The sequence below is a fragment of the Duganella sp. CY15W genome (assembly GCF_009857555.1).
Lineage (GTDB): Bacteria > Pseudomonadota > Gammaproteobacteria > Burkholderiales > Burkholderiaceae_D > Rugamonas > Rugamonas sacchari.
The window spans coordinates 172,523-226,312 of record NZ_WWCQ01000007.1; the positions used below are offsets into that span (position 1 = coordinate 172,523).

The 53,790-nt window shown below is 62.4% G+C and carries 59 protein-coding genes (2 of these 59 only partly in view); 28 read left to right on the forward strand and 31 right to left on the reverse strand.

What is annotated here, in order from left to right; translation table 11 throughout:
• Positions 1 to 720 carry the end of a D-xylose ABC transporter ATP-binding protein gene (gene xylG / locus GTP58_RS27610; RefSeq protein ID WP_161080193.1) on the forward strand. 813 nt of this gene lie to the left of the window's left edge, so 720 of the gene's 1,533 nt are visible here — the last part of the coding sequence; the start codon falls outside the window, past its left edge; the stop codon is at positions 718 to 720.
• Positions 707 to 1,849 carry a sugar ABC transporter permease gene (locus GTP58_RS27615; RefSeq protein WP_161080194.1) on the forward strand — a complete coding sequence of 381 codons (1,143 nt, stop codon included), beginning with the start codon at positions 707 to 709 and terminating at the stop codon, positions 1,847 to 1,849. Before xylG ends, GTP58_RS27615 begins: the two co-directional genes overlap by 14 nt.
• 12 nt (positions 1,850 to 1,861) lie before the next feature.
• Here the strand turns inward: GTP58_RS27615 and GTP58_RS27620 are convergent, their stop codons facing one another.
• Both GTP58_RS27620 and GTP58_RS27625 read right to left on the reverse strand, forming a co-directional pair.
• A complete protein-coding gene (locus GTP58_RS27620; RefSeq protein WP_161080195.1) occupies positions 1,862 to 2,872 on the reverse strand; it encodes an acetamidase/formamidase family protein in 1,011 nt (336 codons plus the stop codon).
• Between the two features lie 13 nt (positions 2,873 to 2,885).
• On the reverse strand, positions 2,886 to 3,665 hold the full coding sequence (locus tag GTP58_RS27625) for an alpha/beta fold hydrolase (protein WP_161080196.1): 780 nt from the start codon (positions 3,663 to 3,665) through the stop codon (positions 2,886 to 2,888).
• A gap of 161 nt (positions 3,666 to 3,826) precedes the next feature.
• Here GTP58_RS27625 and GTP58_RS27630 point away from each other — a divergent pair, with 161 nt between their 5' ends.
• Complete coding sequence (locus tag GTP58_RS27630) at positions 3,827 to 4,669, forward strand: alpha/beta hydrolase (RefSeq protein ID WP_072784714.1); 843 nt, start codon at positions 3,827 to 3,829, stop codon at positions 4,667 to 4,669.
• Here GTP58_RS27630 and GTP58_RS27635 read toward each other — a convergent pair.
• The 5 genes from GTP58_RS27635 to GTP58_RS27655 are packed head-to-tail and all read right to left on the reverse strand — an operon-like array spanning position 4,654 to position 10,097.
• Complete coding sequence (locus tag GTP58_RS27635) at positions 4,654 to 5,982, reverse strand: DUF3422 family protein (RefSeq protein WP_161080197.1); 1,329 nt, start codon at positions 5,980 to 5,982, stop codon at positions 4,654 to 4,656. The genes GTP58_RS27630 and GTP58_RS27635 overlap by 16 nt on opposite strands.
• Positions 5,983 to 5,998: 16 nt before the next feature.
• On the reverse strand, positions 5,999 to 6,535 hold the full coding sequence (locus tag GTP58_RS27640; RefSeq protein ID WP_161080198.1) for a DinB family protein: 537 nt from the start codon (positions 6,533 to 6,535) through the stop codon (positions 5,999 to 6,001).
• Positions 6,522 to 8,069, reverse strand: a complete 1,548-nt coding sequence (locus tag GTP58_RS27645) for a hypothetical protein (protein ID WP_161080199.1) — start codon at positions 8,067 to 8,069, stop codon at positions 6,522 to 6,524. The genes GTP58_RS27640 and GTP58_RS27645 overlap by 14 nt, the downstream gene beginning before the upstream one ends.
• An 18-nt stretch (positions 8,070 to 8,087) precedes the next feature.
• Complete coding sequence (locus GTP58_RS27650) at positions 8,088 to 9,359, reverse strand: NAD(P)/FAD-dependent oxidoreductase (protein WP_161080200.1); 1,272 nt, start codon at positions 9,357 to 9,359, stop codon at positions 8,088 to 8,090.
• A 27-nt stretch (positions 9,360 to 9,386) separates the two neighbouring features.
• A complete protein-coding gene (locus GTP58_RS27655; RefSeq protein ID WP_161080201.1) occupies positions 9,387 to 10,097 on the reverse strand; it encodes an HAD family phosphatase in 711 nt (236 codons plus the stop codon).
• Between the two features lie 96 nt (positions 10,098 to 10,193).
• On the opposite strand from GTP58_RS27655, the gene GTP58_RS27660 reads away from it, so the two are divergent.
• The 3 genes from GTP58_RS27660 (at position 10,194) to GTP58_RS27670 (ending at position 12,268) form a co-directional block, all read left to right on the forward strand.
• Positions 10,194 to 11,147, forward strand: a complete 954-nt coding sequence (locus GTP58_RS27660) for a LysR family transcriptional regulator (protein ID WP_072784707.1) — start codon at positions 10,194 to 10,196, stop codon at positions 11,145 to 11,147.
• 102 nt (positions 11,148 to 11,249) lie between these two features.
• Positions 11,250 to 11,846, forward strand: a complete 597-nt coding sequence (locus GTP58_RS27665; RefSeq protein ID WP_161080202.1) for a LysE family translocator — start codon at positions 11,250 to 11,252, stop codon at positions 11,844 to 11,846.
• A 35-nt stretch (positions 11,847 to 11,881) separates the two neighbouring features.
• On the forward strand, positions 11,882 to 12,268 hold the full coding sequence (locus tag GTP58_RS27670; RefSeq protein ID WP_161080203.1) for a hypothetical protein: 387 nt from the start codon (positions 11,882 to 11,884) through the stop codon (positions 12,266 to 12,268).
• Here the strand turns inward: GTP58_RS27670 and GTP58_RS27675 are convergent, their stop codons facing one another.
• Positions 12,269 to 13,750 carry a CHAD domain-containing protein gene (locus tag GTP58_RS27675; RefSeq protein WP_161080204.1) on the reverse strand — a complete coding sequence of 494 codons (1,482 nt, stop codon included), beginning with the start codon at positions 13,748 to 13,750 and terminating at the stop codon, positions 12,269 to 12,271.
• A 42-nt stretch (positions 13,751 to 13,792) separates the two neighbouring features.
• Positions 13,793 to 14,668, reverse strand: a complete 876-nt coding sequence (gene gluQRS / locus GTP58_RS27680; protein ID WP_161080205.1) for a tRNA glutamyl-Q(34) synthetase GluQRS — start codon at positions 14,666 to 14,668, stop codon at positions 13,793 to 13,795.
• Between the two features lie 126 nt (positions 14,669 to 14,794).
• On the opposite strand from gluQRS, the gene GTP58_RS27685 reads away from it, so the two are divergent.
• Entirely contained in the window at positions 14,795 to 16,420 is a 1,626-nt protein-coding gene (locus GTP58_RS27685; protein WP_161080206.1) for a M28 family peptidase, read from the forward strand.
• A 95-nt stretch (positions 16,421 to 16,515) separates the two neighbouring features.
• Here the strand turns inward: GTP58_RS27685 and GTP58_RS27690 are convergent, their stop codons facing one another.
• From GTP58_RS27690 to GTP58_RS27715, 6 genes are read right to left on the reverse strand one after another with little or no spacing between them, the layout of a single operon-like run.
• Complete coding sequence (locus GTP58_RS27690; protein WP_072784698.1) at positions 16,516 to 17,208, reverse strand: hypothetical protein; 693 nt, start codon at positions 17,206 to 17,208, stop codon at positions 16,516 to 16,518.
• A 12-nt stretch (positions 17,209 to 17,220) separates the two neighbouring features.
• A complete protein-coding gene (locus GTP58_RS27695) occupies positions 17,221 to 18,225 on the reverse strand; it encodes an AraC family transcriptional regulator (protein WP_072784697.1) in 1,005 nt (334 codons plus the stop codon).
• Positions 18,222 to 18,788 (reverse strand): DUF2059 domain-containing protein, encoded by a 567-nt coding sequence (locus tag GTP58_RS27700; protein ID WP_161080207.1) that lies wholly within the window; start codon positions 18,786 to 18,788, stop codon positions 18,222 to 18,224. Before GTP58_RS27700 ends, GTP58_RS27695 begins: the two co-directional genes overlap by 4 nt.
• 21 nt (positions 18,789 to 18,809) lie before the next feature.
• Positions 18,810 to 20,408, reverse strand: a complete 1,599-nt coding sequence (locus GTP58_RS27705) for an OmpP1/FadL family transporter (RefSeq protein WP_161080208.1) — start codon at positions 20,406 to 20,408, stop codon at positions 18,810 to 18,812.
• On the reverse strand, positions 20,408 to 21,439 hold the full coding sequence (locus GTP58_RS27710) for a transporter (RefSeq protein WP_161080209.1): 1,032 nt from the start codon (positions 21,437 to 21,439) through the stop codon (positions 20,408 to 20,410). The genes GTP58_RS27705 and GTP58_RS27710 overlap by 1 nt, the downstream gene beginning before the upstream one ends.
• 36 nt (positions 21,440 to 21,475) lie before the next feature.
• On the reverse strand, positions 21,476 to 22,243 hold the full coding sequence (locus GTP58_RS27715; RefSeq protein ID WP_072784694.1) for a C39 family peptidase: 768 nt from the start codon (positions 22,241 to 22,243) through the stop codon (positions 21,476 to 21,478).
• A 562-nt stretch (positions 22,244 to 22,805) separates the two neighbouring features.
• On the opposite strand from GTP58_RS27715, the gene GTP58_RS27720 reads away from it, so the two are divergent.
• From GTP58_RS27720 to GTP58_RS27740, 5 genes are all read left to right on the forward strand, one after another.
• Complete coding sequence (locus GTP58_RS27720) at positions 22,806 to 23,315, forward strand: DUF6160 family protein (RefSeq protein ID WP_072784693.1); 510 nt, start codon at positions 22,806 to 22,808, stop codon at positions 23,313 to 23,315.
• A 132-nt stretch (positions 23,316 to 23,447) separates the two neighbouring features.
• Entirely contained in the window at positions 23,448 to 23,957 is a 510-nt protein-coding gene (locus GTP58_RS27725) for a DUF6160 family protein (protein ID WP_072784692.1), read from the forward strand.
• Between the two features lie 58 nt (positions 23,958 to 24,015).
• Entirely contained in the window at positions 24,016 to 24,807 is a 792-nt protein-coding gene (locus GTP58_RS27730; RefSeq protein ID WP_161080210.1) for a hypothetical protein, read from the forward strand.
• On the forward strand, positions 24,807 to 25,634 hold the full coding sequence (locus tag GTP58_RS27735; protein WP_202413885.1) for a DUF6160 family protein: 828 nt from the start codon (positions 24,807 to 24,809) through the stop codon (positions 25,632 to 25,634). Before GTP58_RS27730 ends, GTP58_RS27735 begins: the two co-directional genes overlap by 1 nt.
• Entirely contained in the window at positions 25,631 to 26,095 is a 465-nt protein-coding gene (locus tag GTP58_RS27740) for a hypothetical protein (RefSeq protein ID WP_229215776.1), read from the forward strand. Before GTP58_RS27735 ends, GTP58_RS27740 begins: the two co-directional genes overlap by 4 nt.
• A gap of 92 nt (positions 26,096 to 26,187) precedes the next feature.
• On the opposite strand, the gene GTP58_RS27745 is transcribed toward GTP58_RS27740, so the two are convergent.
• Entirely contained in the window at positions 26,188 to 27,333 is a 1,146-nt protein-coding gene (locus GTP58_RS27745) for an MFS transporter (protein ID WP_161080275.1), read from the reverse strand.
• Positions 27,334 to 27,446: 113 nt separating this feature from the next.
• Complete coding sequence (locus GTP58_RS27750) at positions 27,447 to 28,454, reverse strand: LLM class flavin-dependent oxidoreductase (protein ID WP_161080211.1); 1,008 nt, start codon at positions 28,452 to 28,454, stop codon at positions 27,447 to 27,449.
• Positions 28,455 to 28,515: 61 nt separating this feature from the next.
• Between GTP58_RS27750 and GTP58_RS27755 the strand changes: the two genes are divergently transcribed.
• Positions 28,516 to 28,728: a hypothetical protein gene (locus tag GTP58_RS27755; RefSeq protein WP_161080212.1), complete on the forward strand. Its 213-nt coding sequence runs from the start codon at positions 28,516 to 28,518 to the stop codon at positions 28,726 to 28,728.
• A 283-nt stretch (positions 28,729 to 29,011) separates the two neighbouring features.
• Entirely contained in the window at positions 29,012 to 29,920 is a 909-nt protein-coding gene (locus GTP58_RS27760; RefSeq protein WP_161080213.1) for a TraB/GumN family protein, read from the forward strand.
• Here GTP58_RS27760 and GTP58_RS27765 read toward each other — a convergent pair.
• Both GTP58_RS27765 and GTP58_RS27770 read right to left on the reverse strand, forming a co-directional pair.
• Positions 29,917 to 30,294, reverse strand: a complete 378-nt coding sequence (locus tag GTP58_RS27765) for a hypothetical protein (protein WP_161080214.1) — start codon at positions 30,292 to 30,294, stop codon at positions 29,917 to 29,919. The two genes, GTP58_RS27760 and GTP58_RS27765, sit on opposite strands and share 4 nt — an antisense overlap.
• 314 nt (positions 30,295 to 30,608) lie before the next feature.
• The gene (locus GTP58_RS27770) at positions 30,609 to 31,001 is read right to left on the reverse strand and encodes a VanZ family protein (protein WP_161080215.1); all 393 of its coding nucleotides are present in this window, start codon (positions 30,999 to 31,001) and stop codon (positions 30,609 to 30,611) included.
• 365 nt (positions 31,002 to 31,366) lie between these two features.
• On the opposite strand from GTP58_RS27770, the gene GTP58_RS27775 reads away from it, so the two are divergent.
• Positions 31,367 to 32,218, forward strand: a complete 852-nt coding sequence (locus GTP58_RS27775; protein ID WP_161080216.1) for a serine aminopeptidase domain-containing protein — start codon at positions 31,367 to 31,369, stop codon at positions 32,216 to 32,218.
• The gene (locus GTP58_RS27780) at positions 32,215 to 32,646 is read left to right on the forward strand and encodes a MarR family winged helix-turn-helix transcriptional regulator (RefSeq protein ID WP_072787314.1); all 432 of its coding nucleotides are present in this window, start codon (positions 32,215 to 32,217) and stop codon (positions 32,644 to 32,646) included. The genes GTP58_RS27775 and GTP58_RS27780 overlap by 4 nt, the downstream gene beginning before the upstream one ends.
• On the opposite strand, the gene GTP58_RS27785 is transcribed toward GTP58_RS27780, so the two are convergent.
• Complete coding sequence (locus GTP58_RS27785; RefSeq protein WP_072787313.1) at positions 32,643 to 33,404, reverse strand: SDR family NAD(P)-dependent oxidoreductase; 762 nt, start codon at positions 33,402 to 33,404, stop codon at positions 32,643 to 32,645. The genes GTP58_RS27780 and GTP58_RS27785 overlap by 4 nt on opposite strands.
• A gap of 94 nt (positions 33,405 to 33,498) precedes the next feature.
• On the opposite strand from GTP58_RS27785, the gene pyrF reads away from it, so the two are divergent.
• Entirely contained in the window at positions 33,499 to 34,320 is an 822-nt protein-coding gene (gene pyrF / locus GTP58_RS27790) for an orotidine-5'-phosphate decarboxylase (RefSeq protein WP_161080217.1), read from the forward strand.
• A 62-nt stretch (positions 34,321 to 34,382) separates the two neighbouring features.
• On the opposite strand, the gene sbcB is transcribed toward pyrF, so the two are convergent.
• Complete coding sequence (gene sbcB / locus GTP58_RS27795) at positions 34,383 to 35,825, reverse strand: exodeoxyribonuclease I (protein WP_161080218.1); 1,443 nt, start codon at positions 35,823 to 35,825, stop codon at positions 34,383 to 34,385.
• Positions 35,826 to 35,887: 62 nt separating this feature from the next.
• Between sbcB and GTP58_RS27800 the strand changes: the two genes are divergently transcribed.
• The gene (locus GTP58_RS27800; RefSeq protein ID WP_161080219.1) at positions 35,888 to 36,463 is read left to right on the forward strand and encodes a DUF5610 domain-containing protein; all 576 of its coding nucleotides are present in this window, start codon (positions 35,888 to 35,890) and stop codon (positions 36,461 to 36,463) included.
• Positions 36,464 to 36,466: 3 nt separating this feature from the next.
• Here the strand turns inward: GTP58_RS27800 and GTP58_RS27805 are convergent, their stop codons facing one another.
• Positions 36,467 to 37,435, reverse strand: coding sequence for a GGDEF domain-containing protein (locus GTP58_RS27805; RefSeq protein ID WP_161080220.1), 969 nt, complete (start codon positions 37,433 to 37,435; stop codon positions 36,467 to 36,469).
• Between the two features lie 140 nt (positions 37,436 to 37,575).
• Between GTP58_RS27805 and GTP58_RS27810 the strand changes: the two genes are divergently transcribed.
• The gene (locus GTP58_RS27810; protein ID WP_072787308.1) at positions 37,576 to 38,355 is read left to right on the forward strand and encodes a helical backbone metal receptor; all 780 of its coding nucleotides are present in this window, start codon (positions 37,576 to 37,578) and stop codon (positions 38,353 to 38,355) included.
• 21 nt (positions 38,356 to 38,376) lie between these two features.
• Here the strand turns inward: GTP58_RS27810 and GTP58_RS27815 are convergent, their stop codons facing one another.
• Positions 38,377 to 38,751 carry an HPF/RaiA family ribosome-associated protein gene (locus tag GTP58_RS27815; RefSeq protein WP_072787307.1) on the reverse strand — a complete coding sequence of 125 codons (375 nt, stop codon included), beginning with the start codon at positions 38,749 to 38,751 and terminating at the stop codon, positions 38,377 to 38,379.
• A gap of 162 nt (positions 38,752 to 38,913) precedes the next feature.
• Between GTP58_RS27815 and GTP58_RS27820 the strand changes: the two genes are divergently transcribed.
• Positions 38,914 to 40,131, forward strand: a complete 1,218-nt coding sequence (locus GTP58_RS27820) for a hypothetical protein (RefSeq protein ID WP_161080221.1) — start codon at positions 38,914 to 38,916, stop codon at positions 40,129 to 40,131.
• A gap of 72 nt (positions 40,132 to 40,203) precedes the next feature.
• Here GTP58_RS27820 and GTP58_RS27825 read toward each other — a convergent pair whose 3' ends face one another.
• The 3 genes from GTP58_RS27825 to GTP58_RS27835 form a co-directional block, all read right to left on the reverse strand.
• Complete coding sequence (locus GTP58_RS27825; RefSeq protein ID WP_161080222.1) at positions 40,204 to 40,869, reverse strand: DUF1345 domain-containing protein; 666 nt, start codon at positions 40,867 to 40,869, stop codon at positions 40,204 to 40,206.
• Positions 40,866 to 42,104 (reverse strand): MFS transporter, encoded by a 1,239-nt coding sequence (locus GTP58_RS27830; RefSeq protein WP_161080223.1) that lies wholly within the window; start codon positions 42,102 to 42,104, stop codon positions 40,866 to 40,868. The genes GTP58_RS27825 and GTP58_RS27830 overlap by 4 nt, the downstream gene beginning before the upstream one ends.
• A 67-nt stretch (positions 42,105 to 42,171) precedes the next feature.
• A complete protein-coding gene (locus GTP58_RS27835; protein ID WP_072787303.1) occupies positions 42,172 to 43,197 on the reverse strand; it encodes a CDP-6-deoxy-delta-3,4-glucoseen reductase in 1,026 nt (341 codons plus the stop codon).
• A 14-nt stretch (positions 43,198 to 43,211) separates the two neighbouring features.
• Between GTP58_RS27835 and GTP58_RS27840 the strand changes: the two genes are divergently transcribed.
• The 3 genes from GTP58_RS27840 to GTP58_RS27850 all read left to right on the forward strand — a co-directional run bounded on the left by GTP58_RS27840 (position 43,212) and on the right by GTP58_RS27850 (position 44,995).
• Positions 43,212 to 44,093 (forward strand): SDR family oxidoreductase, encoded by an 882-nt coding sequence (locus GTP58_RS27840; RefSeq protein ID WP_161080224.1) that lies wholly within the window; start codon positions 43,212 to 43,214, stop codon positions 44,091 to 44,093.
• 150 nt (positions 44,094 to 44,243) lie between these two features.
• Positions 44,244 to 44,495: a hypothetical protein gene (locus tag GTP58_RS27845; protein WP_072787301.1), complete on the forward strand. Its 252-nt coding sequence runs from the start codon at positions 44,244 to 44,246 to the stop codon at positions 44,493 to 44,495.
• A gap of 260 nt (positions 44,496 to 44,755) precedes the next feature.
• The gene (locus tag GTP58_RS27850) at positions 44,756 to 44,995 is read left to right on the forward strand and encodes a hypothetical protein (protein ID WP_072787300.1); all 240 of its coding nucleotides are present in this window, start codon (positions 44,756 to 44,758) and stop codon (positions 44,993 to 44,995) included.
• A 72-nt stretch (positions 44,996 to 45,067) separates the two neighbouring features.
• On the opposite strand, the gene GTP58_RS27855 is transcribed toward GTP58_RS27850, so the two are convergent.
• The 4 genes from GTP58_RS27855 to GTP58_RS27870 form a co-directional block, all read right to left on the reverse strand.
• The gene (locus tag GTP58_RS27855) at positions 45,068 to 45,274 is read right to left on the reverse strand and encodes a hypothetical protein (RefSeq protein ID WP_161080225.1); all 207 of its coding nucleotides are present in this window, start codon (positions 45,272 to 45,274) and stop codon (positions 45,068 to 45,070) included.
• A 72-nt stretch (positions 45,275 to 45,346) separates the two neighbouring features.
• Complete coding sequence (locus tag GTP58_RS27860) at positions 45,347 to 46,003, reverse strand: glycine-rich domain-containing protein-like (RefSeq protein WP_202413886.1); 657 nt, start codon at positions 46,001 to 46,003, stop codon at positions 45,347 to 45,349.
• Between the two features lie 91 nt (positions 46,004 to 46,094).
• Positions 46,095 to 47,915: a CHASE domain-containing protein gene (locus tag GTP58_RS27865; protein WP_161080226.1), complete on the reverse strand. Its 1,821-nt coding sequence runs from the start codon at positions 47,913 to 47,915 to the stop codon at positions 46,095 to 46,097.
• Positions 47,916 to 48,067: 152 nt separating this feature from the next.
• A complete protein-coding gene (locus GTP58_RS27870) occupies positions 48,068 to 49,834 on the reverse strand; it encodes a glutamine--tRNA ligase/YqeY domain fusion protein (protein ID WP_161080227.1) in 1,767 nt (588 codons plus the stop codon).
• 123 nt (positions 49,835 to 49,957) lie between these two features.
• Between GTP58_RS27870 and GTP58_RS27875 the strand changes: the two genes are divergently transcribed.
• The 4 genes from GTP58_RS27875 to GTP58_RS27890 are packed head-to-tail and all read left to right on the forward strand — an operon-like array spanning position 49,958 to position 52,444.
• Positions 49,958 to 50,251: a DnaJ domain-containing protein gene (locus GTP58_RS27875; protein WP_072787296.1), complete on the forward strand. Its 294-nt coding sequence runs from the start codon at positions 49,958 to 49,960 to the stop codon at positions 50,249 to 50,251.
• 26 nt (positions 50,252 to 50,277) lie between these two features.
• Positions 50,278 to 50,784, forward strand: a complete 507-nt coding sequence (locus tag GTP58_RS27880) for a hypothetical protein (RefSeq protein WP_072787295.1) — start codon at positions 50,278 to 50,280, stop codon at positions 50,782 to 50,784.
• 2 nt (positions 50,785 to 50,786) lie between these two features.
• Positions 50,787 to 51,557, forward strand: coding sequence for a hypothetical protein (locus GTP58_RS27885; protein ID WP_072787294.1), 771 nt, complete (start codon positions 50,787 to 50,789; stop codon positions 51,555 to 51,557).
• A gap of 14 nt (positions 51,558 to 51,571) precedes the next feature.
• Entirely contained in the window at positions 51,572 to 52,444 is an 873-nt protein-coding gene (locus tag GTP58_RS27890) for a hypothetical protein (protein ID WP_161080228.1), read from the forward strand.
• A gap of 16 nt (positions 52,445 to 52,460) precedes the next feature.
• Here the strand turns inward: GTP58_RS27890 and GTP58_RS27895 are convergent, their stop codons facing one another.
• On the reverse strand, positions 52,461 to 53,360 hold the full coding sequence (locus GTP58_RS27895; protein WP_161080229.1) for a LysR substrate-binding domain-containing protein: 900 nt from the start codon (positions 53,358 to 53,360) through the stop codon (positions 52,461 to 52,463).
• A 99-nt stretch (positions 53,361 to 53,459) separates the two neighbouring features.
• On the opposite strand from GTP58_RS27895, the gene GTP58_RS27900 reads away from it, so the two are divergent.
• Positions 53,460 to 53,790, forward strand: the start of a protein-coding gene (locus GTP58_RS27900; protein WP_161080230.1) for an MFS transporter. The gene runs 920 nt beyond the window's last position; the window shows 331 of its 1,251 coding nt (coding positions 1-331); the start codon lies at positions 53,460 to 53,462; the stop codon falls past the right edge of the window.

The following is a 53,790-nucleotide window of genomic DNA, read 5'->3' on the forward strand; positions in this document are numbered from 1 at the left end:
ATCGACAAGCCTGAACGTAAAAAGGTCGATAATGTTTCCTTCACGCTGCGCCAGGGGGAGATCCTTGGCATTGCCGGCCTGGTAGGTGCAGGGCGCACGGAGCTGGTGTCCGCGCTATTTGGCGCTTACCCTGGCGCGTGCGAGGCGGAGGTGTGGCTGAATGGCGCGAAGATCGATACCCGCACACCGTTGAAAGCCATCCGCAATGGCCTGGCGCTGGTGCCGGAGGACCGCAAGCAGCATGGCATCGTGCGCGACCTGGAAGTGGGGCAGAATATGACGCTGGCGGTGCTGGAACGCTACGCGCGCTTTACGCGCATTGACCGCGAGGCCGAGCTGAAAACCGTCAGCGAAGAGATCGTGCGGCTGGGACTCAGGACGGCCAGTCCATTCCTGCCGATTACATCGCTATCGGGCGGCAATCAGCAAAAGGCCGTGCTGTCCAAGATGCTGCTCACCAGACCCAAGGTGCTGATACTTGACGAGCCCACGCGCGGCGTGGATGTGGGCGCCAAATTCGAAATCTACAAGCTGATGCTGGAACTGGCCAGCCAGGGCGTCGCCATCATCATGGTGTCGTCGGAACTGCCGGAGGTGTTGGGCGTGTCCGACCGCGTGCTGGTGATGGGCGAAGGCCAGTTGCGCGGTGATTTTGTTAATCAGAACCTGACTCAGGAAATCCTACTTTCGGCGGCTTTGGCGCACCATGACTCCCACTAAAATCAAACAGTTCTTCACGCAGTACAAACTTCTCGCGCTGCTGATTGCGATTGCCATTATCTGGACCTTCTTCAGCATGAAAACGGAAGGCGGATTTATCTCGCCGCGCAATCTCTCCAACCTGATGCGGCAGATGGCTGTCACGGGCATCGTCGCCTGCGGCATGGTGTTCGTGATTATCGCCGGGGAGATTGATTTGTCTGTCGGTTCGCTGCTGGGGCTATTGGGCGGCATAGCGGCGGTACTGGACGTAACGCAGCACATGGCGCCGCCTGCGACGGTGGCGCTGGTACTGGCTTGCGGATTGGTGCTGGGTTTATTTAACGGTTTCCTGACCGAGTATGCAGGCATACCGTCGTTCATTGTCGGCCTGGGCGGCATGCTGGCCTATCGCGGCATTGTGCTAGGCGTGACGGGCGGCGCAACGGTGGCGCCGGTGTCGGAGTCCATGGTGCAGCTGGGGCAGGGCTATCTGCCGCCGCAAGTGGGCATGGCATTGGGCGTGGTGCTGTTTGTGCTGGCTGCGGTGCTGATCTGGCGCCAGCGCGTCAACCTCGCGCGCCATCATCTGCCGGTGCCTGCGCTGTGGCGCCACGCGGTGCGTCTGGCAGCGATAGGCGCGGTGCTGCTTGCGTTTGTCAGCACGCTCAATGAGTATGAAGGGATACCGCTGCCAGTGCTGCTGTTGCTGGTACTACTGGGGATATTCAGCTACATCGCGACGCAGACCGTGTTCGGGCGCCGCATTTACGCGGTGGGCAGCAATATGGAGGCGACGCGTCTTTCGGGCATCAATGTGCAGGCGGTGAAGCTATGGATCTTCGGCATCATGGGTTTGATGTGCGCCTTGGCCGGCTTGCTGAATACCGCGCGCATGGCTGCAGGTTCGCCATCGGCAGGCACCTCCGGCGAACTGGATGCGATTGCCGCCTGCTTCATTGGCGGCACGTCGATGCGCGGCGGCTCCGGTACGGTGTATGGCGCCCTGATTGGTGCGCTGGTGATGGCGTCGCTGGACAACGGCATGTCCATGCTGGACGTTGACACCTACTGGCAGATGATCGTCAAAGGCGGCATCTTGACGCTGGCGGTGTGGGTCGATGTCGCGACGCGCTCCGGTCGTCGCTGATGGCCCAACGCGCTATCTGGTGCTCTTGAAAATCTGCTTGGGCAGCATGGCGTGTACGCCGACGTTACCGTCTACCAGCTGCGTGATCTCCATATCCACCGCCACGCTGGATAGCATGTAGGCTTCATCGCGGTTCAACTGTTTTTCTGTAACCAGATAGTCGATCATGTCGCGCAGTGCGTGTTCGGTAGCGGTCTTCAGGTCCGGACTAAAACCCATGGTGATGATGTGCGTGGGTGTTTCCGCGCGTGGCCACAGCAGATGCATGTTCTTGTGGACGACAAGGCGGAAGCTTCCGCTCAGGTACGTCTCCAGCGCGGTGATGTCAACTTCGCCGTTGCCTTGTGCCGCATGGCCGTCGCCCACCTGGAACAAGGCGCCCTTGGCGGCGACCGGGATGTATAGCGTGGTGCCGGCCACCAGGTGTTTGTTATCCATATTGCCTGCGTGGGCAAACGGTGGCGCGCTGTCGATCTTGCCGCCAGATGGCGCTACGCCCATGCTGCCGAAGAAGGGGCGTAACGGAATCTCTATGTCCGGTGCAAAGTGGCCGATCATTTTCTGCCGGTCGAGCGGCACAATTTTGAAGCGGCTATACGGATACTCCATCGGCAGGAAGCCTTTGTTCAGCGCAAAGGCGTTGCAGGCGAAGTTGGCGTCCAGGTCCACTTTGAGGATCTGCACTTCCAGCACGTCACCCGGTTCCGCTTCTTCGATGGCGACGGGGCCAGTGAGAATATGGCCGCCCGGGCCTTTGTCCTTGACCTGCTCGTAGATGGGCGCCGTGTAAGGCGGGATGTCTTCCGGCTTGACGCCGGCCGCCATCAGGCGCTCTGGCGAACCGCAGGTGGATAGCGCCTGCATGCGCACCGTGTCGCCGCTGTGCACTGTCAGCACGGGTTTGGACTGGCCGGAATAATAGCCCCATGCGACGGTGTCTGGCCGTGCCGGCAGGTTGTAGTCGGCCGCTGTCGCTGCGGCATGGAAGGTCAGGAGACTTAGCAGCAGGACAGGGAGGCGCATGGGATGGTCTTTCTTAGTCGGTGGTGACTTCGGCGCCGCTGAGGAAGGCGGCGATCATTGGGTTGACGACGTCGCCGTGGGTGATCGGCCCCATATGGGCGCCACGCGTTTTCGCCGCCGTGGCATTGGGTAGCGATACGCCCAGCTGCTCCACCAGCAGACGCGTGGAGGCAGGGCTCTTCTCGCCGGCCATGACCAGTGATGGCATGGTCAACATGGACAAATCGTCCAGGCCTGCAGGTTCGCCCAGCAGGGCCTGGAAGTCCAGGCGCACCTTGGCGATCATTGCGATCATCTTGTCCTGGGCAACGGCGGGGGCCTTATCGAACGAGCCGGCGCCGTTCCAGTAGTCGATGAAGATGCGGGTGGCATCGCGGTCTTCGTCGCAGGCACCGATGCGCGCGACCACGTTGACGATTTCCGCCTTGGCCGGATGCTGCTCAGGCAGCAGGTGGAAGGCCACCGGCTCGAACAGTGTCAGCGACAGCACGCGTTGCGGCATGCGGCGCGCCATGTGCAGCGCGCAGGCGCCGCCGAAGGAATGGCCGACCAGGTGAAACGCCTCGCCCGGCTCCAGTTCGGAGGCGATGGCGGCGCTGACCGCATCGACTTCATGCGCCAGCGTGTGGACGTAGGCTTCGCTTTCCGCCGCGCCGGAAGGGAAGGGCGATGCGCCATAGCCTTGCAAATCCACGGCGATGCAGCGGTAATCACTACCCAGTTGTGCTTTCAGCGACGACCACTGGGACTTGGAACTCATGGAACTATGCAGCAAAACGACAGCAGGTTTCATTGTCAGCTTGGTATGGAAAAAGCGAAGCGCAGATTATACCGGTTTGCGTCAGCTGTCTTGAGAAACAGGCAATCGTCCCGATGTGTGGTCTATACCACGCCGCGATGTTATTTGTACGCTTGCGTACAGCGGCAATGCGGGAGAAGAGTAAAGTAGAAGTTATGAATAATTCCAAAAAAGTCGCAGGCCTGGCGGGCATCGTCAGCGTGTTGTGGATGGGTTTGACCGCTGCTGTCGCAGCCAATCAAAAGCGTTTGCTGTTCAATCCATTGGGCAGCAGGCGGGAAGTACTCAAGCCATACAGCAGCGGACACCGCACACGGCCTATCGTGGTGCGCTCGAAGGATGGCACACGCTTATCCGGCTGGCTCATGACGCCACCGGTGGCTGGCCCGCATCCGGGCGTGGTGTACTTTGGCGGACGCTCCGAGGAAATCTCCTGGGTCGCGCGCGACGCTGGCAAGCTGTTCCCGGGGATGGCGGTGCTGGCTGTGAACTACCGCGGCTACGGCGATTCGCACGGCGACCCGGCGGAAGAACACTTTGTGGAAGATGGCCGCATGCTGTACGACTGGCTCAGCGAGCGCCATCACGTCGATCCCAAACGCATGGCGGTGGTTGGCCGTAGCCTGGGTTCCGGTGTGGCGGTACAGGTGGCGATGGAGCGCGAAGCGCATTCCATGGTGCTGATTACGCCCTACGATTCCATCCTCGCCATCGCCAAGCGCAAATTCAAGGCGATCCCGGTGGAGTATGTGCTGCAGCATAAATTTGAATCGGTGAAGTACGCCCACCAGATCAAGGCGCCCACCTATGTGCTGCGCGCGGCGATAGATGATATCGTGCCGCACTCGCATACCGACCTGCTGGTGGAAAAACTGGGCATGCTGCATGCGGACGAAATCGTTCCCGATTCCGACCATATCAACATTCCCTATCTGGAATCGACGCAGACGCGTATCGCCAGTTTCCTGTCGGGCCGTTTCAATCAGCCCTTGAGCTGATGGTGCAGGCGGCGCAGGCCTAGCCATACGCCGGCGATCACCAGCGGCACGGCGATGCCGGTCATCAGGTCCGGATTGACCGGCAGGCTGCCCGCCTTCATGGCCTTGCCCACATAGCCCACCAGTCCCAGCGTGTAGTAAGAGATGGCCGCAACCGACAGGCCTTCCACCGCCTGCTGCAAGCGCAGTTGCTGGGCCGCGCGCGCATCCAGCGATTGCAGGATACGTCGGTTTTGCTGCTCCTGCTCGATGCCGACGCGCGTGCGCAGCAGGTCGTTGCTGCGGGCGATGCGCTGCGCCAGCGTTTCCTGCCGCTCTGCCACGGCGCTACAGGTGTTCATTGCGGGCGCCAGGCGGCGGCTCATGAACTCTCCCAGCGTTGGCGTGCCTTCCACGTGGACTTCGCGGAGTTCCTGGATGCGCGCCTGCACCAGGTTGAAGTAAGCCTGCGAGGCGGCGAAGCGGTAGCTGTTGTTGACCGAGATCTTCTCCAGTTGCGCGGCCAGGCCGGTAATCCGGTCCAGCAGCTCCTGGTCGCCATTGGCCTGGTTGCTGACCAGTGTCGCGGTCAGGCCGGCCAGTTCGTTCTCGATGCCGTTCAGTGCCGGTTGTGTGGCTTCCGCTTGCGGCAGGCCGAGCAAGGCCATCATGCGGTAGGTTTCAATTTCCAGCAGCCGGCCCACCAGGCGGCCGCCCTGGAACTCGCGCAGCTGCAAATCGCGCACCACAAAACGGCTGAAGCCATCGGGCTGGATCAGGAAGTCGGTCCATACCTGCGCGTTGGCGCCGGCGTGGCTGCCGACCAGTGACTTGCCCTGGAACAGATCCTGTATGCCGTCGGCGAAGGCGGCATCGTCCGCGTCCTTGCACAGCAGGACGTGGGCGGCGACGATGATTTTGCCGTCCAGCCCCGCCAGCCACTCCTGCGGCACGTGCTGCAAAGGCATGCGGTCGAACGAAGCGCGGCAATCGAGGCTGGGGTCGCCCGGTTCGACAAAGGTGTAGGTGGCGAACTCGGTATGGCATTCCCACTTGAGGCGGAAGCGGCCGAAGTCATGGAAGAAGTAGCGCGCCTGCGGATGCGGTGTGGCCACGCCGTAGTGCAGGCACAGTTGTTCCAGGATCTGGTGCTGGCTGCTGCGGTGGTTCTGGCGCGAGGGCTGGTCCTGCTGCAGGTACAGCGCAAAATGGGTCAGGCTTTCCGGCGCCTGCAATTGCAGGAACGGGCGTGAATGGATTTCCGCCGACAGCGGCACCCGCATCGGGTGATTCAGCTTGGCGAAATCGGCATTGGCACGGTAGGCGATCGACATGGGCTTCCTTCAAAGACTAGGCGCCAGGCACCCAGGCCAGCAGGTCGGTCACGCCGATATCGATGCCGGCCTGCGTCAGCAGCGTGCTGGCCTGGCCGCGATGGTGGGTCTGATGGTTGAAGAAGTGCAGCAGCACGCTGCCGAAGTGTTTGTGAAACAGGACACCCTGCGTGCTGCGGTATTCCAGCGTGCCGTCCACATGCCCGGGCTGGAGTTGGGGCGCCAGCGCAAGGATCATCGCGTCCAGCTGCTCGCGATAAGGACGCAGGGCAGCGACGCTATCGCCGAAGGTATGCCGCAGCGAGCCGGATGGCAGCGGGATATCGTGCATGGCCTGCAGTGCCGGGAAGGCGGCAGGATGGGCGGCAAAGCGTTTGAGCCAGATCGTGTCGCCCGCCAGCATGTGATTCATGGTGCCGCACAGGGAGCCAAAGAAGGCGCTACGGTCGGCAATCAGCTCGTCCTGCGAAAGCTGGGCTGCCGCGTCGTACAGCTTCTGGTTCATGTCGGCGTTATAACGCGCCAACAGGGCGATATGCTCAAGTATGCTCATTCGGTATCGCGTCTGGATTGGCCTTCATGAAAATCTGGTCATTGAGTCTGGACAGCATCATCGAGCGCTGGGTGTCGTTCAACTGTGGCAGGCCCTCACGCTCAGGTTCCAGCGTGGACAGCAGGTCGCGCGACATCGACTTGCCCGATGGCGTGGTGTGATCGTCTTTCAGCTTGCCCAGCGTGAACGTCAGGATACGGGTGGAGCGGCTGGCCTGCATTTCCAGCGTCGCTTTGGCCAGATTGCCTTTGTCGTAGCTGATATTGGTGCTGCTGCTGGCCGAGTCGTCGATCGTCACGAACTTATAGTTCTGCGAATTCAGGCTCAGTGTCAGCGCCAGCTTGGCGTCGGCCGATACCGGGGCGTGATAGCTGGCTTTCAGGTGCGCTTGCTGCTGCTGCGAGATGCCGCGGTCCAGCTGCGAGTGGCCGGTAATGCTGGTCTTTTGCGACAGCTCGTATTCGAAGGTATCCTTCTCCTGCGGCTTGCGTGGATTGGACGGCACTTCGGTCTGCGCGAACGATGCGTTGAAGTCTGCCAGGCCGGTAGTCATGGCGCGGTCCTGGTCCGTGAGCAGGATGCTGTTTGCTGGTGCTGCTGGCGGCGTGCCGTAGTCGCTGTTCATGTCCTTGAATGCATCCTTGAACATGCTGACCATGTCGGCATTGCCCTGGCCGCGCCCTGCCGCCTGGTCGACCTGCTGCAGATAGTTGTTCAGCGCCTTGGCTTGCTGCGCCTTGCTGCCCCAGCTGGCCGCCTGGCTCAGGTCCACGGCAATTTTTGCATTGCCGGCCGGGCCGTTAAAGCTGACCGTGCGCTGCGTGCTGTCGGCGTGGAATTCCAGCTGCTGCGTTTCTTTCGGATTGATCTTGACCTGGGCTTTGAGATCGACCGACGACAGTGCGTTATGGTCGAACTGCGTCAGGCCGGACAGGTCGATGCGTGGCGGATCTTCGGTCAATGCATCGATCGATTTCTGGAAGGCTTCCGATAACTGGCCCAGCGCCTTGCGTTCCGTTTCGTCCAATTTGCCATCGCTCTTCGCTTCCACAGCGATGCTGCCGTCGCCCGCGTCCAGCTTCAGTTGCACTTTCACACCACTGCGGGTAGTGACGGTCAGCGCGATCTGGTTGTCGCCCATGCCTTGCTGCGACACCTGCGACGGCGACACCAGCATGTCGTAGGTATCAACCTGCACGCCAGTTGGCGCCTGCTGCACCGACTGCGAAAAATCTTCGCCGTCATAGGCGATCTGCTTCAGCAGTTCACCGCCCAGACCTTTCAAGCGGCCAGCCATGGGCTGGTTGTTGAAGTTCTGCGCCATCAGCGTGGCGGAGGTGCTGCGGGTACGGTTTTCCCATACCAGCGGCTTGACCTGCGCGTCGCTGTTGGCGGCGGCGCCCAGGGACACCACGGTGGATGAATTACCGCCGGCCGGGGTGTTGGCGGCGCCCGAGTTGGACGTGTAGGCGCCGGCAACCACTGGATTCGCGGTTACCGAGGCGGTCCGATTCAGAGAGGTGATGGTAGTCATACCTCATTATAGGCCGGTTTATCGATGAAGTCTCACCGGCGGCAGCACCTTTGCCCGCAGCCAGTCCACCAGCGTGTGCGTCACCATGCGCGCAACGCCGTGCAGCTGCAGCAGATGCTTCTGATACAGGAGCCGGTACAGCAAGCGCGCCGCCGCACCGCCCACCTTGTAACGCCTGCCGGTGACAGGGCCGGTCAGGGCGCCGACCGCCGCCTGCTGGCCCAGCGAGATCAGCGAGCCGTAGTCGTGATAGCGGAACTGCGGACGGTTGCTGTCATCGCGGCGGGCCAGCAGGTCGGCCAGGAACATGGCTTGCTGGTGTGCGACCTGCGCACGTGGCGGCGCCGGACCTTTGACTGGGCAGACATAATTGGCGCAGTCGCCCAGTGCGTAGATGCGGCCATCGTTGGCGGAGCGCAGGCTGGCATCGACCATGATCTTTTTCAGATGGTTGGTGCTCAGGCCCAGCGTGGCGCACAGCTGCGGCGCTTCCACGCCTGCGGCCCACAAGGTCAGGTCGGCGCGGTGGGCGTGGCCTGCTGCATCGATCACCGCATCCTGCGTGACGCTGGCCACGCTGGTCGAGGTCAGCACATCAATGCCCAGTGAACGCAGATGGCGTGCCGCGCGTTGTGCTTGCAGCGGTTCCAGCTGCGGCAGCAGGTGCTGTCCCCGTTCGATGACGGTGATGCGGATGTCCTGCTCCGGGTCCAGCGTATGGATACGGTAGTCGGCCAGCGCGCGTGCTGTGTTGCTCAACTCCGCCGCCAGTTCGACGCCGGTGGCGCCACCACCGACAATCACCACGCTGACCGGCTGCCGGCTCTCGCTGGCGCGGGTGCAGGTATCGAAGAAGCGGCGGCGGAAGGACTCTGCATCGGCCACGCTGTCCAGCGTGAGCGCGTGTTCGGCGGCGCCAGGCACATCGTAGAAATTGGTGATCGAGCCTAGTGCCAGCACCAGTTTGTCGTAAGCGATGACGCGGCAGGCGCCATCGCTGCCGTCGCGCGGCGACAGTGTGATGGTGCGGTGGGCGCGGTCCATGCACAGCATCTCACCCTGGACGAATTCAAAGTCGTGATCCAGCGCCTGTGCGCTGAACGACAGCTCGGTGACTTGCGGATCGCATTTTCCCGAAGCGACCGTGTGCAGCAGCGGCTTCCAGAAGTGGCCGGGCCAGCGGTCCACCAGAACGATGTGTGCACGCTTGCTGCTGCCAAGCGTATCCCCGAGACGGGTGGCGAGTTCGAGTCCGCCCGCACCGCCGCCTACGATGACGATGGTTTCCATATTGCGCCTCCAGACGAGTTAAAAAATCTATGCAGCTCGATGCAGCCCCGGTGAAGGGCGTTGCTGATCCGGCGTATAAGGACTGGCCTGCAAGTCGTGCAGGGCGTCGAAGGTGATGAACTGGCGCGGACGCACGACGTCCGTACCGTAAGGGGCGACGGACACGGTCCACAAGCCGGCATCGGTGGCGGCGCGCAGTGCCGGCACTGCGGTGTCGATGGCGATGGCATCGTGCGGCGCCGCGCCCATGGCATGCAGCGCGTGGGCGTATGGTCCTGGGGCGGTCGCCGTCTCGAAGCTGATGCCGCCGGCAACAACGCTAAAGAGACTATTGACGTCGGCGCCAAAGTGGCGCTCCAGCAGCGCCGCAATGGCCGGCGCCGGCAGGTCGGTCAGGATGCAGATTTTGCTGCCGGCGGCGCTGGCGTCTTCGATCAGCGCCAGTGCGGCGGCTTGCACTTGCGGCGGACGCGCCAGCAAGGCCTGATGAAATGCGCGGTGCTTATCTTCCAGCAGTTCCGCCACGCGGCGCTTTTCGCGCGACAGCGGTGGCATGGCGACAGCGGCACTGATGGCACGGGCATAACCATGGGTGGCCGCAGCGGCGCGCAGCGCCGGCAGGGTCCAGCGGATCGACAGACCGGCATTGGCAAACGCCGTATTGCAGGCTGCAAGGTGCAGCGCTTCGGTGTCAAACAGCACGCCGTCCAGGCCCAGGAAGATCACGTCTATGCTCATGTCATTCTCGCTCAACGATGTCAGATGATTATGAATATAGAGGTAGAATGAATAAAAGAAAAATTAAAGATTTTGGATAATCAATAAGGATCACTTATGTATCACGCCAGCTTCCGGCAGCTACAGTCCTTGGTTTTGGTGGCACGCCACGAAAGCGTGTCACGTGCGGCCGACGCCATGCATCTGACACAGCCTGCGGTGTCGCTGCAGCTTCGCACACTGGAGGAAATCGCCGGTATCGCACTCACGCGCAAAGTGGGCCGTAACATCCAGCTGACTGCGGCGGGCGAGGTGATGGCGGAATTCTCCGAACGCATACTGCGCCTGTGGGAACAGGCTTCCGATGAACTGGCGGCACTGCAAGGCGTCACCTCCGGTACGCTGCGCATCGGCGCCGTCACCACGGCGGAGCACCTGCTGCCGCCGATGCTGGTGCCGTTTACGCTGGAGCGTCCCGATGTGCGCCTCAAGCTCCAGGTGGGCAACCGCACGGAGATCATCCAGATGCTGGCGCGGCATGAGATCGAACTGGCCATCATGGGCACGCCGCCGCGCGAGCTGCGCACCAATGCGGCCAAGTTCGCGCGCCACCCGATGGCGTTTGTGGCCAGTCCATCCCATCCGCTGATGCGCAAGAAGAAAATCACGCTCAACGATGTCATGGCGGCCAACCTGCTGGTGCGCGAGCGTGGCTCCGGCACGCGCACTGCGGTGGAAAAGCTGCTGCGCGAAGAAGGGCATGCGGCGGAATTCGGTTCGGAAGTGTCGAGTAACGAGGCGATCAAGCGCATGGTGGCGGCAGGACTGGGCGTGGGCTTTTTGTCGGTACACGCGTGCGGGCTGGAATTTGAAAACGGCCTGCTGGCGATATTGCCGATGCCGCAAAACCCGGTCGAGGCGGACTGGCACATCATGCACCTTAGCGATCAGCCCATCCCCAAGGTGGCGGCCGCCTTCCAGGATTTTGTCATCGACAACGGCCAGGACCTGGTGCGGCGCGAGCTGGAAGGCTTCTACAAGCAGCTGGGTAAACGCCGGTCGTACCGGTGAAACTACCGGTACAGTGGTGGTGACTGTTTGTTAAAGTGTACTGGTCGGTGCCAGTACACTTGGCCATACAATGCAAGTACACCTCATCAGACGGATACTGCCATGTCACTTGAACTGATCCTGCCACTGTGCACCTTTGCCGCCGTCAGCTCCATCACGCCCGGCCCGAATAACACCATGATCCTGGCCTCCGGCCTGAACTACGGCTTTGCGCGCACGCTGCCGCATCTGTTCGGCATCTGCTGCGGGCTGGCCTTCCTGATCGTGGTGTCCGGACTGGGATTGCAGGCGGTGTTCGCGCAACTGCCGGTGCTGCAAATCATCCTCAAGTACGCGGGCGCCTGCTACATGCTGTGGCTGGCGTGGAAGCTGGCCCACGCCAAACCGATGACGGGCGCCCAGTCCGGCCCGTCAAAACCCATGAGCTTTTTCGGCGCTGCCGCTTTCCAGTGGATCAATCCCAAGGCGTGGGTGATGGCCTTGAGCGCGCTGACCACCTATCTGCCGCCCGGTTTCAAGGCGATGGATGTGGCCACACTGGTCGGTGTGTTTTTTGTGATCGGCATGGTCTGCGTAGGCTCGTGGGCCATGTTTGGCGTGGCCATGCGCAGCGTGCTGCAGGACGCGCGTTCGGTCCGTATTTTCAACCTGGTGATGGCGCTGTTGCTGGTCGCCAGCCTGTATCCGATGCTGGCCTGATACCATAGGGTTTTACCGGATTTGAAGGAATGCTTATGTATCGTCACATCGCGCTGCTGTTGAACACCGCGTTGCTGGCCGGCGCCGTAGGCGCCGCCACCTTGCCGACCGACCTGATGCTGCCGGAGCCGGAGCGCGCCGCGCGCGGCTATGTGGAAAGCTGGGTGTTCAGCATCGAGATCGAATCGGACAAGCTGACCGGCATGGACGCCTGCCGCAAGCTGCTGACCGAACGTGGCTTTGTGCCGACCCTGTCCAAGACCGCCAGCTCGGCATCGCCGACCTTGCACTTCAAGATCGCCGGCCACAAGGAGTACGCGCAGGCCAACAAGGAGGCGGACGATGTACTGGCCGCTGTGCAGCAGGCCAAGTGCCCCGGCACGCTGAGCTGGAGTGTCACCTCCAGGCAGGCGCGCCCCTGATCAGTGCTTGATGTGCGGCAGCCGCAGCGTATGCAGGCGGCTGCGGATGGCATCCAGATCGGCTGGTTGCGCGGTCTGCTGCGCCATCAGATAACCACGCGCGAACTGGATCTCGCCGTCGGCTTCCGGATGGTCCTGTGCCAGTGCGCGCAGCAGCCGGTCGGCCACCGCGAGATCGTTATGCTGGCCCAATTCCTCCTGGGTGGCCGCCAGCGCTTTCAGATACGCGCGTGCGGTGCGCTTGCGATAGAGCGTGTGGAAGAACTCCAGTGCATAGCGCGCGCGTTTGGCGGCAATCCGGGTGCGGTGGGCGCTGGACGGATCATCCTGGTCCATGCGGTTGGCGCGTTTGAGCAGAGACTTGTGCAGCTGCTGCATGATCTGGCGCGAAAACTGCATCGCCGATCCGTTCAACAGCGGCGCCACTTGCAGCATCCACGATCCCAGCGTCAGCATCAGATGCGTGTAGCGCGGCGACAGCAGGGCTTGCGCCGCCTGCCGCCGTTTGGCGTGCGCCGTTTCCAGCGCCAGCGTTTGCAGCTGGCCGCCTGGCGTGGCGGTCACGCGCGCAAGTGTGGAGCACAGCAGCACATCCCAGTCGCGTGCCGCGCCCAGTTCCGTACCCAGCCAGTCAATATCCTGCTGCAGCGCGGGCAGGCATGGAGCGACGGTGGCGAACAGCTTCAACGCCGAACGCAGACGACGTACGCCGACGCGCATCTGATGCAGCGTTTCAGGATCGTGCCCTTCGATCACGGCAACTTCGTTGCGCTGGATATGTTCCAGGCAGTTGCCCAGCACCGCCGGCAGCGCCTCGCGCAGGCTGGCATCGGCGTCCAGCTGCAGCGCCTGCGCGTGATAGGGCGCGTGGGCCGTTTCGCGCACCAGCATGTAGCCGCGCTGCGCCTTGTTGATATTGCTGATGCGCAGAGGGATATCCTCCAGCAGCTGCAAGGCAAACGCATACAGGCCTGCAGGATCGCCGTCCTTCAGTTCCAGTTCGACTTCATTGACCGGTACCTTGCGCGACTGGCGTTCGATGTGGCCCACATCCAGCGCGACTTCAATGCGGTTGCCGCCGGATTCGACATCCCAGACGTGGCGCTGCACATCCACCACGAACAGCGATTCCAGCCGATCCTTCAGATCCGGCGCGGCGAGGACCGCCAGCCAGTGCACATCATCGCCGATCAGCTTGCGCAGCTTGCCGAGGCGCGGCCATGCGCGGTCGATCACGCCTTCCCACTCATTGCGGCTATGCAGGCCGCTTTGCACGCTGCCGCCGGCCTTCATGGTTTGCACCCATTCGCCATCGACCATCCGCACGCGCAGGCCGGCGCCGTGACGCAGCAGGTGCAGGTCCGGCGTATCGAAATAATGCGCGGTCAGTTGCTGCACGCGTGCGGGCGCGCCGAGCAGCGGATGCTGTAGCAGCAGCTCGTTATCCTGCGGGTCCAGCAACAGTTTGAGTTCGACTTCCATCTGATCAGTGTAGAGAAAAAGGGCGATGTGCAGCGCACGCCTTTAAGCGCCGCGTGGCAGGATTTGCAAGAGTTGCGCCCAGGCAGGCACTGCCGCGCGCCAGAAGGCGTCGATGCTGTCCGCCTGCACCTCCAGTCCCAGGAAGCGGGCGGCAGGCTGCATGGCGTTGCGCAACAGCAGTTGCGGATCACCGCCATCGTCAAACGCCTGCGCACCGGTTTGCTTGGACAACTTGTCGCCGACCTCGTTGACCACCACCGGCACATGCAGATAGCTCGGCTGCGGCAGGCCCAGCGCCTGTTGCAGGTACAACTGGCGCGGCGTGGAGTCCAGCAGATCGGCGCCGCGCACGATGTCGGTGATGCCCTGCGCGCCATCGTCCACCACCACCGCGAGCTGATAGGCCCAGAAGCCATCCGCGCGGCGTAGCACATAGTCGCCCACCTCAGCCGTGATGTCCTGGCTGTAATGGCCGAACCAGCGGTCGTCAAACGACAGCACGCAGTGCGGCTGCTGCGGCAGTTTCAGGCGCAGCGCGTGACCCACCTTGCCCGGCGCCAGGCCGTGGCGGCAGGTGCCCGGATAGATGGCGGCAGCGATGTCCTTGCGCGAGCAGCCGCAAGGGTAGATCAGCTCGCCAAGCTGGGCGACGGCCTGCTCGTACAGCGCGTAACGCTGGGTCTGCCATGTCACCTCGCCGTCCCAGTGCATGCCGCAGCGTTGCAGCGATGCCAGGATGTGCGCGTCCGCGCCGGCGACATTGCGGCCGACATCCACATCCTCGATACGCACCAGCCACTGGCCCTGGTGCGCCCTGGCGTCCAGATAGCTGGCCATGGCGGCAACCAGCGAGCCGATGTGCAGGGGACCGGTGGGCGAGGGCGCAAAGCGGCCGATATAGGGAAGTCGTACAGTCATGGCCGCCATTTTAACGCGGCCAGCCCATGCTGCGCTGCGCCATGGCCAGTGGCCGGAGCGGCCGGCAAATCGCATACAATGTGCGCGCGGAAAAACCGCACAGATCACTTACGCCCACAGGACATCATGACAAAAATGAAGACATCCTTAGTTGCCTCCGCGCTGGCCATGAGCTTTGCGCTGGCATTCCCCGCCCATGCCGACGCCGGTAAAACCGCTGGCGTGCAGGAAGCGCCGCTGCGCGCCCATCTCGCCTTCCTCGCCAGCGACCTGCTGGAAGGGCGCGGCACCGGCCAGCGCGGCGGCGACCTGACCGTCGCCTACCTGGAAACGCAAGCGATGGCGCTGGGTCTGAAGCCGGGCAATGGCAACAGCTTCCGTCAATCCGTGATGATCGCTGGCGTCAAGACGCAGCCGGCCGACAGCACGCTGAAACTGGAAGCGGGCGGCAAGGCGCTGGACATCGCCTTCGGCAAGGACTGGGTGTTCGCCCCGGGTGATGCCACCGCGTCGCACAGCTTCAATGCCGACCTGGTGTTCGTCGGCTACGGCATCACCGCGCCGGACGAACAGTGGAACGACTACAAAGGCACGGACCTGAAGGGCAAGATCCTGGTCATGATGGTCAATGACCCACAGCCGACGGCCGAGCAGCCGAACCGCTTCAATGGCAAAGGCCTGACCTACTACGGCCGCTGGACCTACAAATTTGAAGAAGCCAAGCGCCAGGGCGCGGCCGGCGTACTGCTGATCCACACCACGCCAAGCGCATCGTATGGCTGGAGCGTGATCCAGAACAGCTGGTCGGGCGTCGAGCGCTTCCAGCTGGCGGCCGGCACACTGGGCACCCAGCTGCAGGGCTGGATGACCGAAGACACCGCCCGCTCCCTGTTCACCGCAGCGGGCCAGGACCTGGACGCGCTGCGCGCAGTGGCCGAGAAAAAAGACTTCAAGCCGGTTCCGCTCGCCGCCAGGCTCAACGGCGACATGCGCGCCGCCGTGCGCAAGGTTGAACAATTCAACGTCGCCGCCGTGGTGCCCGGCACCGATGCCAAGCTCAAAGACGAAGTCGTGATCTACAGCGCACACTGGGACCACCTGGGCAAGCAGGGCGACAGCGGCGACACCATTTTTAACGGCGCAGTCGACAACGCCTCCGGCTCGGCCGCACTGCTGGCGATGGCGCAGCAGGCCAAGCTGGCGCCGGCCAAGCGCAGCCAGATGTTCCTGTGGGTCGCGGCCGAAGAGCAGGGTCTGCTGGGCAGCGCAGCCTACGCCGCCACACCACTGTGGCCGCTGGCGAAAACCGCCGCCAACCTCAACCTCGACAGCCTCAACTTCGTTGGCGCCACGCGCGACATCGGCACCCAGGGCAGCGAGCGTACCGAGCTGGGCAAACTGGCCGAAACGGCGGCCAAAGCGATGGGCATGAAAATCGCTGAAGCCGAGCCGGACCTGGCGGGCGGCTACTTCCGCAGCGACCACTTCAACTTCGCGAAAAACGGCGTGCCGGCGTTCTCGATTGAATCCGGCAGCGACTACATCAAAGACCCGGCGGGCGCCAAAGCCAAAGCGCAGGCCTATGGCAAGCGCTACCACCAAGCCAGCGACGAATATGACGCCAGCTGGGACCTGTCCGGCATGGTCCAGACCGCGCAATACGCGCTCAACCTGGGCCGCCTGATCGCCAACGGCGCCAAGCTGCCCGAATGGAAAGCCGGCGACGCCTTCGCCGTCCCCCGCAACAAATAAAAATCCGGGGTCAGTTCTTGCAATCCAACACGAGCACAGCCGTACTCGCGAGTACGGCTGTGCTCGTGTTGGATTGCAAGAACTGACCCCGGATTTTAGCGGAAGCCGAGGGTGATGGAGGTGCCGGTCAGGTCGATGCCTTTGATGGAGATGCTGCCGAAACTGCTGCCTTCGGTGCCTTTGACGCGGATGTTGTTGAAGGCGATTTCGCCGATCGAGGACGGTAAACTCAAGGTCAGGCTGCCGTCTTTGTTGACGGTGGCGGCAGCCTTGCTCGGGTCGTAGACGACGTTTTTCATCGAGGTGTCGGCTTCGAGGAAGCCCAGTACGGGATTGAGCAGCTTGCTCATTTCGCCGATCACGGCCACTCCGTTGCCTTTGGCCTGTTTGACGGCGTTGACCAGGTCGTCACTGAGGCCCTGGGCTGAAGTCTCTCCCAGTTCTTCTTCTGTCAGCGCCTGCAGGGCGCGTTCTTTTTCTCGCCCGAGCATGACCGGCGCGCTGGCGGCGGCCACGGCGGGCAGGGCGGTGGCGGCATAGGTTTCCAGCGGCGCCAGCAGTGAAGCGGCGATGGCGGCGGCCATCCGCAAACGCCGCTGCTTGCGCAGCGCGTGGTCGATGTTTTCCTGGGTGATCAGGTTTAATTCGGCAAAGATGTCACCCAGCCGCTGGCCGGTCTTGCGTTGCAGTTCGATCGCGCTGGCCAGCTGTTCTTCGGTAATCAGCTTCTGTTTGACCAGCAGCTGGCCCAGCATTGATTTGTTTTGATTGCTTGAAAGCCATCCCATGGCGGTCTCCTTTTATGCGGACTTGCGCCGCGGCGCAGGTGCTTGTAGTACGTCCGGTCCCGGTCCCGGCTGGTGTGCCAGGTGCTGGATGTCCGATGGCGCCATGCCGAACCAGCGCTTGCACGCGCGGTAGAACGCGCTCGGCTCCGAGAAGCCGAGCTGGAAGCTCAGCATTTTGAGCGACAGTTCGCCCGCGCTCAGCGATTGCCGCGCCAGCTCGCGCCGGGTGTCGTCGACCAGGTTGGTGAAGCTGGTGCCTTCTTCGGCCAGCCGGCGTTGCAGCGTGCGTTCGCTCATCATCATTTGCGCGGCGACGTCGTCGCGGTGCGGCGGCCCTTTCGGCAGCAGGCTGGCCAGCAGCGTTTGCACCTTGGCGCTGAAGGTGGGCGGTTGCGCGGTGGCCAGCGTGGCCAGCACGGCTGCGCCGCCACCGTTCATGAGCGGCGGGGCGGCCGGCAGCGCGGTGACCAGGTCGGTGTCGGAAAATTCCATGACGTTGTACGGCATGTCGAACCGTACCGGGCAGCCGAAGGTTTCCTCGTACACGTGGGCGTCGCCCGGCTCCGGGAAGTTGTATTCCACCACCACCGGCGCGATGTCGTCGCGGCCGGCGGCGCAGCGCAGCGAACGCAGCAGTACGCACCAGACGAAGTCGTAGCGCTGGCGCGGCACTGCGCGCTGGGCGCCGGGCAGCACCAGGCCGACGCGCGTGTTGCCATGGCAGCGTTCGATCGAGCTTTGCACGGTCGGCGACACCAGCATGATGTGGCCCATCACGCCCAGCCAGCCGAGCCGGTGCGGCGCGGAGATCTTGAGGCCGATCAGCGGGTCGTTGGAGTGCGCCACCAGCAGTTCCCACAGGTGGCTCAGTTTGTCCGACAGCGTGAGGGCGTCGCAGGCCAGGCCGTCGCCTTCGTTCAGGCCGGCTTGGGCAAACAGTGCGTCGGCCTGCACGCCCGACTGCGCCAGGCGCGATTTCACGCCGCGCACCAGATGCAGGGCGGAGGAGTAGGTCATGGCGTTACCGCAGCGCGCAGACGCAGGCCGATTTTCTCTTGCAGGGCCTGCAGTTTCGGATCAATCACGGTGCGGGTGTCGGCTGCCACGCCTTCGCCCAGGGTTTTCTGCATCTCGGGCACCATGGCTTCAAATTTCTTTTTCACGGGCGATTCAAGCAGCGCGATCAGTTGCTTGAGCTCGTCCTCGCTGTAGCGCTCGGCCAGCATGGGGGCCAGCTTGCTCTGGATCAGTTTGTCGGCGCTGGCGCGGGCGACGGGCGTGGTCTCGGCCAGGAATTTCTTGGCTTCGCCGACGATGTCGTTCATGGCCGCATCGCGCTTGTCCGGCACGGCGCGGCCTTGCAGCATCACGCGCGCCTGTTCGACGGCGTTGCGCACATAGCCGTTGAGCATGGTCTCGCCAATGCTGTCCGGGTTCCACAGCTTGAGCACCTTGTCGACCAGCGCCTGCTTGGCTGGCGATACCGGCGCCGTGTCGCCGGCGGCGTAAGCGCCGGCGCAGGCCGCGCTCAGTACCAGCAGCGCCAGGCCACGTCGGATGTGTTTGCTTGTTTGGTTCATGGGTGTGCTCCTCCAGGTAAATCAGAAACGCTTGTTGAGTTCAAAGCCAAAGTAGCGCACGCGGATGTCGCCGCGCACGTCCTGTCCCGCGTACGGGTTGTAGATGATGTTGAGGAAAGTATTGCAGTTCATATTGCAGCTGGTGTTGGCTGGCGCGTTGAATTTGCCGCTCATGTAGGAACCGGTGATGTTGATGTCGGTGTCCTTGTTGAGCTTGAAGCCGATGCCGGCGCTCAGCAGCTTGGTGTCCGGCAGCGGCGCCAGCAGGTCGATCTTGTCGGCCGGGACCGAGGTCTTGCGCGGCTCGTAGCCGAGGCGGATCGACAGGCGCTCGAATGGATTGAGCTGCAGGCCGTAGGCGAAGTTGACCACGCTCTTGTAGCCGCGCGGGATCACCAGCTTGCCGGAATCGGGGATGCCGTACAGGCGCGCTACTTCCAGCAGCTTGATGCTCTGGTCGAACTGGAAGCGCAGCGCGTCCCATTCGCTCCAGCGCGCGTAGCTGGCGTCGACATTGAGCTGCACGTATTTGACCGGCTTGAGCTTGATGCCGACCTGCAGGTGCGACGGGAATGGAATCGTCGCGCTCATATTGCCCTTCTGCTCGGCCGGGATCGAGGTCGGAAAACCCAGCACGGCGCCCGCGATCGGTCCCAGCAGGCTGGCGTTCATGCCGCGCACGAAGTTGCGCAGCATGGGCTCGGTCTTGAACATATAGCTGCCGGTGTAGTGGGTCTTGGAGCCGCCCTGGTACACCACGCCCAGCGCAAACCAGTCGCGCGGTTCCCACAGCACGCCCAGGTTGATGGTGGGGTCGAACGGTGCCGTCAGTTCGACGCGCATATTGGCGGCTTTCTTGAACGGGCTGACCATGCCGTCCTTGCCGCCGCCGCACACGCCAAAGCCGAACACGTCGATGATGTTGCCACCATCTTCCGGGCACCAGCCCTTTTGCAGCTGGCCAAACACGCCCAGCAGTTCGTTGGGGAAGCGCATATTGGTGTCGACCACAAACGCGGCGTGGGCGATCGGCACGGCCACGCCAAAGCGCAGCGTGTCGGAATATTTGTAGCCCACCGCCGGCGCTGCGTACACCAGGCGCTGGATCTGCAGCTGGCGGCCCTGGTACTGGCCGGGGTCGTTGGGATCGCTGGTGCGGTCCAGGCTCATGGCCTGCGCCATATAGCTGTCGGTGCCAAAGGTCCATGGCGAGCCGGGCTTGTTCCAGGTCATGCCGATGCCGGGCACGGCCACGGCCGGCAGGCGCCAGCCGGGCATGCCGTAGCCGGGCACGTACATGATCTGGCGTACCGGACCGGTGGAGGTGTTGGACAGCGGGTCGTCGCGCCAGCCGCCGACGTCAAAGTTGGGGCCGGGCGAAAAGCTGGCGCTGGTGCGGATCGAGGCGACAAAGTTGTGGATGCTCTCGCTGTCGCCCGTCATGCGCGCCAGCCCGGCCGGGTTGAAGTGGATCGAGGAGACGCCGGGCGGGTCGGCCGTGACGGCATTCCCCATCGCCATCGCAACCACGCTGGTGGTGAGGTTTTCGGTCAGCGCAGCGTATGCCGGTGCACAGAGTGCGCCAGCAACTGCGGTAGCGATGGCGAGACGGCGCATCATCAGAAGCTCAGTGGCAGATTCATGCCTACAACCAGGTTGGGCGAGTCGGGCGTGACGCCGATGCCGACCGAGAAGTTGACCGTGGTTTTAGGCGACACGCGGTAGCCCAGGCCCATGTTGAGGATGCCCGAGGTCTGCATATGGGTCTTGGCTTCGAGGCCGTCGGCAAAGCGCAGCTTGGAGCCGGCCGAGATCGCTTCCTGGAAGGAGATCGTGGTCGAGATGCCATATGACAGCGCATACGCAAAGCCAAGCCCGAAGCCGACGCTGGTGCCGGGCTGGACGCGGGTCAGGATGCGCGAGCCGTTGACCTGCCACAGGTTCTTGGCCGGCAGGCTGGCGGTAAAGTTCAGCGAGCCGAACAGTGCGACCGGATCGACGATCTTGTTGATATTGAGGCCGACCGTGGCGGCGGCCACGCCGCTGCCCGTCGCTTCGCCGCTGCCGGCAATGATCTTGAACGGGCTGCGGCCGGTCGGCAGGCGGACGTTGCTGGTCACCGTCAGGCCCGGGGCGTCGCGGCGCGCTTCAAATGGCTGCCAGCGCGCGCCGACGCCAACGTCGCCCAGCGAGTTGGACATGCCGCTGCGCGCGGCCGTGTCGGCGTAGCGCGAAATCAGCGGCAGCGTGACGTTGGCGGTCAGGTTGTCCAGCACGCCGTAGTCGGCCGAGAAGGTGTTGGTGACGGTGTGCGAGTTGTTGTTCTCGATGTTGAACAGCGTGGCGTTGCCGTTGGCAATGTCGGTGACGATGCGCTCTTCGCCCACATAGCTGTAGCTGAGATCGTAGGTGAGCTGCATCTGGTTGCGGCGGATCAGCGTGTACTGCTTGTCGACTGCGGTCAGGGTCTGCTTGAGCAGGGCGCTCTGGTCGCCTTCGCCTTCCTTCTTGGCCAGCGCGTCACGCGCGGCATCCGCCGTGGCAGGGGTGGGCTGGGCCGGGGCGGCGGCCGGTGTCTGGGTTTCCTGGGCCAGGGCGGACGTCGCCATCAGCGCCGCGGCGACAGCAAAGGGGAGCATACGAAACTTCATATCGGTTTCCTTGTGAGAGTGATTGCGCTGAGGGGATTAATTGCGGTGCATCCAGGTGCCGGCCGCGCCCGAGTTCACGGCGCGCATCAGCAGTTGGGCGGAATTGCTAAGCGGGTCCTGGCGGCCCTTGCCGGTGACGCGGTCCATATCGACCACGCCCAGCTCCTGGTCGGTCAGGGCCAGCTGGCCGACCGGGGTCTTGCCCTTGGCCGGCGAGATGATGAACAGGGTGTTCTTGTCCCACCAGCGGCCGAACTCTTCGACCGAAAACACGATGTTGCCGGCCGACGGATCGGCAATGTAGACCACGCCGTCACGGATGCCGCGCAGTACCACGAAGTGCTTGGAACCGGCATAGTCGATCGGCACGATGGCTGGCTCGTCGAGTGTCATGAGGTCCTTGATCTCGGCCTTGAAGCCGGCGCCGTTCATGCCCAGCGAGCCCACATAGCGCTTCATGTCCAGCAGCGAGAAGCCGCGGCGCTCGATGATTTTTTCCTTTTCGCCTTTTTCCAGCATGCCTTCCATGGCCTGCTGCTCGTTGACCATCACGCCCAGGTGGTAGTTGAGGATGGTCACCAGCGCGGCCGAGCCGCAGCTGAAGTCAAACGCCTGGCGCACGATGTGTTTGTACTTGAGCTCGGAAAATGGCTCGATCCGCACGGATTGCGCATAGGCGCCGCCCCCGGTCAGGGTTTGCGGAATCTCGAACTGGCCCTTGGGCCGGTCCAGCGGTTCGTGTCGGGACATGACACCGGCGCCGCCGATCAAGGCGGCGACTACTCCCAGCAGCAGCATCAGCATGGCTCAGCCTTTGCCATGCGCGCGTGTACGCGGGCAGGGGAGCGCGCTCCAGCGCGCGCGAAAAAAAATGTGGTGTAAGGGCTGCTGCAAAGCGTTGGCGTAAGCTTCGCCCAGAGGCGTCCGGCGCCCCATTGCGTGTGTCATGCGTGTCTCCGTTATTTTGATACGAACGGTCGTGCTTTATTTAAGCGACAACTCGTCTTTTCTTTTTTGTAATTTATTAACGCATGGTTTTTGGAGCCACCGCATCTGATTTTTTAGAAATGTGACTCTAGCTTTTGCCCCGCTTCTTATGCTACGGCAAGCTGGCGGCGCCGCGACAAATGCACAACACCGCGCTCACTCTGTATGGCTCGCAGGGCCAAGTTGTTGGCTTTCGCGGTCAGCGCAACATGCTGGACCCGCAGCCGCGCCGACTCATATGATTAATTTAATTAATATCCAAATATTAAGATTTTCACGACCCGGTCGCGGTGCGCCGGCGCTCTTACCGGAGTGCCGGAAGGGGACCGCAGGGACGTGAACCCGCAGATAACAATTCACTTACAACCGGAGATACCAAATGCACATCATCAAAACCGCAATCGCTACCGCCCTGGCAACCCTGGCTTTCTCGGCATCGGCCATGACCCCGATCCAGGACGCCGAACTGAGCACCGTCAGCGGTCAGGACGGCGTGTCGATCGCTGCTAACCTGAACATCAAGATCGATTCGTTCACCTACACCGACACCGACCCGCTCGACGCCAACGGCCTGGGTGGCGGTTCGGTTTCGTTCAACGGCATCAAGGTCAATGGCCTGATCGCTGCTGAAATCGACATCCTGTCGAAAAAATCCTTCCTGGCCGCAGCCGGCGCTGCTGGCGTGACCAACCCAGGCACCTTCTACAACCCAGCCACCGGCGGTGACGTGGTGCAGATCGCCATTCCACAATCCGTGGTTGCTGACGGCCACTACCTGAACGTGTCGGTTGACGCGATCAAGATGGGCAACAGCGCAGCTTCGTTCGGTTCGGTCGCCCTGAACCAGATCGACATGCGCGGCACCACCGTGTGGATCTTCGCCCACTAATCGGCCCGGCTCGCCAGGCCTGTTGCTTGGCCTGACGCGTCATGGACGATGCTCGCTGCGGGGCCATAAGATGGCCCCGCAGTATCAAAAAAACATAGAGATAAATACCAAAACCATTACGGAGACGATCACATGCAATTCATCAAAACCGCAGTCGCTGCAGCCCTGGCAACCCTGGCCTTCTCGGCATCGGCCATGACCCCAATTCAAGACGCAGAGCTGAGCACGGTCAGCGGCCAGGACGGCGTGTCGATCGCTGCCAACCTGAACATCAAGATCAACTCCTTCACCTACACCGACACCGACCCGCTGGACGCCAACGGTCTGGGCGGCGGTTCGGTATCGTTCAACGGCATCAAGGTCAACGGCCTGATCGCTGCTGAAATCGACATCCTGTCGAAAAAATCCTTCCTGGCCGCAGCCGGCGCTGCTGGCGTGACCAACCCAGGCACCTTCTACAACCCAGCCACCGGCGGTGACGTGGTGCAGATCGCCATTCCACAATCCGTGGTTGCTGACGGCCACTACCTGAACGTGTCGGTTGACGCGATCAAGATGGGCAACAGCGCAGCTTCGTTCGGTTCGGTCGCTCTGAACCAGATCGACATGCGCGGCACCACCGTGTGGATCTTCGCTCACTAATCAGCTGAGCAGCGGCAGCCGCGTCCGGTGCTCCCGGCGGCTGCCGCATCACACCACCATGACATTCACCACACTGCGCCAGTGGCTGGCCGGTGCGGCGCTGCTGTGCGGCATGCAGGCAGCGTCAGCACAGATGCAGCCGATGAGCGAGGATGAGCTGTCGGCCATGCACGGCCAGGGGCTGGTCACCATGACCAACACCAGCCTGAACGGCTTCGACTTCAGCAAGGTCGCGCTGGACGCCGACATCACGCTGAGCGCCAACCTGCGCAATATGCGGCTGGGCGAATACACTTACGCCGCGCGCAACGGCAGTGGCGCCGACCTCGATATCCCGCTGCTGCAGTTTGGCCGCAGCGATGGCACCGACGCGCAGCGCGTGGTGCAGATCAGTAATCCCTATTTTGAATTTGTCTACCGCAATGCGGCCGATGGCGCCTCGCGCGAAGCGATCGGCATGCGTTTTGGCTTTGAGTCGATCAAGGGCGATATCGGTTTGCAGATCACCACCTTGTCCGGCTCGATGAAAGTGACCGGTACTGCCGCCGATGGCGCCACCGTGGTGCTGGATTCGCGCACCGACGCGCTGGGCGGCAAGCGCTGGGATGGCGCGTGCACCGGATCGTGCCTGTCGCTGGCGCAGCTGGGCGGCGTGACGGCTGGCGACGCCAGTGGCGGCAGCCGCGACTTCTGGATCTCGCTGCTGAAAACCAATGTGCAGTTCCCCAGCGCTAGCGGCTTGCCGGCCTCCGACACGGCGCAGGCCGGCATGTGGCTGAACTGGCGCGACAAACTGCAAGCGCTGAACACCAGCGGCATCACGCCGCCCAACCTGCCAAAGGGACGCTGATGCGGCGCGCGCTGGCGATGGCACTGCTGCTGTGCGCGCAAGCCGCGTGGGCCATGGAGCCCATGAGCGACAGCGCCATGTCCGCCGTGCGCGGGCGCGATGGCGTCAGCTTCGACCTGAGCGGTTTTGCCATGAGCGGCGATGCGCGGGTGAGCTACACCACCCCGGTCGGTTCCAGCCTGTACGTGGAAAAATTTGCCGCCTCGCGCAGCGACAGTGCGCAGCCGTTTTCCGATCCCTACCGGCTCGACGTACTGGCCGGGCCGCCGGGTCTGGCCAACTACATCAACATCGCATTTCCCGCCAACGCCACAGGCGAACAGCGCTGGCAGATGGCGTATGACTGGGGCATCGGCGCCGATGGCGTGGTGCGCGAGCAGGGCAGCGTGGTGGTCAAGGACCTGGCGTTCTACGGCGGCGGACTGCAATTCACCACGCCGCAAGTCAACGACGGCATTGCCTTTGGCGCTGCGGTCAAAATGGATATCGGCCAGCTGTCGTTCCAGCCGCGCGGCCGCAACGACCCGACCGAAGCGATGGTGCTGAGCGGCATACACATCGGCGCGGTGGATGGCGGACCGTGGGTGCTGGCCCATGTGGCCTCGCAGCCGGGCGTGATCAATGCGCTGGCCGATGAAAGCGGGCCGCGGCTGCACATCGGCATCGACTGGCCGGATGCGCGCTATGGCAGCGGGCAGGCGTCGGCGGGCAGCATCGTGGTCGACAATATCTCGTTCGTGAGTCCGGGGCAGCCGACGGTGGACCTGGGCTCATCGCGGATCGGCTCGGTGCAGATCCAATACCTTGATATCAAATTCAAGCAATGATGAAGCGCGCCTTGTTCCTGCTGCTGTGGGCTGGCCTGGCGCAGGCGGGCGAGCTGCGCGCGCTGGATGACGGCGAGCTGTCGCAGGTCAGCGGCGGCGACGGCATCAGCTTTGCGGCGCACGTGGTGCTGAATGATCCGACGCTGGTGGGGGCGGTGGCGGACAGCCGGCTGTCGCTGGGCTTTAGCGGCGATGGCGGCTCCAAGCGCTACATCGTCTTCAAGAACGTGCGCGGCACGGTGGACATGTTTGCCGTCAGCCTGGGCGTGCAGACGCGCACCGATGGCGGCGGCGACTACATCGCCATCGGGCTGCCGGGCTACGTCAAATACACCAACTTTGGTTTTGAATCGCTGAGCGTACAAAACGACCCCAACGCGCCGGTCACGGGCAACCTCGGCAGCGTCAACATCAACGGCGTCGTGTCCTTGCAAGGCCAAGTCCGCTTCTGGGGACACTAATCCGGGGTCAGGTCCGTCATTTCTACACGGCCTCTACCGTAGCGCACGCTACGGTAGAGGCCGTGTAGAAATGACGGACCTGACCCCGGAGTTTATTTGCGTTCGGTGGCGAAGACGCAGAGGGCGATGACGGGGAAGGCGAGGCCGGTCCACAGGACGCCGGTCCAGCCGTGCGCGGCAAACATCCAGCCGCCCAGCGAGGAGCCGATGGCGCCACCCATGAAGAACAGCGCCATGTACAGGCCGTTCAGGCGGCTGCGGATTTCTGCCGGCAGCGCGAAGATGGCGCGCTGGCCCGTCACCAGGTTGGCGGAAACGCCCATGTCGAGGATGATGGAGGTGGCGACCAGTACGCCCAGGTTGACCAGCGGCGTGCTGTGGATGGCCAGCGGCAGGATGAACGCCAGCGCGCCCAGCATCAGGGCGATGAGGGTGTTGGAGCGGCTCTTGCCCTGGTCGGCACGGTGGCCGGCTATCGGTGAGGCGATCGCGCCCGCTACGCCGACCAGCGCGAAGATGGCGACGCCGGTCTGGCTGATGTTGAAGTGCGGCCCCGTCAGTTCCAGCGAAACGCAGGTCCAGAACAGGCTGAAGGCGCCGAACATGCAGCCTTGGTATGCGGCGCGGCGGCGCAGGACGGGCGTGGTTTTGAGCAAATGCCACATCGAACTCAGCAGTTCGAAGTAGTGCATGCCGCCTTCCGGCTGGCGCTGCGGCAGTTTGGCGCGCAGCAGCAGGGCCAGCGCGGCGGTGGATATTGCGGACAGTACGAAGATCGCATGCCAGCCCAGCGCATCGGCAATCACGCTGGACACGGGACGTGCCAGCATAATTCCCATCAGCAGCCCGCTCATGACTTTGCCCACGGTCTTGCCGCGCGTTTCAGGCCGGGACAGGTGGGCCGCAAACGGCACTACGATCTGTGCCGCGACTGAACCGAGGCCGATGCACAGGCAGGCAAACAGGAACAGGTTGGCGCTGCTGGTGACGGACGCGGCCAGCAGGGCCAGTGCGGTGACCAGCAGCGCAATGACGATGAGGCGGCGGTTTTCCAGCAGGTCGCCCAGCGGGACGATAAACAGCAGGCCGATGCAGTAGCCGATCTGGGTCAGGGTGACGATGAGGCCGGCAGCACCGGGATCGAGGCCGGTGGCTTTGCTGATCGGGCCGATCAGCGTTTGCGCGTAGTACAGGTTGGCGACGATCAGGCCGGTCGCGATGGCGAACAGCCAGACCATGCCGGGAGTAATGTCTTGATGGGCTTGGGATTGGCTCACGTCAGGCTCCGAAAAATTTGGAAGGCCGACATTCTACCGGGCTTGGCAGTTTGCTGCTGGACGTGAGCCATTTCTTACAGTCCCGCCTGTTCGCGCGCCAGCGATTGCCGCACTTCAGCGGTGATTTCGTAGGAGCGCAGGCGCTGGGCGTGCTCGTAGATCTGTGAGGTAATCATGAGCTCGTCGGCGCCGGTGCGGGCGATGAAGTCCTGCAGCTGGCGGCTGACGGTAGGCGCTGCGCCGATGGCGGTACAGGACAGCACAGAGTCGAGCATGGCGCGCTCGGGCAGGCCCAGCGATTCCAGGTAGCCGGCTTTCGGCGGCGGCAGTTGCGATGGCCGGCCGGTGCGCAGGTTGACGAAGGCTTGCTGCATGGAGGTGGCGCGGAAGTGCGCTTCTTCGTCGGTGTCGGCGGCAAATACGTTAAAGCCGAGCATGACGTAGGGCTTGCTCAGCTGCGCCGATGGCTGGAAGTTGGCGCGGTACAGCGACAGCGCCTGCAGCATCATCTGCGGCGCGAAGTGCGAGGCGAACGCAAACGGCAGTCCGAGGTGGGCGGCCAGCTGGGCGCCAAAGGTGCTGGAGCCGAGTATCCACAGCGGCACTTTCGCGCCTTTGCCGGGCACGGCCATGACGCGCTGGCGCGGGTTGTCGGACATATAGTCTTGCAGTTCCAGCACGTCTTGCGGGAAGGCGTCGGCGTCGGTCTCGAGATTGCGGCGCAGCGCGCGGGCGGTGGTCTGGTCGGAACCGGGGGCACGGCCCAGGCCGAGGTCGATGCGGCCGGGGAATAGCGCTTCCAGTGTGCCGAACTGTTCGGCAATCACCAGCGGTGCGTGGTTGGGCAGCATGATGCCGCCAGCGCCGACGCGGATGGTACTGGTGCCGCCGGCCACATGGGCCATCACCACGGCGGTCGCCGCGCTGGCAATGCCGGGCATGCCGTGGTGTTCCGCCAGCCAGTAACGCTGGTAGCCCCAGCGCTCGCCGTGCTGCGCCAGGTCCAGCGTGTTGCGGAACGAGGCGGATGGATTGCTGCCTTCGGCAATCGGGGAAAGGTCTAGTATCGAGAATGGAATCATGGGTGTTACCTCATCTGGTCATCACAAGCCCATTGAAAGCGTGTGGGTATAGTCTTTCTAAATGGACCGACAAGCATACACAGATTGGACCAAGCGTGCAGGGCAGGCCCTGATTACCGCCGCGCTCGCTGCTGCGGCTACCGCGCTGCCGCATAAACTCCGCCGCGGTATTGGTTATAAATATCCTGAATTGGAGAACACCCTTAAAATGGGTTTTGGGTGGAATGATGGTTATTCGTCATTCCATAATTTACGCCATGCGGTCGCGCAGTAAAGAATTTTTGAGTATTATCTCAAGGTTGGCGAGAAACTATCGGTTTGGGCTGTGCACTTCGTCGCAAGGGCATGTGCGCGTAAGTGAAGTCAATACGACAATAAAGCAGATGGAAGTGTGGATAAATTAATGAGTAATTATCAAAATCGCTTTAAATAATGTTTTATTTTGCCGACGGTTTTAAAAAATTCTTTTAATCAGCATGTGATCTTGATTTACCATTGGAGACAATAAGACGCACAGTTTTATTCTCTTATTTTATTCCACTGTTAATATTAATCGCATGCCTACGAAACTCGGTGTCATATTCGCATTCCTGCTGGCTTGCTGCCAGACCGTTTTGGCCGCCGGGACTGCGGAAACCACTGCCTTGCATCGCGGCCAGTTGTACCGGGTGACGCATGAGGGCAAGACCAGCTATCTATACGGCACGGTGCATGTGGGGCGTGACGGTGTGTATCCGCTGGACGCGATCGCGTCGCGCGCGCTGCTCGATTCGAAGGCGCTGGTGATTGAGCTGGATATCCGCGAGGATCAGGCATTCCAGGTGGCACTGACGCGTCACGGCCGCTATGCGGACGGCGATACACTGCAAAATCACCTGAGCGCAGAGACCATGCAAAAGACCGCGCAGGCGTTGGCGCGCGCCGGCATTCCACTGAAAACGGCGCAGCAGTTCAAGCCCTGGCTGGTGGCCAATCTGCTGGTGGGCGCCGAGCTGGACAAGCACGGCTATCAGCGCAGCCAGGCGGTGGAGTACGCACTGCTGGCGGCGGCGCAAAAACAGGACAAGACGGTGCGCGAGCTGGAGAGTGCTGACTACCAGCTCGGCCTGTTCGATACGCTCGACGAACCCCAGCAGGAGCAATACCTGCTCGAGACGCTGGCCGACCTCGCGGATGGCGATTCGCTCAAAAAATCCCGTGCGTTGCTGGAGGCCTGGAGCGCTGCTGATACTGCCGGCATCCATGCGGCATGGCAGTCGGCCACCACTGGCAACACGATTTCCGCAGGTTTCATGAACCGTGTCCTGCTGGGCAAGCGCAATCCGGAAATGGCGACCAATATCGAGCGCATCATGCAGCAGGATCAGGTCGCCTTTGTCGGCGTCGGCCTGCTGCACCTGGTGGGCGATGACGGTTTGCCGCAGCTGCTCAAGCGCCGTGGCTACGAGGTCGAGCAGCTGTATTAATACGCTTGTACGTTGCCGTTGTTGTAGCGGACGCGGTCGCCGATTTTGTAGCCGGGCTCGGACTCCACCACCACCATCTGGCTGCTGCCATCGTTCATGCGGACGGTGATGCGGTAGACCTTGTCGGTGGGCGTGCCACCCGTGCCGCCGGCTGCCATGGCGCCCATCACGCCAACGCCCACATCCTGGCGCTGCATCTGGTCGATGGCTTGAATGACGCCATACGTCATGCGGTCTTGCGGGGCCGGGCTGGGGGTGGCCATCGCGGTGCTGGCGCTGTAGCTGCCGGTGCTTGGGGTGTTGCTGTCGGTGGATCGGTTGGCGCAGCCTGCCATGGCCAGCAGCATGATGATCGCCATCGTCGTCGTCTTCATTGTCGTCTCCTGTTTGAACTGCAAACAAGGTCAGAGAGGCGCACGGCTGGAATGTTCCCTCAGCGCTGGAGGTGATTGATCTACATCAATCGCGCGATGCTACCTGCACGCAATAATTGTTCGGTATCACTTTAAAGGACACCGATATGTTGACACGCGTGACAGATACAATTATCGAAGAGTTAACTGATGCCACCTGCGGCGATACGCGCAGCCGGCATTTTTTTCAGCACGCACTGCACGGCCTGGTACGCGTGGCCAAGGCCGAGCAGCTGCGGGAGATGCGTTTGGATGTGGCCCTGGCAACCGGCGAATCAGTCTGCCCGAGGGATGCGATAACGACTCCAGAGAGCCCACATAAAGCCTGAGGCCAGTAGCGCCGCAGAACAGTCGACCAGCCAGTCCGATACCGCGCCATGGCGGTAGGGGAAGAAGCTTTGCACGAACTCATCCAGCGCGCCCATCGCAGCGATGGTCAGCACCGCCTTGACCGTGCGTAGCGCCAGGCTGCCATTGCTGCCGGTGTAAATCAGAAACGCCAGGCCGGCATAAGCGATGGAATGCAGGATGAGGCCGGAGGCGACTTCGCCGATGTCCTGGCGCGCACCGGGGATCGAACCGAGTATCAATATCATCAGATACAGCGCGATGGCAGTCCAGTAGCGCAGGCGGGCGTAAGAAGAGGTGAGGAGTATTTGCTTGAGCATGAGCGAACAATACCATGCACTGCAAAAGAAAGGGAGAGTGGTGCACCGGAGCCCCGGTGCACCTAGTCTTCAGTCATGCCTATCGGTTGCATGTACTTAAGATGTGACCAGTATAAGAGGGCATTGTGACGCCGTTATGACAGTTTCTGACATCGGAGCAAAAAAAAAGCCCGCTGGTTAAAGCGGGCTTAAAACTATTTTCTTGGAGGAGAATAGTGGAGACAGGTGCAATTATGCTGCGTCGCGAGATATGTGTCTAATTGTTGTTTCAGATACCAGACATTAGAAATTCGCATATCTCCCGGTTGACGCTGGCGTCGTGCTGCGCTAAATTGGTTAACACGTTAACGATTTCGGCGGAGAGCATGGAACAGTTCGACATTCCCGTAGTTGACCAGGGCGCGCTGGGCGCGACCTTGTGGCAAGCGCAACAGGCACGCGCCGTGGTGCTGCTGCATCCGGCCACGGCGGTCACGCAAAGCTATTACCACGCGTTTGCCGCATACCTGAGCGGCCTGGGCCTGCATGTGCTGACCTATGACTACCGTGGCACCGGCCGTTCCATCGCCGGCCATGTACGCGACTGCAAGGTGACCATGGCGGACTGGATGGAGCAGGACGTGGGTGCGGTCACGCAATGGGCGGCGGCGCGCTTTCCGGCGCTGCCATTGCTGGCGGTGGGGCATAGCGTGGGTGGCCATGCGATTGCGTTGTCGTCGGCGACGCCGCAGTTGCGCGCGGCGGTGATTGTGGCGGCGCATGCGGGCGTGACGCGCACCGTGCGCGGCGCCATCGAGCGCGCGCGGGTCTGGACCGTGATGCGCGTGCTGGCGCCGTTGCTGTGCCGGGTGTGCGGTTATATGCCGGGCAGCCGGCTCGGCCTGGGCGAAGATCTGCCGAGTTCCGTGATGCTGCAATGGAGCGGCTGGACCAGGCTGCCGCGCTACTTCTACGACGATCCCGCCATGGATGCAGCCGCCCGCGCCGCGCGTGTCCAGCTGCCGCTGCTGGTGCTGGGCTTTGACGATGATCCGTGGGCCAATCGCCGCGCGATTGATCTGCTCATGCGTCCGCTGGTGAATGCGCAGGTCGAGCGCCGCCAGTTCGCGCCATCGGAGGTGGGGCTGCCGGCCATCGGCCACATGGGCTTCTTCCGCAAACGCAGTGGGGCCGCGTTGTGGCCGCAGGTCGGCGACTGGCTGCTGAGGTCCGCATGAGCGCCGCGCCGCCGCGCTTTGGCTATCTGCTCAACCGCGCTTACCGCGCCTTGCAGCGCTGGGTGGAGACGCGGCCCGATGCCTGGGAGGGTATCAGTTCCGCGCAGGTGGGCTTGCTGTTCTTGCTGGAGTCGCGCCGCAATGCCAGGATCGGCGAAATTGCCGAGGCGCTGCATGTGGCGCCGGCTGCCGTCACCAATCTGTCCAAGCGCATGCAGGCGTCCGGCCTGATCGAGCGCGCCGGCGACCAGCACGACGGCCGCACCACGCGCTTGCAGCTGACGGCGGCCGGTGAGCAGGCCAGCCAGCAGTCACGCCGTCTGCTGCAGGAGTTGAATGGCCATCTGAAGTCCGGCTTCACGGACGCCGAACTGGCCGTGGTGGCGCGCTGGCTGGAACAGGCCGCCACGCTGGAGGATCAGGCTTAGTTGACCGGTACCGTGTAGTTCAGCGCCAGGCGGCCGCCGTCCACATACAGCGTCTGGCCGGTCATGTAGCTGGCGTCGTCGCTGGCCAGGAAGGCGGCGATCGAGGCCACTTCCTCGGGCTCGCCGCAGCGGCCCATCGGCGTGCGCGACAAAATGGTGTGGCGCGATTCCGGGCTCGACATCACCGCCTGCCGGGCCAGCTCGGTCAGGATGGTGCCCGGGCCGATGCCGTTGACGCGGATGCCGTGCGACACCAGATTCAGCGACATCACCTTGGTCAGCTGGTTGATCGCCCCTTTCGACACCACGTACGGCACCTGGTTGGGGATCGCCAGCTCCGCATTCACGCTGGACATATTGATGATGGAGCCGCTGTTCTGCTTGACCATCTCGCGCGCCACCGCTTGGCCGCACAGGAACATCGATTTCAGGTTGATCCGCATGACGCGGTCAAAGTCCTCCTCGCAGACGTCGAGGAAGTTGGCGGCGTGGGTGACGCCGGCATTGTTGATGAGAATGTCGATCTTGCCGAACGCGGCGAGGGTAGCGGCCACCATCGCGTTGACATCGGCCTTCTGGCTGACATCGGCGGCAAAGAAGCGGGCGTGCTCGCCCAGCTGGGCTGCGGCGTCGGCGCCCTCCGGCTTGATATCCACCAGCATGACCTTGGCGCCTTCGGCGATCATGCGCTGGGCGCAGGCCAGGCCGATGCCCTGGGTGGCGCCGGTGACGATCGCGACTTTATTCTGTAATTTCATGGGGATGTCTTTCTGAGGTGGAGATGGCAAATTTTAACAGCCCCTCCCGGCCGGGTTACAATAGAGGGTTTGCAATTTTCAATCGGGGGCCGTCGTGACTTTTATCAACAAATTATCTGCCGCGTGGACGGCCAACGACTCCCTGCTGTGCGTCGGCCTCGACCCGGACCTGGCCAAGCTGCCGGCCCAGTTCCAGAACGACCCGCAAGGCATTTACCACTTCTGCCGCGAGATCATCGACGCGACGGCCGACCTGGCCTGCTCGTTCAAGCCGCAGATCGCCTACTTCGCCGCGCTGAGCGCGGAAGACCAGCTGCAGCAGATCTGCGACTATGTGCGCGAGCATTATCCGCACATCCCGCTGATCCTGGACGCCAAGCGCGGCGACATCGGCGCCACCGCGCGCCAGTACGCGCGCGAAGCCTACGACCGCTACGGCGCGGACGCTGTGACTGTCAATCCGTACATGGGCTTTGACTCGGTCGAGCCGTACATGGAGTGGAGCGAGCGCGGCGTCATCATCCTGTGCCGCACCTCGAATGCGGGCGGTTCGGACCTGCAGTTCCTGGACGTCGGCGGCCAGCCGCTATACCAGCACGTGGCGCGCCTGGTGGCGGAAAAGTGGAATGCCAATGGCCAGTGCGCGCTGGTGGTGGGCGCGACGTTCCCGGAAGAACTGGCGCAGGTGCGCGCGATTGTCGGCGACATGCCGCTGCTGGTGCCTGGCATCGGCGCACAGGGTGGCGACATCGCCGCCACGGTGACATCCGGCCGCACCGCGAACGGCGCCGGCATGATGATCAATTCCTCGCGCGCGATCCTGTACGCGGCGGCGCAGCCAAGTGAAGACTTCGCCGCCGCTGCGCGCCGCGTTGCAGAAGAAACCCGCAACGCGATCAACCAGTATCGCGCTTGATACCCCGCAGCCCGCATGCCGGGGTCTGACCCCGCATGGGGTCAGACCCCTTCCAGCAGGGGTTAATGCGAGGGAGCGATCAGCTCGACATATTCGTACAGCTCGCCGAGAATGTGCTCGGCGCGCTCGTCAGCCTGCTGCTGCAGCGCGTCGATCTGCGCGAAGAAGTCGTCGATGGTGCGGGCGCCGCCTGCGCCTTCGTAGAAACGCGCCGCGCGGTGCTCTTCCCAATGCTCCATCTCGGTGTCCGACAGGGTTTCCGGGAAGTTGCGCGCGCGGTAGCGGAACAGCAATTCGGCCAGGCGGCCATCGCTGAACGATGGCGATGCCGCCGCCAGCCGTGCCGGCGGTTCGCGGCGCAGCGTGTCCAGCAGGCGGCGGTCTTCCTTGCTGACAAAGCCGTTATACAAATCCTCATCCACATCCAGCGGCTCGCCGGCCGGCCGGTGGAACACTTGCGCCCAGATGTCGCTGAGGTCGCGGCCGGCGGCGGCAATCGCGGCGTGCGCCTTGCCTTGTTCCACATCGAGTCCCCATCTGGCCGCCATGGCCGGCGACAGCGTCTTCAGGTTGGCCACCAGCATCGGCGATTTGTTGAGGTGGATGCTTTTCACGGGCAGGCGTGTCATGCCTTCCGGCAGCGCATCGCTGCGGGTGAAGATGCGGGTGCGGATGGTGTCGGCGTCCAGCGTGTACAGCTCGCTTGGATCGTAGGTGCAATCCCAGACGATGACTTCGTTTTTGTTGGTCGGATGCGTGCCCAGTGGATAGACCAGCGCAATGCAGCCGCGCTCGGCCGGGAACATGCCGGACACATGCAGGAAGGGCTGGCGCAGATTGGCCGCCAGGTGCATGCCGATCTCGTCGGCCACGCGGTCTTTCTTGTGCAGCGCGAAGCAGAAGTCGAACAGCTTGGGCTGGTGCTGGCGGATCAGACGGGCCAGCGCGATCGTCGCGCGCACGTCGGACAGCGCATCGTGCGCGGCTTCATGCAGCAGGCCGTTGGCCTTGGCCAAGTCTTCCAGTCTGAAGCTGGGCTTGCCATCTTCCTTGGTTGGCCACTGGATGCCTTCCGGGCGCAGCGCGTAGGTCATGCGGACCACGTCCAGCAAGTCCCATCGGCCACACTGGTTTTGCCATTCGCGCGCATACGGATCGATGAGGTTGCGCCAGAACATGAAGCGGGTGATCTCATCGTCAAAGCGGATGGTGTTGTAGCCGACGCCAATGGTGCCGGGCTGCGAAAACGCTTGCTCGATGGTGGCCGCGAACTGGTGCTCCGGCACGCCCCATTCCAGGCATTGCTGCGGCGTAATGCCGGTAATCAGGCAGGATTGCGGGTCCGGCAGGAAATCATTGGCCGGCTTGCAATAAATCATGATCGGATCGCCGATCTCGTTGAGCTCGGCATCAGTGCGAATCGCGGCAAATTGCGCCGGACGGTCACGGCGGGCGACGGCGCCAAAGGTTTCGTAATCGTGCCAGAGGAAAGTCTGATTGGTCATAGGTGCTACAGTAATTTAAAAATCTGCCGATAATTCCAGGGTCATCAATGAGGAGCAATATTATGGCTACTCCCGTATCGGTCACGTCCAGCAGCGCAGCAGCGCCGGTTCAGTCCAAGGACGACAAACCCGTGTCCACCGTTGCCAAGGCTAAAGCTGAGCTCAATGCCTCTATCGTACAGGCTTCCTTGACGGTATCGCTGAATTCTTCGAACGATCCGATGTCGGTGGTGCTGAAAACCGCGCTGACCGGCATCAATGAGGCGCTCAAGAACGATTTCGGCGATAACGCCATCCAGAACGCCATGTCGCAGGATAATACGCCGGAAGGCACTGCGGGCCGCATTGTATCGTTGTCCACGGCTTTTTACGAAGCCTATAAACAGCAGCACCCGGGCGACGATGAAAGCACCACGCTCAATAACTTCGTCAATACGCTGAAAAAAGGCGTGGACCAGGGCTTCAAGGAGGCGCGCGACGTGCTGCAGGGCTTGCAGGTGCTGAATGGCGATATCGCCAGCAATATCGACAAGACCTACGACCTGGTGCAGAAGGGCTTTGACGATTTCATCGCCGCCCACCAGACCAAGGATGTGACGCCGGGCGAGCCCTCGGCGCCCAAAGCCAACGCGGTCTGAGGTTTACACGGCGACCCGGTTGCGGCCCTGTTCCTTGGCGCGGTAGAGCGCCGCGTCGGCCGTCGCGATCAGCTCCTGCTCGTTTTGCTGCGCCTGCAGGGCGGCGACGCCAAACGAGGCCGTGATGTGCGGCAGCGGCAGGCGCATGTCGCCAAACACCTGGGCCGAGCGCATGCGTTCGCACAGGCGCTCGGCTACGGACACGGCCACCTTGTCGCTGGTGTCGGGCAGCAGCACCATCATTTCCTCGCCGCCGTAGCGCACCGCGAAATCGGTCGGCCGCAGCGCGCCGCTGAGCACGTGCGCGGCGGCGCGCAGGGCTTCGTCGCCGGCCACGTGGCCGTGGCTGTCATTGAATTTCTTGAAGTGGTCCAGATCAATCATGATCAGCGACAGCGGCGCGTTCGAGCCATGCGCGGTGGCGATCATGGTGGGCAGCAGGTCGTTGAGCCAGGCCCGGTTGTACAAGCCGGTGAGGCCATCGATCATCGACAGCTGGCGGTAGAACTCACCGAGCTTCTGGCGCCGGCGCAGCTGCGCGTTGGCGGCGCGGATGCGGAACGACAGCAGACGCAGCAGGTTGCGCGCCAGCACATTGGATTCGTCGATGAGCTGCCAGACCAGATCGGCTTCGACCACCAGCACTTCGCTCTGTTCCAGCGCGGTGATGCTGGACAGATTGGCTTCCTCATCCAGCACCGATTGCTCGCCCACGCTTTCGCCGGGCAGGAGCTTGCTCACCGTGCCATCAGCCATGCCGGTGCGGGTGTCGCTGGCCACCGACAGTGCGCCGCGCAGCAGGATGTACAGGCGGGCGCGGCTGGATTCGGTCACGGCTTCGTCCGCTTCCAGCAGCATGATGGGGCAGTGCGCCAGCAGTCTGGCGACCGCGGCGTCATCGTCGGAATTGCGCAGCAGCTGCAAATCGCTGATCTGGTAGCTCGATGAGCCGAAGGTGCTGATCTGTTTCAAAGGATTCTTTCAGGATGCCAAGAGGCAATCAATCGTCGCATTTAATCATAGCCGAAAGGATGAGTAGCGCACAGCTTGTTGTTGCGCGAAAGCGGCGAGGAATGCTTCAATACCGCCATTGCAACCCGACTGGATACAACATGGCCTATACCGACGCGCTGGGAACCGTGCATCACGCTGATCCAACTGCGCGCATCGTTTCGCTGGTGCCTTCGATCACTGAACTGCTGTGCGATCTGGGCCTGGCCGCGCAGATCGTCGGGCGCACCGGTTTCTGCATCCACCCGTGGGACACGGTGCAGCCGATACCCAAGGTGGGCGGCACCAAGGACGTCAATCTGGACAAGATCCGCCAGCTGGCGCCGACCCATGTGGTCATGAATATCGATGAAAACGAAAAGCCGACCGCCGATGCGCTGGCGGAATTCGTGCCCCATATCGTGGTCACGCATCCGCTGCGGCCGTACGACAACCTGGCCCTGGCGCGCCTGATGGGCGGCGTGTTCTGCCGCGAACAGCAGGCCGCGGACTGGTGCGCCGCGTTTGAAGCCGAATACGCACGCTTGCAGGCCGCGCCGAAAGGGCCGCCGCAGACCATGCTGTACTGCATCTGGCAAGACCCGTGGATGACGATTTCGCGCGACACCTATATCGCGCGCATGCTGGAAGAGATCGGCTGGCGCGTGCCGGACCTGGGCGCGGTGCGCTACCCGGAATTCCGCTGGTCGTCCGAACTCATCGACGGGATTGACGGCGTGCTGCTGTCGAGCGAACCGTACCGCTTTACCGAAGCCCATGCGGATGTGCTGGAGCGTCAGATCGGCAAGCCGGTGCTGCTGGTGGATGGGGAGATGATGTCGTGGTATGGCAGCCGTTCGCTGCAAGGCCTGAGGTATTTGCGGGAGCTGGCGCAACGCTAGGCACTGGCCCCCGCTGCGGAGTTACTCGGCTTCGTTGGCAACGGCGGCAGCCGAGGCCGAACCTACGCCATCCGCATGGCGTTTGCTGTCATGCAGTTTGCCGACGGCGCTATCGATCGAACGTTTGAGTTTTTCCGTGGCGCCGCTGATCGCCTGATGCAGCGTGGCAGCGTGGTCGCTGACGGCAATCGGCTGCAGGCCGGTAAGACGGGCTTCCATCAGGCAGCGATTGTCGCCGTCGGCCGACTTCTGGCCCAGGTTGTCGCTGAGATGGACTTCGACGCGGGTAATCTGCTCGCCGAAGCGTTGGAGGGCATTGCTCACGACAGACTGTACATGTTCGTCCAGACCAGTGTGACGAGTGATGGTTTTGTCGGTATTAACTTGGATTTGCATAGCTTGCTCCTGTTGTTGACTGCGATTCCATCTTACTCCTTGCAAGCTTAATCGGGCGTTAATTGCTTCACTTGTCTGGATAAAACTTGATGCCGCAGGGTTTTTCTGGTGTCGCACGCAGGTTATTACCCAGCTTCATTCACAATTGAAATCCAAGAAAACATGAATATTCCTGATTTCTGTTTGTACCGCAGGCTCACTATCCTGCTGCTCTTTGCCATTGCCAGCAGTCACGCCACTAGCGCTACCCCATTGAAAATGGAATCAGTGTCTGTGCAGACCGCTGCGCATATGTTGCTGACACCGCAGACCGTGGTGGCGACAGCTGACGATGGCATCGTGGTCGGAGGCGGTTCTTCTGCAAGCAAGGAGACCTGGGCCGTTAAATTTGACGCCGCCAATCGGCTACAGTGGCAATACACCCGGCAGGCGCCCCCAGCCGAGCGGCAGGCTGTTATCGAGGGGGCCAGCCCATCGAGCTACCACGGCGTGGCCGAGATGGCCGACGGCAGCTTCTTTTTGTGTGCGGAAAAGCCGTTTAACCGCAGCGGTCTGCCAGCAAGCATGTACCTGACGCATCTGAACCGTGACGGTCAATTGCTCGGCGAGCTGCCCATCAGTTCCAACAGCATCGCTACCGGCCGGAATTTTTTCCTTGCCGGGTGTGCCGCCTGGGGTGGTAATCTGGCTGTGCTTGCGTATGAAATGAGCTGGCCGCCCGGGCCGGTCATGGGGCTAGGGCGTCTGACTTACCTGCTGTTAGTCTTTGAACCATCCGGGGCAGTGAAGTGGGAATTGCCCGTGGCTTCGTTTCAGGCTGGCACAGCACCCGACCCCGACGGTGTGGTGTTTCAAGAGACTGGGGCTTCGCTGACGGTCTCGGCTACCGGCAATGTCTCGACTGAACTCATGCGGTTTAGGGCGTCTGGGGAAATCAGCGCGCATCGCAAGGCGGCTGGCCGTCAGTTGCTGGTCCATCGCCACGCCGGCACCGCCGCGCTCAAACTGCTGGGACTTTCTATCGAGGCTGATGGCTACCAGCATACGCTCACGGTGCTGGACGACGACTTGGCCCCTGTGTCGGCGGTGAGCGCCGGTCATCCTGCGGCGTTCCTGGTGAGTTCCGTCTTTGAAAAAGCCGATGGAACGTTGCTGATGTTTGGCTCCGAGGTCAACCGCGAAGGCACGCGCCAGCGTGCGGGGATACGCCAGGTTGCCGCTTCACTCGATGCTGAATTGCCCTTGGCTACTGCGTTTGCCCAGTTCAAGGATCCATTCTCCATCGTCACCGCCACCCTTCGTCGAAATGGTGAAGCGTTTGCATACGCCACCGCCGCAGAACCCCGTGATCCAGGCGTCGTTGTGAATTTTATTAAATGAGCGAAGGTCAGAACGCTGGCGTGCGTTAGCAATGTGGCGGTACCGCGCGGCTATCGCACAGTGCCAGCGGTGTCAGCCGTTAATCAGCGACGCAGCGATGTTGATGGAAAGCCCCAGGATGGCCAGGTTGTAGAAGAAGCACAGCACGGATTGGCCCAGCACCACCTTACGCATGCGGCGGCTGCGCACGGTGACGTCGGAGGTTTGCACTGCCACCGAGATCGTGAACGAGAAGTACAGGAAGTCCCAGTAGTTCGGCAGCAGCTGGTCTTCCTGGAAGCCCAGCGGTTTGTCGGCAGTTTCTTCGATATAGTACAGGTGGGCGTAGTGGGAGCAGAACATCACGCCGACCATGAACCACGAGCCGGTCAGCGTCAGCACGGCCAGCGCGTAGCGCCATGCCAGCTCGGCCTCCGGCAGGTTCTTGATGGTGGCCAGCTGCGAGATGATGGCCACCAGGCTCAAGAGCACGGCCAGCGACAGCGTGGCCAGGATCACGGGGCCTTTTTCATCCTGGCGGCAGGCGGCGCGTTTGATGTCGTGGTGGTCGGCCTGCGTCATCATCCACAGCATCATGGCCAGGTAGCTCCAGACCAGGATATCCCAGGAAACCAGCAGCCTGCTCAGCCATGGCCAGGCGTCCGGCAGCAGTGGCGCGGCGACGGCACCGAGCACGATGGCCAGGCTCAGGTGAGGGCGGCTGTGGATGATGGACGGCAGTGGCAGGTGCATACTCATTTTTTGTCTTCGTGCGGGAAACGGTCCATACGCGACAGTACCGGGAACAGCACGGCCCAGGCGCCCGTTACGGCCAGGGTGGCCGCGCCGCCAAACAGCACGGCGCGTGTCAGGCCTAGCCAGCCAGCGGTGATGCCCGATTCAAATTCGCCCAGTTCGTTGGACGCGCCGATGAATACGGAATTGACGGCGCTGACGCGGCCGCGGATTTCATCCGGCGTTTCATATTGCACCAGCAGGTGGCGCACGTAGACGCTAATCATGTCGCCGGCGCCCATCAGGAACAGGGCGGCCAGCGCGATATAGAAGCTGGTGGTGGCGCCCAGCACGATGGTGCACACGCCAAACACCGCCACGCCGCCCAGCATCCATACGCCGACGCGGCGCGTGATGGGGAAGAAGGCCAGCACGATGGAGCACAGCGCGGCGCCGATGCCCGGCATGGTGCGCAGCATGCCCAGGCCGCTGGGGCCGATGTGCAGCACGTCGTGTGCGAGCGCGGGCAGCAGCGCGGTGGCGCCGCCAAACAGCACGGCAAATAGGTCCAGCGAAATGGCGCCCAGCACCACTTTCTTCGACCATACGAAGCGCAGCCCTTCCAGCACCGTATGCCAGGAAGCCGGCCCGCTGGCGCTGGCCTGCTTGACCGACTTGACCATGGACATCATCACCACGGACAGCACCAGCAGCACGGAGGAAATCATATAGACCGTTTTCGGCCCGGCCAGGTAGAACAGGCCGCCCAGCGTCGGTCCCAGGATCACGGCGACGTGGAAGCTGGAGGAACTCAGCGCCACCGCCTTGCTGAAGCTTTCCTGCGGCACCAGGTTGACCAGGATGGCTTGCGTGGCCGGCCCCATGAAGGCGCGCGCGCTGCCGTACAGCACCAGCACGGCAAATACGGGCCACACGGCGCTCAGGCCGGTGTAGGTGAAGCCCAGCAGCATCAGGCCGCACAGCAGCTGGGCGCCGAGCGCCAGCGCGATCAGGTTGCGGCGGTCGTAGCGGTCGGCCGCGTGGCCGGCGATCAGGATTAACAGCAGGAAGGGCAGGAACTGCGCCAGGCCGATCAGTCCGAGGTCGAACAGGTTGTGGGTCAGCGAATACACTTGCCAGCCGATGGCGACATTCTGCATTTGCACGGCCAGCGTGGCCAGGGTACGGGCGGAGAGGTAAAGCGTGAAGTTACGGTGGCGCAGAACGCTGAAACCGTTATGGGAAGTGCTGTCGGACATTGGTGCTTTCAGGGAGCAGAGCCTGGGGACTCTGCATCCCCGAAGGCCCCGCTGTTGGGGGGGATGCTTATTTGTTGATGTCGGCCTCGGTGGTGAAGGCGTCCGCGTAGAACTCTTCCTCCGGCAGGCCGCACTGGGCGGCAAAGTCTTTTTTCGCCGAGTCCACCATGATCGGCGCACCGCAGGCGTAGACCTGGTGGCCGGACAGGTCCGGCAGGTCGGCCATCACGGCCTGGTGCACAAAGCCGGTACGGCCGGCCCAGTGGTCTTCCGGCAGCAGGTTGGACAGCACCGGCACATACTTGAAGTTCGGCATCTGCATCGCCCATTCGCGGCACAGCGCATCCATGTACAGGTCCTGCGGGCGGCGGCCGCCCCAGTACAGGGTCATCTGGCGCTGCGAGCCTTGTGCGCGCAGGTGCTCGACGATGGCCTTGATCGGCGCGAAGCCGGTGCCGGAAGCCAGCAGCACCATCGGCTTGTCGCTGTCCTCGCGCACGAAGAAGGTGCCCATCGGGCCTTCAAAGCGCAGGATGTCGCGTTCCTTCAGCGTGCTGAACACCTGGTCGGTGAACAGGCCGCCCGGCATGTGGCGGATGTGCAGGCTCAGCGGCTGGTCCTGCTCCGGCGGCGACGCCAGGCTGTAGCTGCGGCGCTTGCCGTCGCGCAGCATGAATTCGATGTACTGGCCGGCGCGGAACTTCAGCGTTTCATTGGCCGGCAGTTGCAGCGTCATGATGATGACGTCCGACGCCACTTTCTCCAGCGTCGACACGCGCGACGGCATTTTGCGGATCGGGTAGTCATCGCTGCCCGCCACTTCGCGCGCCTCGATCACCAGGTCGCCTTGCGGCACGGCGCAGCAGAACAGCGAGACGCCTTTGGCCGCCTCGTCGGCCGGCAGCGCGCGTTCCTGGTGCGGTTTGTGGACGACGCTGCCTTCCAGCACCTTGCCCTTGCAGGAGCTGCAGGCGCCGTTTTTACAGCCGTAAGGCAGGCCGATGCCGGCGCGCATGGCCGCCGCCAGGATGGTCTCGTCGTCCTCGCAGGCGAATTGGTGGCCGCTGGGCTGTACAGTTATTTGAAACGTCATACAATCTTTCGAATATGAAAAAACTCAATGTGCACAAATTCAATCGGCCGCGCCTGCTGATTGTGGGTTGCGGTGACGTGGGCATGCGGCTGTTGCCGCTGTTGACCCCGTATTTCCGCGTGTTTGCCACCACCAGCCAGCAGCAACGCTGCGCCGAATTGCGCGCCGCTGGCGCGGTGCCGCTGGTGGCCAATCTGGACCATCCCGCCAGCCTGTGCCGTCTGGCCGGGCTGGCGCCGTGGGTGGTCCATTTGGCGCCGCCGCCTGCCGAAGGCGTACTGGACCGCCGCACGCGCAATTTGACCGCCATTTTACCCGAGCGGGGACGCCTGGTTTACATCAGTACCACCGGCGTCTACGGCGATTGTGGCGGCGCCCTCTTTGACGAGAGCCGCACGGTAGCGCCGCGCAATCCACGCGCGCTGCGCCGGGTGGATGCGGAACGCGTGCTGCGCGGCTGGGCGCGGCGTAGCGGGGCGGCGTTGTCCATCCTGCGCGTGCCCGGCATTTATGCGGCCGACCGCCTGCCCATCAAGCGCCTGGAGCAGGGCACGCCAGCGCTGACGGAGGACGAGGACGTTTACACCAACCATATCCATGCCGACGACCTGGCGGCCATCATTGCGCATGCCTTGTTTTGTGCGCTACCTAACCGTATCTATCATGCGGTGGATGACAGCGATATGAAGATGGCCGATTATTTCGATGCCGTGGCAGACGCTTACAAGCTGCCGCGTCCGCCGCGCTTGACGCGTGCGGAATTGCAACAAGTGGTGACGCCGGCGCTGTTGTCGTTCATGTCGGAATCGCGCCGTTTGCAAAATAGCCGCATCAAGCGCGAACTCGGCGTGCGATTGCGCTATCCAACGGTAGGCGACACGCTGCGGACTTTGTAAAGATATGTAAAGAATTAACAGAAGTTAAGCCTTTGCAAGTCCGGCGTCAGTTTTCTGTGACAAACTTATAAGATGGCCTGCATGATGCATATCAAGCAAGTCATCGCATGATAAGATATTGTTAGCCATCTTCCATGAAGGAGAGCGTGCATGGTAGCCAGTCTGCAGCCGACCAAGGAGCAAGTCCGCGCCTACATGCACCAGCGTCAGCGTGAGTTTTGCCGCTGTCCGCCGCCGCTGCCGGAAGAGATCCGCCGCCAGTTGGGCTGGCACTACAGCGCCGACAATTCTGATCATTTCTCCACCGTAACGTTGTTTCTCCCAGGCACGATCGCCCAACTGGCCACCTTGCTGGCCGTTGAATGGTGTTTCCTTGCCGCCGGCGTGCGCCGTCCAAACTGATCTTTACATAGTTTAATACCCTTTTTTGCAACAAACTCTCGCCTAGCACGAAAAATAGGGTTAGAATCTCTCTAAATCTCACGGAAATGTCTGATGAGTTAGCCGTTTTGTAACGTAAACGTGTATTATCTCGGTTAAGCACTAAAAACCGGCATAATTGTCTGTGTTTTGTAGTGCTTCAATGGTAATTGAGCTAAAAATTTTTCTTACCCATGTGTTGCTTTTCCACAAAAGTAGCCAACGAACCTACTTAAAACATTATGTCTCTCAAAGAAATCACTGCGTCGCCGACCTACAACCCGAACCGCGTGCTGGACGCGATCATTGAAAAGCTGCAGCTGAAAAATGATGCAGCGCTGTCGCGCGCGCTGGAAGTAGCGCCACCGGTCATCAGCAAAATCCGCCACAACACGCTGCCTATCGGCGCGACCATCCTGATCCGTATGCACGAGATCAGCGATTTCAGCATCCGCGAACTGCGCGAAATGATGGCGGCCTGATATCGGACGTCACATAAGAAAACGGCGCGTACCTTGCGGTAACGCGCCGTTTTTTTTAGCTGGGCCCGGTGCTTAAGCCGAGGTGCTGATTGTGGTGCCGATGCGCTGGCCGCTGGTATTGACGGTCGGTGCAACGGCTGCTTGCGGCGGCGGAGGCGGCGCTGCTTGCGCTACACGCTCAGCGGGCTTGTCTACCGCCTGGACTTGTTCAGGCTGGCGAGCCGGTACGGTTTGCTGTACAGCGGTGCTGCTGCTGGGGGCGACAGTGTTGACGGCCATGATGTACTCCCATCCTCTTTCGTAAGTCCCGAGTATGCCACTTTTTTGGGCAGGCTGCGCAGATTTTGTGTGTCAGGCGGGCAGGCTCGGGCGCAGGCTGTAAAAGCTGGACTGTTGCGCCGTGACGATGGCGGCCTCCGCTTGCGCCACGCTGGCGCCGGTCACGCCCGAATGCGCGATCTGCGCACCCACCATGCCCGAATACGCTACCTGTGCGCCAATCACGCCGGAGTAGGCGACCTGCGCACCCACCACGCCAGAATAGGCGACTTTTGCGCCGACTATCCCGGAATGGGCAAACGAGGCGGCTGCCACGCCGGAATACGCCACCTTGGCCGGCGCTGCTGCGCGCACATAATCTTCGCCAAACGTGGCTTCGTACAATTCTTTCATGCGCAGGCCGACGCGGATGTGCGCCGCCTCGTCATCCTCGCCGCGCAGGCCGATATACGGGAAGTGGTGCAGGAAATAGCCAAACACGGCGTCGCAATCGGCCGCGTACTTCATGGTGTCCAGGATGTGGTAGTGCCAGAAAGTGTCCACGTCCACCAGTGGCGCAGTCTGTTCGTTCGGGAACGTTTTCATCAGGTACAGGAAGCGGCGGTATTCGAATTCCACCGCGTTGGCGCGTTCCAGCGTCCAGCCTTCGCCGGACTCCTTGTGCATCAGCTTGACTTTAATCGGTTCCAGATCGAGAGCGGCAATGGTGGTCATGTCGTGAGCGTTCATCAGGATTTCCTTTGCGTTATTGATGCGGGTTGAAGAAAAGCAGCGAGCGTCTTGATTTTGCCCAGAGGGGAGGTGTGTTCCTTGAGGTTAATCAATGTTTGAATGGGTACTCAAATGCAAGATCAGCGGCCGGCATGATCTCTGCCGAGGCCGGGAACGGCACCGAGATGGCCACGGTGGTGCCGCCGTTGGGGCTGCCTGTGATGGCGCACGTGCCGCCCAGCAAATGGATGCGTTCTTCAATGCCGACCAGGCCGAACGAGCCTGTCTTGTCGCGGCTGTTGTCGCGCAGGCCGATGCCATTATCACTGATCGTCATGCTCAAGGTACTGTTCGATTGGCGCAACTCCACGCGTACCAGGCTGGCGCGTGCGTGCTGCAGGATATTGCTCAGCGATTCCTGCAGGATGCGGAAAATCGCCGTGGCGCTGTGGTCGTCAATCTGGATTTCCGGGTCGTGATCGATCAGTTCGCACACCATGCCGGAGCGCTGGCGGAACTGGGCGATCTGCCATTCCACGGCCGCGTTCAGGCCCAGGTCCAGCACCGTGGGGCGCAGGTCGTTGATGATGTGGCGTACGCTCTTGATGGTGCTGTCGATCTGGCTCAGCATGCGTACCGCGCGCGCGTGCAGGCGCGGGTGGCGGTGGCGCGTGCGGTTGGTCAGCAAGTCGACATCGATGCGCAGCACCAGCAGATTCTGGCCCAGATCATCGTGGATTTCGCGTGCGATGCGCTTGCGTTCCAGTTCCTTGATCTGATCGGAATGTGCGACCAGCCGCCGCAACCGCTGATGCGACTGTTGCAGGCGCGCCTGGCTGTTGCGCAGCTCGCGCGTCATTTCCTTGGCCATCTTCACGGCCCGCATGCGCGAGGACGACAGCGTGTGGAACAGCAGGTAGAACAGCAGCGAGCCGGTGAAGCCGCAGGCCATGGCCAGCCATGGCAGCCAGGTATCGAAGCGGCTGTACCAGCTGGCTTTGGGCGTGCTGAAATAGGCTTTCCAGTGACGGTTGTGGAAGTCGATCGGCAGCGCGACGCTGAACTGGTCGCTGGAGCGCAGCACCGGGCTGGCCGGTTTGCTGTCGAACAGCAGGGCCGGCGCGCTGGCCTGGCCATCGCCGCTGTCGTACAGCACCAGGCGGGTGTCGCGTACCTGCATTTGTTCAAGCGCGCCCTGGACCAGGCGCGGCACGCTGAAACCGATGCCGACGGAACCGATGCAGGCGGCGCGGCGCTGGACCGCAGTTTTCAGCGGCATGTCCTTGCGGTAGACCGGCAGGCGCAGCGCCAGTCCCGAGCCGACCGGCTGGTGCGCGCTGTCGATCGGGATGCCGGAAGCGCTGAGTTCACCGTTGTCGCGGCCGCGTTCCAGCGCGCGCGCGACGGGGACCCGGTAGCTGATGTCGCGGCCGATTTTTTCGCCGAACTCGGCCAGCGGTTCTATCATCGTCAGCACCCAGTATTCCGGCCGGCGCTCGGATGGCCAGATGGCCAGCGTTTCGGGATAGCCCAGCGCGGTGTCGGTGCTGATCCGCATGCTGCGCTCAAAGGCTTCGCGGTTGGCGTCGGTGACGTAGTGGGCGTAATTGATGTTGTCCAGCGCGGGAAAGTGGGTCTCGATGTCGAGCCCGTCCACATAGCGGTGGAAGCTGGCGCGGTCCACATGCTCGGCCGCGTGGAAGAAACTGGCGGTGCCACGCAGCACGTCGGTATAAGCGTTGATGCGGGAATTGATGTTGTACTGGGCGTTTTGCGCCTGGTGCCGGAAGCGCTCGCCGGCGTCGTACTCGATGGTGCGGTTGGCGGCCAGGTAAAACAGGCCGCCTATGCCGAGCGACAATAGCACACCGGCCCACCATACCGGACGGGAGGATGAGAACAGCCGCTTTTTCCCCAGAAGTGCCGCCATTCCCTTTGCCCTTTGAGCAACCATAGTCTTTTGACTATAGGAAATAAGAGTTCAACAAGTCAAGTCGTTTTAAAAAAATGCTACTTGTCTTGGACAAAATGTTAACAAAAAACGGCGCTGTAAAGCGCCGTTTTCAGCAGGGCAGGGCCGGCTTATTTGGCCGTCCAGCTGTCCTTCAGCGTCACGATGCGGTTGAACACCGGCTTGCCTGGCTGCGAGTCCACGCGGTCGGCCACGAAGTAGCCGTGGCGCTCGAACTGAAAGCGCTGGTCCGGCTGCGCAGCGGCCATGCCGGGTTCCAGATAGGCGGTGACCACTTCCTTGGCGTTGGGGTTGAGCAGCGAGATGAAGTCCTTGCCGCCGGCGTCCGGCTGGGCGTCGGTGAACAGGCGGTCGTACAGGCGCACTTCGGCTTCCACTGCGGCGGTTGCCGATACCCAGTGAATATTGCCCTTGACCTTGTAGTTGTCCGAACCCGGGGTGCCGGATTTGGAATCTTCAAAGTACTTCACGTGGACCGCGATGACCTTGCCGTTGTCATCCTTGTCGTAGCCGACGCATTCGGTGACGTAGCCGTGACGCAGGCGCACGCGGCTGCCCGGGGCGTCGCCGATCGGCGGGTAGTAGCGGAAGTAGCCCTTGGCCGGCACTTCCATGAAGTCCTCTTCCTCGATCCACAGCTCGCGCGAGATCGGGAAGCTGCGCTGGCCCATTTCCGGGTGGTGCGGGTGGACCGGCGAAGTGCATTCCTCGGTCTGGCCTTCAGGATAGTTGTCGATGATGAGCTTGAGCGGGCGCAGCACGGCGGTGGCGCGTGGCGCTTTCGGGTCCAGGTCTTCCCGCACGCAGCCTTCCAGCGTGCTCATGTCGATCCAGCCGTCGGCCTTGGTGACGCCGATGCGCTCGCAGAACAGGTGGATGGCTTCCGGCGTGTAGCCGCGGCGGCGCAGGCCGACGATGGTCGGCATGCGCGGATCGTCCCAGCCGTCGACAATCTTTTCTTCCACCAGCTGGCGCAGCTTGCGCTTGGAGGTCACCACATAAGTCAGGTTCAGGCGCGAGAACTCGTACTGGCGCGGCACCGGCAGCGTGAAGAAGCCGCCTTGCGACAGGGTGTGCAGCAGCCAGTCGTAGAACGGGCGGTGGTCCTGGAATTCCAGCGTGCAGATCGAATGCGTGATGTTTTCCAGCGCGTCCGAAATCGGGTGCGTGTAGTCGTACATCGGGTAGATGCACCAGGCGTCGCCGGTACGCACGTGGTGGGCGTGGCGGATGCGGTAGATGGCCGGGTCGCGCAGATTCATGTTGGGCGAGGCCATCGCGTCTTCGCTGGTCTTGGCGCGCAGGATGTGCTCGCCGTCAGCGAATTTGCCGGCCTTCATGTCGCGGAACAGTTGCAGCGATTCTTCGCGCGGACGGTTGCGGAACGGCGAGTTGGTGCCCGGCGTATTGAAATTGCCGCGGTTGGCAGCCATATTCTCTGCCGACTGGCTGTCGACGTAGGCATGGCCTTGCTGGATCAGCCACTCGGCCATCAGGTACAGCTGGTCAAAATAGTCCGACGCATAGTGCAGATGATGTTCAACCGAGCCGTTCGCCTGCGGATAGTCGTAGTTGAAGCCCAGCCATTTGACGCTGTCGATGATGGTATCGACGTATTCCTGTTCTTCCTTGGCCGGGTTGGTGTCGTCAAAGCGCAGGTTGCAGCGGCCCTGGTAATCGCGGGCCAGACCGAAGTTCAGGCAGATCGACTTGGCATGGCCAACGTGCAGATAGCCGTTCGGTTCAGGTGGAAAACGGGTGATGACGCTGGGCATGCCCTCGCGGACGTGGGTGCCGGCCGCCAGGTCGGATTCGACGATGGCGCGCAGGAAATTGGATGGTAGTGCTGGCGCTGGGCTGTTTTTGTCGTTGCTCATCTGAATAGTTGGACCATGCAAAAGTTCTCTAGAAGCGCATTTTACCGTATCCCCAGTACAGATACGGCTGCGCGGTATAATGATCGATTAATTTGAGTTGGCACCCCACCCGGAGTTTCCAAAATGGAAAATTATTACAATACACTGGGTATCGCGCCGAACGCCACGGAAGACGAAATCAAGAAGGTCTACCGCTCGCTGGCCATGCGTTTCCACCCGGACCGCAACCAGGCGCCCGGCGCGGATGCGCGCTTCAAGGCAGTGAGCAAGGCATATGAAGTGCTGTCCGATCCGGCCAAGCGCGAAGAATACAACCAGAGTCTGAACCACCGCATCATCATCGACGCGGAAGCCGAAGCGTATCAGCTGTGGCGTTCACTGTTCGGCCTGCATGGCACCACGCTGCCGCCGGCCTGAACCACACCCGTTTTAGAAAGCACGCAATGAGTAGAAAAGTACACCCTGAGTTCGCCTATCAATCGCGCGAGCTGGAAGGCCAGATCGAGGGCATCCTGGGCGATCCGCCGGACCGCAAAAACTACCAGCGCATGGTCGAGGCGCTGGTGGGCGAGTACGCCCAGGGCGGCGGCATTGAAGATGTGAACATGCTGGCGTTCGCGCTGGTCGATCACATCGAGTTCAACAACCCGAAAGGCCTGCTGGCCGAAGCGCAGGACTATGAGTTCGGCGACGCCGCACGCGTGTTTGCCATGGCTTCCTGCAAGGGCGAGGAAGCGTCGCGCATGTACAGTGCGATCGCCGAAAGCATGCCGGACCTGGCGCGCCAGGCCATCATCACCGCCTTCCTGCACAAGAATCCGCGCCGCTGGGATGACGATGACCAGTCGCTGGACCAGCTGGGCACCAATGATGACGGCGACGATGTCGATGATGAAGACATGAGCGCGACCGACGACTTCGCCCAAATGTTCGACCAGGATGGAGAATAAGCATGTCCGAGAAATCTAATCTGCCCGCCTTGAGCAAGCAAGTGACGGAACTGGTACTGGCCGGTTCGCTGAGCCATGCCGAAGAAGCGTTTGCCGAAGCCGCCGACCAGTTCGGCGACCTGGCAGTGGTGGAAGTGCTCAACAACATCCCGCCGCAAGTGACCGCGCTGCACATGGCTGGCTTCGACGGCGGCAAGATGTCGCTGACCACCTTGCTGGTGCCGCCCAAAGCCTGGGCCGACAGCCTGGCCTTCATGGCCGCCACCTGGCCCGACGACCAGATCGAGGACGATCCCGAGCGCATCGCCGAGTCGCTGTTCGCCCACATCCATGGCGTGGTGTTTGCCACCGATGACGAAGAACGCCGCAACGAACTGCTGGCGGCCGCTTCCGCCACCGACCACGGCGCCACCATCTTTGCCATCCTGTTCTCGCTGGCGCCGAAAGAAATCCTGGAAGTGGCTGGCGAAGTGATTTCCAAAGGCCCGTACCTGACCGGCCAGACCTCGTCCGACAGCGACATCGTGCCGGTGGCGATCGCGCTGGCGCAGGCCTCGGAAGACGGCTGGGACCGCGCGCTGTTCGAACTGTTCCCGGAATTCCGCCACAGCGCCGATCTGGCCGATGCCGAGTTCAACGACGACCCCGACGAAGAGCCCAGCTTCCTGCAGCGCTCGACCAAGGAACTGCTGTACCGTCTGCGCAAGCAGGTACCGTCCACGCGTGCGGCCAAGACGTCGCGCCGTACCGTCGGCACCAACATCTTCTCGTGATGGGTGGCTCATCGATGCTGCCTGCACTCGTAGTAGAAAACCTGCCGCGGCTGACGCGCGCGATCCAGCAGCTGGCGGCCCATCCCGACGATGACGCCGCCTACACGCTGGCCGATGAACTGACCGGCATCACCGCCATGGTGGCCGAAAAGTTCACCAACGACCGCACCGCCGACGGCATCCAGCGGGCGCTGCAACTGACCACCGGCTGCGTGTCGCTGGGCCTGGATCACGCGCTGGGCAATGACGACGACCTGGCGGCGCTGGACCTGCTCATCGACGAAGGCGCGGAGCACGCGTTCCAGATCGGCTTCCGCCTGGTCAAGGAACTGGTGGCGCTGCCGGAAGACGCGCTGGTCGGCGAGTACGATACCGACCCCGTGTACGCGGCGCGCCGCCTGCGCGAAAAATTCGTCGATATCTGCCTGACCGATCCCAACCAGAACTGGAATGGCTCCGAGCGCTATGTCACCCAGCTCAAGCAGCGCAAGGAAGTGCAGGGCGTGGTGCGCCTGGCCAACTGGCTGCGCCGTCACAACACCGAAGGCCCGGTCAGCGACGCCGACCTCAACGCGGAAGGCGTGATTGCGCTGGCCGTCATCTTTGCAGTGGAAGGCGGCGGCATGATCGTCGCGCGCACCGGCCAGAAAGAGTTCGAACGCTTCGTCAAGGCGGTGCGCAAGAACAAGCCGGACTACGAAGCTGGCTGGGCCGCGTTGGTCAGCAAGGTGCCGGCGCAGCATCATCCGGTGCTGCTGGACCGCATCGCCAGCTACCGCGAGACCTGCACCGTGCTGCAAAACATCAAGGGTCGCACGGCGATGAAAACCCTGTTCGCGGAACTGGAAAACTACGCCGGTTCCGAACTGGACGCCGACTACTCCTGAGTTATAGCAACGGCTGTCAGGCGGTGGCGGTGGCGGCCTCGGTGGCCACCGCCACAAAAGCCGCCACCAATGGCGATACCGCGTCCTTGCGCTTGGCGAGGTACAGCACGGTAGTGGCCTCGGCATCGGCCATCGGGCGATAGCAGACATCGCTCATGCGGATCGTGTCGAACGGACTTGGCAACACCGACACGCCGCAGCCCGCCGCGACCAGGCCGATGATGGTGGAAGCTTCTCCCGCTTCCATCGCGATGGTGGGCTTGAAGCCGGCTTCGCGGCACAGCCGGTTGATTTGCGGATGAATGCCGGTGCCCGCGCTTTCCGGATACATCACCAGGGGCTCGCCTTTCAAATCACTGATGGCGATGCTTTTTTTCCTTGCCAGCGGATGAGCGACCGGCAGCACCATCACCAGCGGATCGCGCCGCAGCACCGTCATCTCCACCGATTCCGGCAAACTCAGTTCAGGCGGGCGCACCAGGCCCAGGTCCAACTCGCGCGCGGCTAGCGCCTCGATCTGGCCGATGGTCGACATCTCCTGCAAGGTCAGCTGCACGCCCGGATAGCGCTGGCGGTAGCGGTTGATGATGGCCGCAAACAGCGGCGTCAGCGGCGTGGAAAACGTAAAGCCCACACGCAGCTCGCCGGCCTCACCGCGCGCGGCGCGGCGGGCGGTCTGGATCGCCTGCTCGGACAAGGCCAGCACGCGGCGCGCGTCCTCGAGAAACAGCTTGCCCGCTTCTGTGAGGCGCACCCAGCGTTTGCTGCGCTCCAGCAGCTGCGCACCGATTTCCGCTTCCAGCAGCTGGATCTGATGGCTGAGCGGCGGCTGGCCGATGTGCAGGCGCTCGGCCGCGCGCGTGAAGCTGAGCTCCTCGGCAACGGCAACGAAATAGCGCAGATGGCGTAATTCCATTATATTTTTCAAGTATTACTGAGGGTTTAAATATATATTGGACAGCTTAGTGTGGCAATCCTAAGATGAGGTCATCGTACCTCCCAGGATCGCCCCATCATGCCAGCCAGTGCCGCAGCCATCTCCGTCCCACCGCTGGCGCATGCGCCAGCCAAACGCATCGCCCAGGGCAGTCCCGAGTTCAACCGCAGCAACCGCGCATTGTTCTTTGGCGGATTCTCCACGTTTGCCCTGTTGTACTGCGTACAGCCCCTGATGCCCGTGCTGTCGCACGAATTCGGGCTGAGCGCGGCACAGAGCAGCATGGTGTTATCGATCTCGACCGGCGCACTGGCGCTGTCGCTGCTGGCCTCGAGCGCGCTGTCCGAACGCCTCGGACGCAAACCGCTGATGGTGGCCGCCATGGCGATTGCCGCCGTGATGACGCTGC

Excerpts from the sequence above, each read along its gene's own strand:
- GTP58_RS27615 (WP_161080194.1), top strand. The coding sequence starts at position 707 with ATGACTCCCACTAAAATCAAACAGTTCTTCACGCAGTACAAACTTCTC.
- GTP58_RS27620 (WP_161080195.1), bottom strand. The coding sequence starts at position 2,872 with ATGCGCCTCCCTGTCCTGCTGCTAAGTCTCCTGACCTTCCATGCCGCA.
- GTP58_RS27625 (WP_161080196.1), bottom strand. The coding sequence starts at position 3,665 with ATGAAACCTGCTGTCGTTTTGCTGCATAGTTCCATGAGTTCCAAGTCC.
- GTP58_RS27630 (WP_072784714.1), top strand. The coding sequence starts at position 3,827 with ATGAATAATTCCAAAAAAGTCGCAGGCCTGGCGGGCATCGTCAGCGTG.
- GTP58_RS27635 (WP_161080197.1), bottom strand. The coding sequence starts at position 5,982 with ATGTCGATCGCCTACCGTGCCAATGCCGATTTCGCCAAGCTGAATCAC.
- GTP58_RS27640 (WP_161080198.1), bottom strand. The coding sequence starts at position 6,535 with ATGAGCATACTTGAGCATATCGCCCTGTTGGCGCGTTATAACGCCGAC.
- GTP58_RS27645 (WP_161080199.1), bottom strand. The coding sequence starts at position 8,069 with ATGACTACCATCACCTCTCTGAATCGGACCGCCTCGGTAACCGCGAAT.
- GTP58_RS27650 (WP_161080200.1), bottom strand. The coding sequence starts at position 9,359 with ATGGAAACCATCGTCATCGTAGGCGGCGGTGCGGGCGGACTCGAACTC.
- GTP58_RS27655 (WP_161080201.1), bottom strand. The coding sequence starts at position 10,097 with ATGAGCATAGACGTGATCTTCCTGGGCCTGGACGGCGTGCTGTTTGAC.
- GTP58_RS27660 (WP_072784707.1), top strand. The coding sequence starts at position 10,194 with ATGTATCACGCCAGCTTCCGGCAGCTACAGTCCTTGGTTTTGGTGGCA.
- GTP58_RS27665 (WP_161080202.1), top strand. The coding sequence starts at position 11,250 with ATGTCACTTGAACTGATCCTGCCACTGTGCACCTTTGCCGCCGTCAGC.
- GTP58_RS27670 (WP_161080203.1), top strand. The coding sequence starts at position 11,882 with ATGTATCGTCACATCGCGCTGCTGTTGAACACCGCGTTGCTGGCCGGC.
- GTP58_RS27675 (WP_161080204.1), bottom strand. The coding sequence starts at position 13,750 with ATGGAAGTCGAACTCAAACTGTTGCTGGACCCGCAGGATAACGAGCTG.
- gluQRS (WP_161080205.1), bottom strand. The coding sequence starts at position 14,668 with ATGACTGTACGACTTCCCTATATCGGCCGCTTTGCGCCCTCGCCCACC.
- GTP58_RS27685 (WP_161080206.1), top strand. The coding sequence starts at position 14,795 with ATGACAAAAATGAAGACATCCTTAGTTGCCTCCGCGCTGGCCATGAGC.
- GTP58_RS27690 (WP_072784698.1), bottom strand. The coding sequence starts at position 17,208 with ATGGGATGGCTTTCAAGCAATCAAAACAAATCAATGCTGGGCCAGCTG.
- GTP58_RS27695 (WP_072784697.1), bottom strand. The coding sequence starts at position 18,225 with ATGACCTACTCCTCCGCCCTGCATCTGGTGCGCGGCGTGAAATCGCGC.
- GTP58_RS27700 (WP_161080207.1), bottom strand. The coding sequence starts at position 18,788 with ATGAACCAAACAAGCAAACACATCCGACGTGGCCTGGCGCTGCTGGTA.
- GTP58_RS27705 (WP_161080208.1), bottom strand. The coding sequence starts at position 20,408 with ATGATGCGCCGTCTCGCCATCGCTACCGCAGTTGCTGGCGCACTCTGT.
- GTP58_RS27710 (WP_161080209.1), bottom strand. The coding sequence starts at position 21,439 with ATGAAGTTTCGTATGCTCCCCTTTGCTGTCGCCGCGGCGCTGATGGCG.
- GTP58_RS27715 (WP_072784694.1), bottom strand. The coding sequence starts at position 22,243 with ATGCTGATGCTGCTGCTGGGAGTAGTCGCCGCCTTGATCGGCGGCGCC.
- GTP58_RS27720 (WP_072784693.1), top strand. The coding sequence starts at position 22,806 with ATGCACATCATCAAAACCGCAATCGCTACCGCCCTGGCAACCCTGGCT.
- GTP58_RS27725 (WP_072784692.1), top strand. The coding sequence starts at position 23,448 with ATGCAATTCATCAAAACCGCAGTCGCTGCAGCCCTGGCAACCCTGGCC.
- GTP58_RS27730 (WP_161080210.1), top strand. The coding sequence starts at position 24,016 with ATGACATTCACCACACTGCGCCAGTGGCTGGCCGGTGCGGCGCTGCTG.
- GTP58_RS27735 (WP_202413885.1), top strand. The coding sequence starts at position 24,807 with ATGCGGCGCGCGCTGGCGATGGCACTGCTGCTGTGCGCGCAAGCCGCG.
- GTP58_RS27740 (WP_229215776.1), top strand. The coding sequence starts at position 25,631 with ATGATGAAGCGCGCCTTGTTCCTGCTGCTGTGGGCTGGCCTGGCGCAG.
- GTP58_RS27745 (WP_161080275.1), bottom strand. The coding sequence starts at position 27,333 with ATGGTCTGGCTGTTCGCCATCGCGACCGGCCTGATCGTCGCCAACCTG.
- GTP58_RS27750 (WP_161080211.1), bottom strand. The coding sequence starts at position 28,454 with ATGATTCCATTCTCGATACTAGACCTTTCCCCGATTGCCGAAGGCAGC.
- GTP58_RS27755 (WP_161080212.1), top strand. The coding sequence starts at position 28,516 with ATGGACCGACAAGCATACACAGATTGGACCAAGCGTGCAGGGCAGGCC.
- GTP58_RS27760 (WP_161080213.1), top strand. The coding sequence starts at position 29,012 with ATGCCTACGAAACTCGGTGTCATATTCGCATTCCTGCTGGCTTGCTGC.
- GTP58_RS27765 (WP_161080214.1), bottom strand. The coding sequence starts at position 30,294 with ATGAAGACGACGACGATGGCGATCATCATGCTGCTGGCCATGGCAGGC.
- GTP58_RS27770 (WP_161080215.1), bottom strand. The coding sequence starts at position 31,001 with ATGCTCAAGCAAATACTCCTCACCTCTTCTTACGCCCGCCTGCGCTAC.
- GTP58_RS27775 (WP_161080216.1), top strand. The coding sequence starts at position 31,367 with ATGGAACAGTTCGACATTCCCGTAGTTGACCAGGGCGCGCTGGGCGCG.
- GTP58_RS27780 (WP_072787314.1), top strand. The coding sequence starts at position 32,215 with ATGAGCGCCGCGCCGCCGCGCTTTGGCTATCTGCTCAACCGCGCTTAC.
- GTP58_RS27785 (WP_072787313.1), bottom strand. The coding sequence starts at position 33,404 with ATGAAATTACAGAATAAAGTCGCGATCGTCACCGGCGCCACCCAGGGC.
- sbcB (WP_161080218.1), bottom strand. The coding sequence starts at position 35,825 with ATGACCAATCAGACTTTCCTCTGGCACGATTACGAAACCTTTGGCGCC.
- GTP58_RS27800 (WP_161080219.1), top strand. The coding sequence starts at position 35,888 with ATGGCTACTCCCGTATCGGTCACGTCCAGCAGCGCAGCAGCGCCGGTT.
- GTP58_RS27810 (WP_072787308.1), top strand. The coding sequence starts at position 37,576 with ATGGCCTATACCGACGCGCTGGGAACCGTGCATCACGCTGATCCAACT.
- GTP58_RS27815 (WP_072787307.1), bottom strand. The coding sequence starts at position 38,751 with ATGCAAATCCAAGTTAATACCGACAAAACCATCACTCGTCACACTGGT.
- GTP58_RS27820 (WP_161080221.1), top strand. The coding sequence starts at position 38,914 with ATGAATATTCCTGATTTCTGTTTGTACCGCAGGCTCACTATCCTGCTG.
- GTP58_RS27825 (WP_161080222.1), bottom strand. The coding sequence starts at position 40,869 with ATGAGTATGCACCTGCCACTGCCGTCCATCATCCACAGCCGCCCTCAC.
- GTP58_RS27830 (WP_161080223.1), bottom strand. The coding sequence starts at position 42,104 with ATGTCCGACAGCACTTCCCATAACGGTTTCAGCGTTCTGCGCCACCGT.
- GTP58_RS27835 (WP_072787303.1), bottom strand. The coding sequence starts at position 43,197 with ATGACGTTTCAAATAACTGTACAGCCCAGCGGCCACCAATTCGCCTGC.
- GTP58_RS27840 (WP_161080224.1), top strand. The coding sequence starts at position 43,212 with ATGAAAAAACTCAATGTGCACAAATTCAATCGGCCGCGCCTGCTGATT.
- GTP58_RS27845 (WP_072787301.1), top strand. The coding sequence starts at position 44,244 with ATGGTAGCCAGTCTGCAGCCGACCAAGGAGCAAGTCCGCGCCTACATG.
- GTP58_RS27850 (WP_072787300.1), top strand. The coding sequence starts at position 44,756 with ATGTCTCTCAAAGAAATCACTGCGTCGCCGACCTACAACCCGAACCGC.
- GTP58_RS27855 (WP_161080225.1), bottom strand. The coding sequence starts at position 45,274 with ATGGCCGTCAACACTGTCGCCCCCAGCAGCAGCACCGCTGTACAGCAA.
- GTP58_RS27860 (WP_202413886.1), bottom strand. The coding sequence starts at position 46,003 with ATGAACGCTCACGACATGACCACCATTGCCGCTCTCGATCTGGAACCG.
- GTP58_RS27865 (WP_161080226.1), bottom strand. The coding sequence starts at position 47,915 with ATGGCGGCACTTCTGGGGAAAAAGCGGCTGTTCTCATCCTCCCGTCCG.
- GTP58_RS27870 (WP_161080227.1), bottom strand. The coding sequence starts at position 49,834 with ATGAGCAACGACAAAAACAGCCCAGCGCCAGCACTACCATCCAATTTC.
- GTP58_RS27875 (WP_072787296.1), top strand. The coding sequence starts at position 49,958 with ATGGAAAATTATTACAATACACTGGGTATCGCGCCGAACGCCACGGAA.
- GTP58_RS27880 (WP_072787295.1), top strand. The coding sequence starts at position 50,278 with ATGAGTAGAAAAGTACACCCTGAGTTCGCCTATCAATCGCGCGAGCTG.
- GTP58_RS27885 (WP_072787294.1), top strand. The coding sequence starts at position 50,787 with ATGTCCGAGAAATCTAATCTGCCCGCCTTGAGCAAGCAAGTGACGGAA.
- GTP58_RS27890 (WP_161080228.1), top strand. The coding sequence starts at position 51,572 with ATGCTGCCTGCACTCGTAGTAGAAAACCTGCCGCGGCTGACGCGCGCG.
- GTP58_RS27895 (WP_161080229.1), bottom strand. The coding sequence starts at position 53,360 with ATGGAATTACGCCATCTGCGCTATTTCGTTGCCGTTGCCGAGGAGCTC.